We start from the raw sequence: 57,671 nt of genomic DNA, 5'->3' as shown, positions 1-57,671 counted from the left end.
TCTACTATTTGGTTGATGAGCAAACCAGCTAAAAAAGCTCCAAATATTTTTTCTATTTTCAAGTAGTGAGCTATTAATAATGCGACAAATATAGCTAGCAAAACTAACAATAATTGCTTCCCTTCATTCTCTGGCGATCGCCGCAAAAATTCTTGCCCCGCCCACTCAAATCCTAGTACAATAATGGCGGCATAAATAACAATACGTCCTAATAAAGTCAGTAAATTAGGTAAGTTAAAACCCAATGGCAAACTACTGACACAAACAGCCAATACTACAAGAGTACTGATATCAGTGAGTATATTAGCGCTGATAGTAGCACTGATAGCTTGATTATTAGTAACTCCTAAACGGCTAAGAATGGGATATGCCAAAAGAGTATAGGAAGAAAATAAACATCCCATCAATATAGATGTATTCCAGCCAAAATTAAAAATTCTGCCTAAAAAAACTGCCAGGATACATGGTATCAAAAAAGTCAGGCTCGCAAATCCTAAAGAACGCTTTTTCTGTTGATGGAATTGTTTGATATCTTGTTCTAAACCGGCTATGAACATTAAATAAACTAAACCAATTTCAGATAGCAGGTGAATTACTGGTAACTGCGTCTGAAATAAATTCCAGCCTGACGGGCCAAGCACTAACCCAGCAAATACTAAACCCACTAATCCTGGTAGTCTGAGTCGCTCAAACAGGACGGGTACAACTAAAATAACCAAGAGTAAAACTGCAAAGGGAACAACTTGCTCTTGAGCGAGAACTTGAGAGGTGAGTTCTAGACCAAGAACTTGTGATACTAGTTCCATAGATGAGGTCTTAAATAGAGCGATGATTAAATAGCGATCGCCCTTAGGGCTATCACGCTAAAAAATGTGCATAAATAAATATAAGAGCTACCCTGATAAATCAGCAAAAGCTTTGATCCTAAACTACCTAGGCAATCGTCTTCCGACGAACTACCTAAGGGTGGATTTGACTTAAAATAAAACGCAAGCGATCGTAGTCATCTTTCAAAAGTACACTCAGCATCCGTCCTGCCTGAACGAGCCATTGTCGGTCAGCTTGACGTAACTGGTAGACATCACGGATAGCAGCTGCGGTTAATGACTCAACAGGCGCACCGTTTACAGACAATAATGTACGTAAAAAATCTAATTCTTCAGTAAATTTAATGATTGCTTCTGCTTCACAACGATAAACAGCTTGATGAATTTGGGGCGGACGCGGTGGTAGATACTGGTAGATTCTAGGAGTGGCAGAAGGATGATCTAAAGGTGGCGTAAAGCCAACAATTGCCGCGCGAAACTCAGTTTTGAGCATGGCAAAAATCTGGGGTTGTTCCTCACGTAAATCTTGTAATGACAACCCCAGTGCTACAGCCCGATGTACAGAATCAATGGGCATAGTAGTAGCATAAGAAACCACAGCATATACTTGATTGCCTGACTCTTCATCCACAGCACAAACCCAACTACCAAACGGTGGCATTGCCGGAAAACTCAAGTCTTCTGGTTCTAAGCACTGTGCCAAAAATTCAGTAGTGTTAGTTTCGATCACCTCCGCAATGTGGTGAGGATGGCGATCGCTAGTTGTAAACTGTGGTAAAGGAAGGCGCATACAATCAAGTTAAAAGGCAAATGCAAAAGGTGGAAGATGAAAGGCAAAAGATATTAATTATTTTTTCTTTTACCTTTTTACTTTTTACTTTCTACTTTTTACGTCCTGCTGTTGTCTCTACAAGTTCCAGTTCAGAAAGGCGAAAGGTAATTAACTTATCCCAGTTGCCACCTTCAAACAATACAGCTACCTTACCATCGCTTACCCGTTGTACGAGTCCTTCATAGCGATAGTACGTATCTGCGGGATTTTTAACACGAACAGTTGCTCCAGGAAGAATCATAATTTTTACCCTTGCTGATCTATATACTTGTCAATGGTTAATACTCCAGAGTCCAAAGTCAATAGTCTAGAGTTAATCGCCCATAGTTTTTATCCTAATAGACCATTGACGATTGACTATTGAATTTTTGCCTGATCAATAATACTTTTGGCGTTGTCGGAAATTTGCTACCGATTCTACTATTCCTAAGGCGATAAAATTAGTCAGCATTGCAGAACGTCCATAACTCATCCAAGGTAGGGGAATGCCTGCTACTGGTGCTAAACCAACTGTCATACCAACGTTCACAATTAACTGAAACACAATCATCGACAACACACCAACTGCTAATAACGAACCAAAGTTGTCCTTGGCTGTTTGAGCTATGTGCAGTAGACGCAAGCAAATTAGGCAAAAAACCAACAAAACTACTAAACAACCAATAAAACCAAATTCTTCCCCTACAGCTGAGAAAATAAAATCTGTATGCTGTTCAGGGACAAAATTTAGTTGGGTCATTGGCCCTTTAAACAAACCCCAACCCCAAACTTCCCCTGCACCTATAGCAATTCGAGATTGAATTAGGTGATAGCCTGCACCAAGGGGATCGTGATCTGGATCAATAAACACGGTGAGACGGTCTTTTTGATACTCTTTTAAAATATGATTCCAGGCAAAAACACCTATTTCACCACCCAGGATATTCAAAATCCAAGCCCCAATTGCACTCAGACCAAACCTTCGCCAAGGTAGTGTTTGCCAGCCGACAATTGCCATTGCAAATGACCAGATTATACCTAACGGCCCTAAAGCTAATTCTTTAAATAAGATGATTGGTTCCTGTAAAGGCCAAGAAATACTAAACAGAATGGCAGAAATTACTGGAGAAATTAGTAAGATTAGCCAACCAGGGTTAGCATTAGCCCAGTACAACATCCCTAAAACAATTGCTCCAAATACCAAGGATGTTGCTAAATCTGGTTGTAAAAATACTAATGCCCAAGGAACAGCAGTAATTAAAAGGGCGCGAAAGACATTATCTAAGGAAGCAGCAGTGCGCTTGTGCAGTAAAGCCGCTAGGGTGATGATGATGCCTATTTTGGCAAATTCTGATGGTTGGACGTTAAAACCAGCCACGCTAATCCAACGCTGTGCGCCTTTAGCACTAGTACCAGCCAACATCACGGCAATCAAGCTCATGTTTGTCAAAGCATATGTCACCCAATGCCACTGAAGCAAATGTTCATAGCGGATACGCGCTAAAAACAAGGCAATGAAAGTGCCAATACCAGCTACTAACCAGTGCCACCACCAATCAGTAACTGGTTGTTTGAGTTCTGTACTTAAAATCATGAGTCCGCCAAAAATACTCACAGCCACAGGCAAACAAAACAATAACCAATCTACTTGCTGCCAAGGCTTAACCCAAGATTTCCAGCGAACTTTGGGAAATGAACGTTTTAATAGCATTGTGCAATTTTAGGCTTAATTATGAGATTTAGAATTTACGACTTAACAAAGAATTCCGAATATAGCAATCTTAATTTAATTTATAAACTACTCATGAAGATAGGAAATGATTTTAGACAATTAGAGAGGGAATTTTACTACTAATTTAGAAATGCTAATTGAGTCAGAGTTGGGTATAAAATTTTTGAGATGGAATCAATAATTATGCTGATTAGCTTTTATTTATTCCTGCTTATTTGTCCCATTACCCGTTTCCTAGTTCTACAAGTGATTTAGACATCAAATTAAAATCGCTATCAAGTCTGCTAGATTGATTCGGCAAATTTTAACTTCTAGCTTTTCAATGCTCCTTAAGATCCATAATCTGTAATTCCTAGGCAACAGCCCAGGAATCAGACAAAAATTCAAATTTTATGCTGTCAATGCCATAACTGATACTTTACCAGCAATAGCCAGGGCGATCGCTTTTAATGCTTGGCCACAAGGCGAATTAGGTTCAGAAACCACAATCGGCACACCACTATCACCACCAACCCTAGTAGAAATCTCTAAAGGTACGCAGCCTAATAACGGCACTCCCAACTCTGTGGCAGTTTTAGAACCGCCACCAGAACCAAAAATATCGTACTGTTTATCTGGCATATCGGGGGGAATAAAGTAGCTCATGTTTTCTACTATTCCCAAAACCGGGACGTTCATTTGCTGAAACATCCGTAATCCTTTGCGCGCATCTAATAAAGCTACCGTTTGTGGTGTGGTGACAATCACGGCTCCAGCCATTGGTACGGCTTGGGTTAAAGTTAACTGGGCATCACCAGTTCCTGGCGGCATATCGACAATTAAATAATCTAGTTCGCCCCATTCCACTTGATAGAGAAATTGACGAATTATGCCGTTTAACATTGGGCCTCGCCAAATTACAGGCTGGTCTCTATCAATCAAAAAGCCCATTGAAACTAATTTGACCCCATGATTAAAGGCTGGTTCTAACACCTCACCTTTTTCTGTAGAACGAACGTTAATTTGAGCATCACCCAAACCTAACATCGTGGGATCGTTGGGGCCGTAAATGTCAGCATCCAACAAGCCAACTTTCGCGCCTGTTTGCGCCAGAGCCACTGCTACGTTAACCGCAACCGTACTTTTACCAACACCGCCTTTGCCACTGGAAATCGCCAAAATATTTTTGACACCAGGAACACCATTGCGTTCACGCAGCGTGCCGGAGGCATCGGGTAAATTTTTTTGCTGAGGCGTTTCTGCCGTAACTTCTACCTTGACTTCTGTCACACCTGGTAGTTTTTTAACAGCTTTTTCACAATCTTCGACAATAAATTCACGTAAGGGACAGGCGGGTGTGGTCAAAACTAAAGTAAAGCTCACCTTGCCACCGTCAATATTAACGTTGCGGATCATATTTAGTTCTACCAGACTCTTGCGGAGTTCTGGGTCTTGTACAGGCCGCAATACTTCTAAGACAGAACGGGAATCAAGGACATTGTACATAGTGTTTTCAGCATTACCGCCGTAAAAAATTTAAGAAATTATTATTCTTACCTAATAGAATCTTAACTTTGTTGGGGAATGGGGAATAGAGGCAAGGGAGTAGGGAGTGGGGAATAGTGAGTGGGGCAGAGGAGAAAATCTCTTGCCCTTGTCTTCCCTGTGTCTTTTTACCCTATTCCCTATTCCCCACACCCCAATATCTAAAAATCAAAACAACTGTTGTCAATAGATTTTTTCTTACCAGCTACAGCCTGTACTGCGGCATTCTCTACAGCTTCTACTAAAGAACGTGCCACCCGATCCGCATAAGGGCGAGATATTGACCAAATTAAAGGCGATAACCAGCCGCGCAGGGTGACAGAATAAGACAAGCAAGTACCACAAACTGTCGATTCAACTTGATAAGTAACTCTTTCTTCTACACCAGGGATTGCTAGAACTCTGACGCTCAAAAGCTCTCTGGGATTGACTCGCTCTACAAAGATGCGGATCGGAAATGGTGAAAAGCGTGTGACAGCTTGATAAATTAATCCTGGTTTGGGTACTAATCCATAGGGGACGTTGGTACTTTTGAGAAGAGGATGCCAAGAAACATCTGTTAAGTCAACCACTTTCTGCCACAGTTCATCTACTGATGCATCACTAATCTCTCGATATGTCCGTACCAGTGAAGCGCAAAACCGACGACGTTTGCGGTGGATGAATTGAGATAACCAACCTCGCATTTGCCTAATCCTCCTCGCTACAGACTTGCTGGGAACTCTGGTATGGTGAGCAATTTGTTATGACCTGTAACATTTCTCAATATTACTGGCGGCAGAGCCAGCACCGATTTGGCATAGATGATAGCAAGATTGCTAAGGCTGGAAACCGAGGCTTGCAAGGCATCACCATGATCGGTAAGGCAGATATTACTGTGCCAAAAGCTGGTTCAACACCAGAATGTTTCCATCAAGAAGTACAAAAAAAACTGAGTCAATATACAAGCCTATACGCATTTGAGGGAAAATATCTCTAGTCATACACAATCTATTGTGTAAAAGCTTGACAATTAAAACAAAAGTAGTTTGGGCAAGTCGAGCCTAATTGCTGGTTCGGACTGCCCACAAATTTTAGCTAAAAAATCTGTAGCTTTTTGGCAATTGTAATTTTAGGTTTGGGAATCTCTATGTTGACTAATTCGCACACCCCAACAGTAAAAGCAGTTTCATCCAAGTTCTTACCGCCAGAAGACGCTAAGGCTAGGGTGAGTCAGTTTATGAAGCAGCTGCAAGACGACATTACCCAAGCTTTGTCCGAGTTAGATGGAGTGGGTAAGTTTCATGAAGATGCTTGGGAACGTCCAGAGGGTGGTGGTGGGCGATCGCGTGTGCTACGTGAGGGTAAAATTTTTGAACAAGCAGGTGTAAATTTTTCTGAAGTTTGGGGTTCTCACCTGCCGCCCTCGATTTTAGCCCAACGTCCAGAAGCTGAAGGACATAAATTTTATGCCACAGGTACATCCTTGGTATTACATCCCCGCAATCCTTATGTCCCGACTGTTCACTTAAACTACCGTTATTTTGAAGCAGGCCCAGTTTGGTGGTTTGGAGGTGGTGCTGACTTGACACCTTACTATCCCTTTGCGGAAGATGCAGCCCATTTCCATAAAACCCTGAAGCATGGTTGTGACCAACACCACGCCGAATATTACCCCGTATTCAAGCTGTGGTGCGATGAATATTTTTACCTCAAACATCGCAATGAAACGCGCGGCGTAGGCGGCTTGTTTTTTGATTATCAAGATGGTCAAGGTACTTTATATCGCGGACCTAACCCTAAAGGCCCTGCCGCTAATTACAGCGACCAAGTAGGAGTATTACCACAACGGACTTGGGAAGATTTGTTTGCTTTTATCCAAAGTGGTGGTAAAGCTTTTCTACCAGCTTACGTGCCAATTGTCCAACGACGACATGAAACAGAATACGGCGAGCGCGAACGGAATTTCCAACTCTATCGTCGTGGTCGGTATGTAGAATTTAACTTGGTTTACGACCGTGGCACTATTTTTGGACTCCAAACCAATGGCCGCACAGAATCTATTCTCATGTCTTTACCACCTTTAGTCCGTTGGGAATATGGTTATCAGCCTGAACCTAATTCCCCAGAAGCTCAGTTGTATGAAACTTTCCTCAAACCCCAAGATTGGATAAATTGGACACCAAATTCATAAACTACACTGCATGACCATACCCTACAGGTAGGTCACATCTATCTGCTAGTCAGCAACAAAAAAGTTATGTGTTGAGTAGATCACCACTGGATACATAATTTTTTATATTCGTTGCTTGGCACTCAGCGTCTTCAACTCAGCATTTTCATTGCTACTCAGCACTTTTTTGGTGAGTTACACTACTAAAGGTAAGCACCTAGTAAACAGGTGACTATTTTAGCTGTAACTTGTTTACCTCAAGTGTCAGCACTGGATCGTCCTTTAAAGTGGTGAGTCAATTAATTTACCGTCTTTCTGAGGCACTTCAAGTGCCAGAAAGTAGAAATTACCAAACAAGTAAGTTTTTTGACTCACCAATCTCAGACCCAATCCAGCAGTAGCCAATTTGAAAACGAGTGCCACGGGGATTTTGAGTGATACAAATAGAACAAACAACCTATACAACCCAAGACGGTAATACCGTTATAGTTTTAACGCCAGCAGGTCGCCTAGACATCACCACAGCTTGGCAATTTCGTCTGAAATTGCAGGAATGCATTTCCAAACTTAGCCGTCATGTGGTGGTGAATCTTGGTCAAGTAAATTTTATTGATAGTTCTGGTTTAACTTCTTTGGTTGCTGGAATGCGTGATGCGGATAAAGTCAAAGGCAGCTTCCGCATTTGTAACGTCCATCCAGAAGCCAAACTCGTGTTTGAAGTCACAATGATGGATACAGTGTTTGAAATCTTTGAAACAGAGGAGGAAGCTTTAGAAGGTGTTCCTCGGAGTATAGCCAGTTAAACATGATTAGAAAAACAAGGCTAAAACATCAAGTTATGAAATGAACGAATCAGTATAGTCAGCTTGAGAGCGATTTTGATTGGTACTTTATTCATTGTATTTTGATTAAACAATCAGCACTCAGGAATTTCAACTGAGTACTGTTCTCGTTTAGTGTAACGGTAAGGGCCTAAAATCGCTCCCCAAGTTGCTTTTCCAGTTTCTGAGTCTATACCTTTGTCGTAGCTGTAAAACTCTGTGGCTGTGGCTGCAAACCCCAAGGAAACTTGGATGTTATTGCCAGCATAGTTAAAACAGCAACGAGTTTCGCTTGGTTGGTTAGCCGTAAATTTAAAATTTTCAGGAGCTAATTCCTGTTGGGTAACTCTAAGTATGCAGCCTGGTAATAAATCTAATTGTTCAACTGTAAGTGTTTTGAGTAAATCAGGATTACTACCTGCACCAATCAAGGCACTGGGATTTTTCAGCATATAGTACTGAATTTTTAATGGTGCATCAGCAGAATTTTCTCCTGCCGTTAAGCGCATAATTCGCTGTCGATAAGGGCGGTCTAAATTCACGATATTAGCTTGTTCAGCAAACAGTGTAATGCTGTCTTCGGAAAATAAGTCAACAGGTCTTTGCCACAAGCGCAGATGAACGTACCAAGCTGGTTCAGCTAGGGCTTGCTCTCGATTGTCAAATTCACCAGCTACATATTTACCTAAGGTGATTAAAAGCGGTGATAAGCTCATAAATTGTGTTGCAAATATTTTGTAGCTGGTTATTCAGGAAACAGCATTAATAAACCTCATTTTACCAAATTAAGTAATTACTCTGATAGTAATTATATGTAACTGCTGAAATTCCCCGACTTATTTGCTGAAAGTGTTCCCGCAGGGTAGCGACTGCCGCGTTAAGGCGCAAACAGAAGCTTGATATAGCAAAGTACTGATTGCTGCGTAGGAACTTAATATTTTCAATAATTTCAGCCACAAACATAGTCCTAAACTATGCTTCGACTGCTATATATAAGATTTCCTGCCTTTTTTCGGTTAATTAGCAATTGCTTGCAAAATATAGCTAGCTAATTCACAAAATCCTTCTGCTTCTGCCTGACTAGTGACGTAAGCGGGTTGATGTTGTAATTGATGGATATATTTGAGGACGTTGGCCACACCTACGGAAACAGGAAAATAACTTTGATCGAATAAACTCTCATCATTAGGGCTATCACCTACGGTGACAACTTGTTCTGAGGAGTACTCAGGTAAATATTCTCGTAATACTTTTAATAAGCCAACCGCTTTATCTTGAGATTGGGGTTTGATATGACACTGCACTGTGCTGTAAGTAAATCCCCAACCCATCTGTTGACACAGATGCGCTAATGTTTGTAGTTCATCTAAATTTAAATCCGCTACATCAAACGTCCAGTCGGTGAGGCGAAAAAGATTATCTGCGGATTCTTGAATTTGGGGAAATTGAAGTTTTAATTGGGCAAAAGCTAGGGCTAGTTGCTGGCGATGTAATTTGAAGTCAGGAATGGCGGTGAGAGCGATTGGTTGTTCACTTTCTGAAGGATAAAATAAGCCGCCATTTTCGGCGATCGCACCGACAACAGGCATTAAACTACTAATACCACTTACCCAACCCGCAGAACGTCCCGTAACAATCAATACATTTATACCTGATTTGGTTAAATCTTCTAAGGCTTGCAACAAAGAACTAGAAAACTTACCAGCCTTTGTCAATGTGCCATCCATATCAGTAGCCACAAGAGAAATGTTACTCCAAGTAGTAGGTGCTGCTTGAGAGAGTTGCTTAACTGAGACATTTGGTTTTCGGTACATATACGGTATATAAAAAGCTTTTAAAAATACTAATAGTACAGCAAAATGACATCCATGATTTGGGCATTCTAAACAATAAGAAGTCAAATTCCTATTTTTCGTTTGCCAACCATGTTAAATAATATGCTTCTTGCCCAATCTACATCGAAGACGAAGAAGACAACTCAAACTCAGAAAGCCGCAACCCACGAAACTCAGCAAGCCCCCCCTTTTTTGCTGATTACATCGGGAGGACTTGCTGTGGCTGTAATTGCTTTGATTGTGTTCTCTAAAATCCAGATGGACAAATTAGAGAAAAAAATCAAGTTTGAAAAATTCCGCGCCAAAGAATTGGAGAAAAAATTCAAACTCGCGCTGGAAACGATTCGGAAAATGGAAACTAATCCGGATTTGGTGAACTCCCGGGACTTTAACCTAGATTATCTGCGGATGCGGATGTCGGAAGAGGTGTTTCATTTTGCGATTCTCAATCAAGTGAAAATCCGGGTTAAAGATAAGATTTCGCAAGCGTTGCGCCCCAATCAAGCCCAACAAGGAACAGTCGGAATTGCCAACAGCACTGGACGACAGGTGGATGAAATTTTTGATGTTGAGTATGAAAGTGGTACACCACCAAATATTGCTAAAAGGGTGTTGTTCCGCATTCAAGTTAAGTTGATGAAGTTACCCACACAAGCGACTTCTGCCACTATTAGCCAAATTATTGATTGTATTGAAACTTATCTTAGCCCGATGGAAGATGAGGATACTTGGCAACCAACAATTCAAGGAAGAATTGCTAGTATGCACTGGGATCAAAAAGCCAAACCGACACCCTTACTTGTATTAGAGCAATCAAATGATGGGGTGAATGTGACTTTCCGCACCAGTCGTCAAGCAAATATATCTAACCCAAAAGGTTAAGTAGGACAGAAAAGCCCAAATTAATCACAACGATTGACCAAAGTTAAGATTTTTCGCTCCAGGCTCCTGAATCGTAGCTGATGACTGCGCTTTGAGAGTCACGGGCTAAAAGACCATCTTCCATTTCGACGATGCGGTCAGCTATGTCTAAAATCCGGTTGTCGTGTGTCACGAGCAAGATGGAGGTTCCTTGTTCTTTGGCAAGACGCTGCATGATTTCTACGACATCGCGTCCTGATTGTTTGTCTAAGGCTGCTGTTGGTTCGTCGGCTAATACTAATGGCGGATTATTGACGAGGGCGCGAGCGATCGCTATTCTTTGTTTTTGTCCACCAGAAAGATTATCTGGATAGTAATTAATTCGGTTTTTTAAGCCTACAGCAGTCAGCATAGTTTCCGCTTGGGCGATCGCTACACTTTGAGGAGTGCTATCGTTTAATTCCACTGCCATCTGCACATTTTGTCTGGCAGTTAAAAATCCTAATAAGTTATGAGCTTGAAATATATAACCAATGTTGCGTCTAATTTGTACCAATTGACTCTGACTAGAACCAAATAGTTCCACACCCAAAAATTTTAAACTACCTTCTTGAACGGATCTTAAACCACCTATCAAGCTCAGTAATGTGGTTTTACCTGAGCCAGAAGGGCCTGTCATAATTACAATTTCTCCAGGATTAATCTCCAGATTAATGTCAAATAAAATCTGTCTTTTGAGTGAGCCTTTGCCATAGTAATGATTGAGATTTTTTATGGCGATTACAGGTTCTTGCTTCATGATAATTTTGGTGTTGATAATTGATTAGTTCTATAAAGGAACTAGAGAGCCTGCAAGTTATAATTTTGAGTTATTTATTAGCATAGTTTATTTATGTTATACAAATTGATTAATTAAGACTATATTTAGAGTTTATTTTGTATTGTATAGACTAATTAAAAGATATCGGCAGGGTCAGCAGAACGTAATTTACGCACTGCGATCGCTCCAGAAATAAAACACATAATAATCGTTAAAATTAATACAGTAATTGCCCTGTCAAAACTCATAAAAATGGGTAAAAGTGTAGCTTCTTTAGCTTTTTGGTACATGAGCATAGTAAAAAACCAACCAGGAAGATAACCCAAACAAGCTAACAATAAAGCTTCTTGTAAAATCACCATTAATAAATAGTTTTGGGTATAGCCAATGGCTTTTAAAGTGGCATATTCTGATAAATGGTCGGAAACTTCTGTATACAGAATTTGATAAACAATCACAGTTCCGACAATAAAACCCATGATTGTCCCCAAGCTAAAAATAAAGCCAATAGCTGTGCTACTTGCCCAATAATGTCGTTCAAAATCAATAAATTCTTGTTTAGTTAAAACGTTAACATCTTGAGGTAAATAATTTCTTAAATCTTGAGCAACAGCGTTAACATTTGCGCCTGGTTTTAATTGAATCACCCCAATATCAACTAATCCGCGCTGACGGTTATTAAATATCCGCAAAAAGTTAACATCGCTAGTAATTAAGTTACCATCTGCGCCAAAAGATGTTCCTAAAGTAAACAATCCTACAACCTTGATTTTTCTTCTTCTGACTTCGGTTGTAACATTTTGTCCTTTATCAAAGTTAGTAGCAATTTGCCCATATTCTTGACGAGAAGAACGGTCAAATAAAACTGTGTCAGGCAGTTTTAATTTGTCTAAATTTTCTTGAACTCCAGGTAAGTTAAACAGATTAACTTCTGGATTAATCCCATAGATCAGAATAGTCCGAGTTCGTCCAGTTTGAGGATTTTTCCAAATTGTGTAATCTAAATATATAGGATGTACTGATTGTACTGCTGGTAAATCTAAAGCTTTATACAACCGCCGTTGCGAAAAGCTTTTCATCGATAAAATTGCATTAGATTGGCGGTTAATTAAAACGATGTCACCCTTTAAACTACTATGTAATTGGACGTTACTGTAATACAACGCATCTCGAAAGCCGAGTTGGGTAAACATGAGAATATCGGCAAAGCCAATTCCAGCTAAAGCTACGGCTAAACGCGTTTTATCTCGCGTCATTTGTAACCAAGCCAGAGGTATTTTTTGATTCATTTTTGCTGACGAATGAAGGGTAATATTGCTGCTTAATTAGAATTGGATTGGTTGTTAATATCGACAAGTACCTTGGCGTAGGTTAAGCCAGAAACTTTGTTACTATCTTCGGGTGAAAGAGCAATTTTAACTTCCACAACTCTGGCATCAACATCAGCCGCCGGATCTGTATTGAGGACATCTTTTTTGCCGATTTTTCTACCAATTTCTGCAACAGTTCCCTTTAATTCGCCTTCAAAAGCCCCATTATCGCTGCTGACAGTCACGCTTTGTCCAATTCGCACTTTACTAATACTGTCTTCAGGAACTTCAGCAATTACCATCATTTGATCGGTTTGCCCAATTTCAGCAATACCATCAGCACTGATAGCTTCTCCTGATTTGGTATGAACTTTTAAAATTTCACCAGATGTTGGTGCTTGGACGTAGCTTAATTTGAGTTCTGCATCGGCTTTTTTCACATTAGCAATAGCATTACTCACTTGTGCTTGCGCCACCTGCACGTCAGTAGGACTCACTTCTAACAAGCGTTTGAGTCTGGCGCGTTCTTCGTCGAGTTGCCTTTGCAAGGTGGCGATAGTTTTATCGCGTGTGACTTTGGCTTCAATGAGTTGCTGTTGTAAGGTTGTCAAAGTCTTGACTTGATTAGCTCTGGCTTCTGCGACTTGCTGGCGCAAAGTGGCAATGGCTTGTCTGAGAGTAGCTTGGCTTTCGACTACTTGCTGGTTGGCGGTAATGGCACTCAGCCTGCGTCTATCCCGTTCTTGTTGAGAGATTGCACCTTGGCGGTACAAGTAATCGTAACGTCCTGCATCAACTTGAGCATTGCGCTGTTCGGCTTGAATGCGCGTTAAAGTCGCTCTTAAAGTATCGCTTTGTCCGCGCAGTTCAGCTTCTAAACGCTCGACTGTCGCTTGTTGCGCGAGTTTTTCGGCACTTAGCTGTGACGCAATTCTCGTCACTGTGGCCTGTTGTGCTTCACTTTCGCCACGTAACTGTGCTTCTAGCCGAGCAATTACCGCTTGTTGGGCTTGAATGTCTCTGGGTGAACCAACTCTGACTTGTGCCAAGTTAGCACGAGCTTCTTGGAGTTTAGCTTTTGCTTCTTCTACAGATGCAAGTTGAGTTTCGTTGTTATCTAAAATGGCAATCACTTGCCCTTTTCTGACTTGTTCACCTTCTTTGACAAACAGCTGTTTGACTCGTGAGGCAGATTGTAATCCCGCAGCTGGCGCAGAAAGTTTAATGACTTCGCCTCGTGGTTCTAAACGCCCAACAGCACTAACGCTGTTACCCACTGGTTTAACAGGTATAGATGAGTTTAACTTTCTCAACTGTTCGACTTTAGCTGTAGTTAATAACCCAGCAGCTATGACTATTGGTAAGGCTACAGCAATGCCCCACCAAATCTTAGGTTGTTCCGGATCAAGTATTTGTGGTCTTGATCGTGGCTTTTCAGTCACCCTTGACATGGTTGTTGACCGTTTATCTAAAATTTGCTGATGGTATAGAAGAAAGCCGAAATCAGCAGGCAAGAGATAAAAGTGTGATTATTTGGAGCATTCACGCTTTTAATATTTCTTCACCTATCTGACTACAGCAATAAAAAAGAAATTGTCTTCAGTACAAAGGCGATCGCTTGTATTGACTGAATCGTTTGTAAAATTTACTGACCAATGAATATTTAGCACCAAAGTTTGATGAGTATGGCACTAATGGTAGTGATTTAATTATTAATTCGTAATTAAATACAGCTTAGAAGCTCTAGTTTGAAAAAATGTAATTACGAATTTTAATTTGATTTCCCTGATATTATTTTTGATGACAACCTGATATAAATTTAGCAAGTTCAATTTTGCTCACATAAACTAGAAAGCCAAAGCTTGCCAGACTTGCAACAATTTAATTTCATAGTGATTGGAGAAAGGAATGCCACCGATGAATTTAGTTAAAATCAGCAATTCACCATCCAAAATCCAAAATGGTATTAGTTGTCATTTAGAGAATACTTCACTAAACAATTTTGTCCAATAGAGCATTCCTAACATCACTGTTTCCTTAAATGTATACTCTAATGATGATTAGGTTTGTTTTTTAACTCCTAATTTATGGAAATATTTTCTCCAGAGACGCGACTACTATGATCTAACTCCATAAAACTCTCGTTAACTGAATTCTACATTTCTCAGTCACGGGAAAACGTAACAGAACCTACAGATGGAGGCGGGGGTGCAGGGGTACAGAGGAAATAGGAAGACTTAGTTTGGCAAGTCAAATAAGACTGTTGTCATATAATTGTCTGCCCATTCTTGACCAAAGGCTTTTTCCAGGACACGGCGGGTTTTGTCGTTTTGCTGCTGTTTGGTGCAGTAGTTGTGTTGTCCAGCGAGAATTTCTTGACTGAGTTCACTTGAAACAGGGCTAGAGGCGATCGCTTGGGTACAATGCACTTCTAAAAAGTCTTGTACGCGCGAAAGAAACAGAGTTTCTTCTTCTGGGGAACTGGGACGCACAAAAACGCAAAATTTTGAGAATATATGCCCCCATTCTGGTAGTTCTCGCGGTTGACTAAACTCAAGGGTTTTGAGGGCTGAAAGTTGATTTGTATAACCTGTTGGTAAGGTTTTGTCTAAGTGAACCGGAGATAAATCAGCAATAGCCGCACTAATTTGTCCTCTACCACCAACTAAATCACAGCCAAACATCGGTAAGTCATATTCTGGACGCGGAAACATCACGCAGTGCAGAATATCCAGCATATTTCCTACCCTTGCCAGTTCCAAGTGCATTTTGCGAAACTGGGGTGTTTGATAGCAGCGATTTTCAATGATCAATTTCTCGCCCTCTAGTCTACCTTCTACATAACCCAACTCCGCAGGTAAATGATAAGGCGAAAGTTCTAGATGTTTGTGCCAAACTGCCTCAATACAATCGGCTAGCTGGCGAATGAGAGGATGTTGTTGTTCGCGTAGTGAGGGAGTAGAAGTTGATGTCATATTCTCGTTGCTAATCCTATCTAATGGCCAGTCTACCGCTTGCTATGTCACTTCTGATTAACCACGCAACATTAAGCAAACTGTTACCAAGACCTGTTGGGGCCTACGGTGTACACACAAGTCGAAAATAGGCAGTATGAAACGCATCCCGCCTAGAACTGAAGTTCCAGGCTCATAGCCAAAGTCCACGCTTTGTGGACTGAAATACATTTTTAGTTGAGTCATCTTCAGATGACTTGCGCTATGAGACTCGGAATTGATTCCGAGGCGGGACAGATGCACTACACGAATATTTGTGTGTAAACCGTAGCTGTTAGGGTGGGGTGTAGGCATTCGTCAAGGTATAAATCCTTATACAAAAATAGACTGTTCCTTATTACCCGTTCTCTGTTCCCTTTTAAGTAAAGTTATAAGACATTGACTTTTCAAAGTAATTCTAATTTTTGTAGTCTTAGTTACAGAATTAATTTTGCTTTCACCCATAAGAGGCTTTAGCTATGAAAGTCAATACTCAAAGACCAGATTGTGCTGTACCAGCAGTCAGGCAAAATCTAGATTGGTTAAGCAAAGCCTATAGTAATTGCGTGCAGCAGTGCCAACCATCTATATGGGTGCGTCTTTTAGAACTGCCTAATCCCTACAGCAGTGATGAAGCACTGCTACTGTGCCAAGTTTCTGTGGATGAGTGGTTAGCTTGGGTTCCAGATCATGGGGAAGTGAAATTACGTGTTGATGAACAGGGTGTAGGGTGTAGGGTGTAGGGGAAAGTTATGGTAGTGGTGGGATTGATGAGGATAGTGCCTATAACCATGAATCTTTTGCCAGTTCCCTACTAGGAATTTGATCGCCAATAATCGGTAACTTCGTAGCCTAGTTCTGCCAACATCTGCCTCAGCAGGGGTAAGCTCAGACCGATGACGTTGCTGTGACAGCCTTCAATTTTCTCCACAAATAAACTACCAAAACCTTCTAAAGCAAAAGCTCCAGCACATTTTAGCGGTTCGCCTGTAGCTACATAAGCTTGAATAGCGCGATCGCTCATTTTGGCAAAGTAGACTTTTGTTACCTGACATTTGACTAGGGTCTGGTTTTGTGTATTGTCAATTAATACATGACCAGTGTACAAGTCGCCAATATTACCTTGCATTAATCGCCAACGTGCGATCGCTTCTACTGCATCTGCTGGTTTACCATAAATCTCACCGTCAATAGCCAAAACTGAATCACACCCCATAATTAAGGCTGATTCAAACTGCGGGGCGATGGTTTCCGCTTTGCGTTGAGCTAGAACTTGTACTAATTCGCCAGGCTCATTGATTTGGATTTGCGACTCATCAAAATCACTCGGTCTAACTATCGGTTCAATACCAACAGTTTGTAGCAAGCGACGACGCGCAGGAGAAGCAGAAGCTAGGACAAATTGCGGAATACTCATAATATTTTACTGATTATAGCTGTGCATAAAATATCCGGCTATCAAAGAAATTTTTACTTTAACAGCCGGATATTCATTGAGTAAATTATTTACTAGACTAGACGACTACCTTCTCTAAAATCAACTTAGAACGCTTCACTTGTTCAGGAATAGCGACTGGGTAATCTCCTGTAAAGCAAGCAGAACAAAAACTATTGGTGTCTTCGCCTGTGGCTTTGAGCATTCCTTCCCAACTGAGGTAGGCGAGGGACTCTACTTCCAATTGTTGGGCAATTTCCTCAACAGATTTGGTAGCCGCAATTAATTGATCTTGGGTATCGGTATCAATCCCATAAAAGCAAGGATGAGTCACAGGCGGTGAAGAAATTCGCATATGAACTTCAGCCGCACCCGCATCACGCAAGGCTTTGACTAATTTGCGGCTGGTTGTACCCCGCACAATTGAATCATCCACAATCACAACTCTTTTACCCGCCAAGACATCTTTGAGCGGGTTGAGTTTCATCCGAATACCAGACTCGCGCATAGTTTGAGTTGGTTGAATAAAGGTGCGCCCAACATAACGATTTTTAATCAAGCCTTCGCCATAACTAACCCCAGAAGCTTGGGAAAATCCAATCGCTGCGGGGATACCAGAATCAGGTACGCCAAACACAATATCAGCTTCGACATTCGATTCAGCCGCGAGTTGTCTGCCTAAGCGCATCCGATAGCTGTATAAACTTTCGTTGTGCATCAGGCTATCAGGACGGGCAAAGTAAATCATTTCAAAGATGCACAATTTCCGTTGCGGCTTTTGACTCCAATGGAAGGAAGCTAGTCCTTCTTCGGTTATCCAAACTAATTCGCCCGGTTCCACATCGCGCAGGTAGTCAGCCCCAATAATGTCTAAACCGCAAGTTTCGGAAGACAAGACATAACGAACGGGATTTGTCCCCACAGTGCCAATTACCAAAGGACGAATACCGTTAGGATCACGGGTTCCCATTACCCCAACTGGTGTACCAATAACTAAACTAAAGGCTCCTTGGCAACGGTGAAAGGCTTGAATTGACCCGTCTAACCAATCTGCACCACCGTTGACTGCTTCAGCGATCGCAAAGGCAATCATTTCTGAGTCAGTTGTCGTGACTAAGTTAAAATTACTCTTAACCAATTCATCACGCAATTGTGTTGTATTGACAAGATTACCGTTATGTGCTAGAGCTATATTGCCTAAGCGAGTCTCAACCACAGCCGGCTGGGCATTCACTTTGCGGCTAGAACCAGTGGTGGAATAGCGGGTGTGACCAACAGCCAGATTTCCCGGTAATTCTTCTAAAATAGATTCGTTGAATACTTGAGACACCAAGCCCATATCTTTGTGCAGATGGACTTTTGTCCCCTCAAAGGTGGCAATGCCAGCAGATTCTTGACCCCTGTGCTGGAGGGCATACAATCCAAAGTAAGTTAATTTGGCAACGTCTTCTCCTGGTGCGTAAATTCCAAAGACACCGCAAGCTTCTTCGGGCTTGTCAGGACGGTCATTATTTGAGTTGAAATGAGGTTCGGGGTATTCATCCGAAGTCACAGAATCAATGGGAATCATGCTGGCTTTGCTCCTGGTTGGGGTGTCAAGTCACTGGGGTGATGGCTTGAGGTGGCTGTACCATTTGGGATTTTGGATTGTCAAACGGTGAATTCATCACCATTTGAGCAATCTATCTCCCCAATCACTTTTAAAAGTGTTATGGTCTATTCTTAACAAATCTTTAACCACTTATTAAAACAGTACCCTAAGAAGTCTGAAGTATGAAGTCTGAAGTGTGAAATTTTTGACTTCAGACGAGATACTTTTTTAGGACTGAGTGTGTGCAGCTAGACGTTTAGCGATCGCATGATTGTAACGATCCTTCATATCTTCCATACTAACTGCGATTAAGGTCTGGTTATCGGTAGTTAAAACCGTCAAACCAGTGCCATAATTTCCTACCATGCCTAATTTTTGCCATTCTTGAGAGAGATGTTCTTGTAAGTATGATTCCCAGATTTCTTGGTGTTCTGATCCCACCGAAACAATAATTCTTGCGCCAGTTTCGCCAAACAGCACTTCATCCAAACGCTGTAACTGATTTGGCGAAATGTCTAATTTTACTTCTGCGCCCAAATTGCCAGCAATGGAAGATTCTGCCAAAGCCACAACTAATCCACCCTCAGCGCAATCATGGGCTGAACGCACCCAACCAGAACGAATCCCATCACGGCAAACCTGCTGCACACGGCGTTCCAAGTCAAAATTTACCCTTGGTGGTCTGCCAGCTACAGTATTGTGAATGGTAGCCAGATATTCTGATGCGCCTAATTCCACTTTGGACTGTACAGTTAACCCTAGTAAATAAATCGCATCACCGCTTGCTTGCCAAGCTTGACCGCAAATTTTCGTGAAATCAGGAATTAAACCCACCATACCCACCACAGGAGTTGGATAAATTGGTTGGGGGTTGCCTTGAGAATCGACAGTTTCATTGTAAAGAGAGACATTCCCCCCTGTGACTGGTGTGGCTAGTTCTCGACAACCTTCGGCTAAACCGCGACAAGCTTCGGCTAATTGCCAATAACCAATGGGTTTTTCGGGACTGCCAAAATTCAGGTTATCGGTAACAGCTAATGGTTCTGCACCCACACAACTGAGGTTGCGGGCGGCTTCGGCAACTACCGCCTTAGCACCTTCGTAGGGATCAAGGTAAACATAGCGGGGATTACAATCTACCGTAGCGGCAACGGCAGATTTCAGATTTGGCGATGTGAGATTGGGGATGGCTTCTAATGGACGTAAGCGCACCACAGCCGCATCTGCACCGCCGGGAAGGACGACAGTATTGTTTTGTACTTGATGATCGTACTGACGGTATACCCAATTTTTCGAGGCGATCGTGGGTGTATTGAGTAAAGTTAATAAGATATCATTCCAACTGTGGCTACCGATCCCCGCAGTTGTGCAAGCAGGTAAACTATCGGCTGTCCATGCCCAAGCTTGGCGGGCGTATTCTGGTGGTTCCGCTAACAACTCACGTTCGTAAAGTGGCGTATTTTCTGCCAAAGCATCAGCCGGAATTTCCGCCGCAATTTTCCCCCGGAATAAAATCCTGACGATGGGTTCTGCAATTACTGTGCCAGCGACAACCGCATGAAGTCCCCACCGATGGAAAATATCAATTAACTCCTGTTCCCGTCCTTTATGGGCAACAAACAACATTCGTTCTTGCGATTCCGACAGTAAATATTCATAGGGAACCATCTCAGTTTCCCGCACCGGAATCTTATTTAAATCTAATTCAATGCCGACACCACCTTTGGCTGCCATTTCTGAAGTAGAACAGGTGATCCCGGCTGCACCCATATCCTGGGCGGCGACTACTGCGCCAGTTTTAAACGCTTCTAGACAAGCTTCAATTAATGACTTTTCTAAAAATGGGTCGCCGACTTGCACCGCCGGACGGTCATCCATCGACGCATCAGTTAATTCGGCACTGGCGAAACTTGCACCACCCATCCCATCGCGTCCGGTGGTAGAACCCACATACAATACCGGATTACCAATGCCCGATGCCCCAGATTTGACAATTTCAGGCGTTTCCATCAATCCCAAAGCCATGACGTTAACTAAGGGATTTCCGGCATAGGCAGGGTCAAAGTAGACTTCGCCACCAACAGTAGGAACTCCGACACAGTTGTGTGTCACGATCCCCGATGAAGTTACAAAAAGATGTGTATTATCTACTTCCACATCATAGACATCACATTCGGCCACGGTTTGATGTGCAATACTCTGAATCTTGACAGTAGCTACATCTGCTACCGACTGGGTAAACCGGGGAAATGAATGTTTTGTACCACTGGAACGATTTAAAGCAACGGCTAATTCCTGATTTCGCTCTTGGCTAAAAACTGTAGCTAAGGCTTTTAATGCCGCAAAATTACTGACTTCCAATTGCCATAAGGGTTTACGGATGTGCTTGCGTCCCTCAATTTCTGCTTCGCCTACTGGTTGGCAATAAATATATGGGATGATTCCTTGAGTTTGCAGTAATAGGACTGTTTGCTCAAATAACTTGCGGCTAGTGGTAGCAAAACTAATTTTGGCGTGATTACCGTGAGTTTTGGTCGTCATTGAACCATCGCCCCGGAATAAGCCTTTGAGGACTTCATACTGCAATTCTTGTGACCACTGGAAGACAAAGTTAGGGAATGCTTTGTTGCTGGCTTCTGTGCCGCATTGCCAAACATTCTTCAAGAAATGCCCAAATAGCCAGGAAGTCGCGGAAACAGCAATGGTAGAAGCACGTTTTTCTACACAAGGACGTAACCCCAAATATTTTAGACCAGCGATCGCATCATCAACATACTCTGTTTCATGATGGGCAAAGGTGAAAACAATTTTGTAGGTATTGCTGTTTTTGACAGCACAGCCTTCTGAGAGAAAATAGCCAATTAACCGAGCAAACAATTTATTTGGCTGAATGACTGCATTCATATAATTGGCTTTACCGCGCCGCAATAAGCGGATATCGCTACGAGGTACATTCAGCAGCAGTTCTAAAGCCAAAAAGTAAGCTAGAGGAAATCTACCTGTAGATAAGTATTGATGGCGTTTGTAAACAGCAGGTTCAAGTAATCTCAGCGCAGTCCGCACCGACTCTGTGACTTGCCAGTTTTCGGGTAACTGCACGTATACATCTTTCCCAATGGCAGTTTCTGGATTTAAACCAGTCAGCAAATCTAAGGCGGTGTCTTTTTCTGCTGTTAATTGTGGCCATGCAGTGATTAACGGGATTTCATCACCGACTTTTAAAGACTGCGCCACTGCAATATCCCATTCACCATTGGCGCGAATTAACATCGGATGGTCTGGCGTAACCACCAAAGTACGTCCCAAGGCTGTACGGATGGTGATCAAATGTTGGCTACGTCGTTTAAATATTCGCCGTACAGGTTGCCAACAAACAGTTTGGCTGTCGGGATCTAAAGATAAAGTTTGAACCGCATCACTATCATTGAGTTCTAAAGTCGTGACGTTGGTTGTGAGGCGAGATTCCACAAAGTTGCCAATAGTATCAAAATGTATCCCGTCTTGATTTTGCCAAATAAAAGTTTCATCACTGACGAGACAGTTACCATAATGGCTGATTCCTGATACTACCCCAGTAAATAGCCTTTGGGTTTTCGGGTCATCTAGAGAACCAAAGCGCAATGAATTTAACAAAGCAATGGGACGCGCACCCATTGTAAAAATATCTCTGAGGATACCACCTACACCCGTGGCGGCTCCTTGAAAGGGTTCAACGGCGGAAGGGTGGTTATGAGATTCAATTTTAAAAGCGAGGCGTAGTCCTTCACCCAGGTCAACCACACCGGCATTTTCACCAGGGCCAACAAGAATGCGGGGGCCTGTAGTGGGAAACTGTTTGAGTAATGGTCGGGAATTTTTGTAGCAGCAATGTTCTGACCACATCACCCCAAACATTCCCAGTTCTGCTTTGTTAGGATGGCGGCCTAAACGTCGCACAATTTCTGCATATTCTTCGGGCTTAATACCTTCGGCGGCAATTTCTTTGGGAGAAAACGGATCTTTGGGGGTGGTGGTCATGAGAATAATGCACCAATGGGACAGAAAACTATTTTATAGTTAATGGTCAATTATCATTGGTCATTTGTGGTCGGACTTACGCTCAAGCGTACGTGCAAAGACTGGGCGCAGTTGAACACTTAGACTTTTATATCTCTGACACAAACCCTAGATTATTCGGATGACTGTTTCATTTCTATCCGTTATTACTTACTTAAGTAGATTCCGTTGGATATTAACACTCAAGTGACGACAATCACATAGATTTATGACCGAGATCGTTCCTTCTCATTTGCCAAGTTGGCATAATTACAGACAACTGAACTCTAGCCGAGTCATTAATAGGGAACACACTAATCGCCGACAGCTTGAATGAAAGACTGTCGGCTTTTTGTATTTGGGAATTGAGGAGTGGGGCGTTAGGGGAAGAATAAATAATGACCATTGACTAAATAAAATTTCCCCACAGTTGGTTGATAGCTTGACACAGAGACGGCCAAAGCCACTACCAAATGTGGGGAGAGTATGATCAAATTAGAGTTGTTATGTTTGAGTGCTAACACTCAGCACTCACTTTAAGAGACAGTCCTGATGAAACTGATGTCAAAAGCCAAGTATGAAAGGGCAACTAGTAGGTTTACTCAGCACTTTCAACTCAGCACTCAGCAACGCCACTGAGGGAGTCGGCAGAGCCGCCCAACGCAGTGGCTCCTCAGCACTCAGCACTTTCACCTCAGAAAGACACATCTAAAGAAACAACACAAACTTTGGCTTATGACATCGCTTGAATGATGTAATCAAAGTATGGTGCTGCTGCTGCTGCGTCGTCTGCACTGAGTAAGTCAAGGGAGGCTTTTTTCAGACAACTGATGGCTTCTACCATTCCAGGAACGGGAACACCAAGGGAGTTGTACATTTCCCGCACACCAATTAAACCGATTTTTTCAATTGGCTCTTTGTCACCAGCAAGTACGCCATAGGTAATCAGGCGTAAATACCAGCCAAAGTCACGGATACACAATGCACGTTGGCGTTCACCATAGGCATTGCCACCGGGTGCGATAAAATCAGGACGCTTCTGCCAAAGTTGCTTGGTGGCTTCCTGAACTATCTTTTTTTCATTTTCAGCTAAGGTCGCGGCAATGCGCGTCCGTTGCTCGCCAGTTTGCAAAAATTCTTTGATACTTTTGAGTTCGCCACTGCTGGGATAACGCAGTTCGTCGTCGGCTTTGAGAATAACTTGGCTAATTACAGTCATGATTATTGTAATCACGAGAAATATTATTTGCTAGTTTAACGAGTTGGAGGTACAGAGGGGAAGGGAAATAAAAGTATGAAGTATGAAGTGTGAAGTATGAAAATAAACTTCAATCTCTTGACAAATGACAAATGACTATTGACTAATGACAAATAATATTTGGAAACAAGGTGAATTAATTGAAGTTGCGATCGCTGATCTCAGTGACACTGGTGATGGAGTGGGGCGCTATGAGGAGCGGGTGGTATTTGTGCCTGATACTGTCCCAGGCGATCGCGTCATGGTACGTTTATTACACGTCAAGCCAAAATATGCTCACGGCAAACTTATCGAGCTATTGCAGCCATCACCGCACCGCATCCGCCCAAGCTGTATTGTGGCTGATAAGTGTGGTGGTTGTCAGTGGCAGCATATTGATTATGAATATCAGCTAGCAGCTAAACGCAATCAAGTTATCCAAGCTTTGCAGCGCATCGGTGGTTTTACTGCACCATTAGTAGAGCCTGTATTAACATCTGCTTCACCTTTGGCATACCGCAATAAATCTACTTATCCTTTTAGTATTTCTGCGACAGGACAAGTGCAGGCAGGATACTATCAAAAAGGTAGTCACCATTTAGTGAATTTAAATCAGTGTCCTGTGCAGGATTCTCGCTTAAATCCTCTGCTTGCGGAAGTCAAGCAAGACATTCAAAAGCGTGGCTGGAAAATTTACAACGAACAACAGCACAAAGGGCAAATTCGCCATTTAGGTTTACGTATTGGCCGCCGGACTGGAGAGATGCTGTTAACTTTGGTGGTTACTGAGTGGAATTTACCGGGAATTACCCAACAAGCCGAGGAATGGTTGCAGCGATATCCGCAATTGGTGGGAGTTTCTTTAAATCGCAACCCAGAACGCACTAATGCCATTTTTGGTAGGGAAACTCGCACTATTGCTGGAGTTCCTTATCTGAGAGAAGAGTTTGCCAGTTTAGAATTTCAAGTCCGCCCCGATACATTTTTCCAAGTTTCCACGGAAACAGCCGAAGCACTGTTAGAGGTAATTCAGTCAGAATTACAGCTACAAGGTAACGAGGTGCTTGTTGATGCTTATTGTGGTATTGGAACTTTAACTCTGCCTTTAGCAAAACAAGTCCGCCAAGCTGTGGGACTGGAGTTACAAGCCGAAGCCGTTGAGCAAGCTATTTTCAACGCTAATCGCAATAGTATACATAACGTTACATTTCAAGTTGGTGCAGTAGAGAATTTACTGCCGCAAATGGGAATAATACCTAATGTGGTCATACTTGATCCACCACGTAAGGGATGCGATCGCACTGTCATCGATTCATTACTGCGATCGAAACCTGCCCGCATCGTTTACGTCAGCTGTAAAGTAGCCACTCTTGCCCGCGATTTGAAATTATTATGTGAAGGAGGAATCTACGCACTTTCACGTATACAACCGGCTGATTTTTTCCCGCAAACATCTCATATAGAAGTTGCTGCCTTTCTTGCGCTATCAGATTTTAAATAGAGTTACTGAGTCTTCATCAAAAACTCAAATTTGAAATTTGTAGTCTAGTGGATAGTAAAAATGCTAAAATCTAATTAGTCTAAAAATAGAATGATTTTGTTAAAACTACTAAAGTTGCATAGACTCTCAAAAACTTATGAATAAGATTGTTTGAAGTCAAAATCGGCAATACAATACTTGTCCTCATATTTCTCAAAAATCTTCAGCATCTTTTAAGTTGCTGACTGCAATCGCAGAAATTTAACCGCCGTTTTATGTACCAACAATTGAATTTCATAAATAGAGTCAATGCTCCCTAGCATTTTCAAAACTTAGTATAAAAGACGCAAGTTTGAAGGCAGCATGACTACCTCCAATTCTGTCAGGGTGCGCTTACAAGCAAACTGATGTCTGGCTAACTGAAAGCTATGGGGTTTCTCTTGTGATTAGTATTTCGCTTCGTCCTGTAGGACGTTACTGGGGTACACTTAGTTTTGCCTCAACACTCTATCTTTGTCCCATATTAGATTTACTGTTGGCAGAGATTCCAGCAAAATTACAAGCAGAACTGCGGTTAGGACTTCAAGAAGCCTTAGTCAATGCCGCAAAACATGGTAATAATCTTGATCCTAGTAAAAGAGTTGTCGTCCGTTTTTCGTTGATAGATAATCAATATTGGTGGGTAATTTCAGACCAAGGTCAAGGCTTTACACCAGAACCAAATTCTGATATAGAGTCGGGAGACTATTTACCACCAGATGAATCAGAAAGTGGTCGCGGTTTGTGTTTGCTCCATCAAATTTTTGATCAGGTAGAATGGAGCCGCAAAGGTACAGAATTACGATTGTGTAAACAAATGGAAAATCGCCCCCGCTTGTCTTTGAGGCGATGAGAAAAAGTGTGAAGTGTGCAACATAACATACTTCACACATTGTATGTGTAAATACTGGAAAAAAGTAGTGGCGCATCCTCCCTGCACCGAATAGGCTAGAAGTCCATCCCACAAGAGAATTTTCCTGCAACATTTTCAGCTTGCCACGCCAGTAGGTTGAGTGCAGGCGCACAAGAGATATTGAAAAGGCTAATTCACATCTTGCACATAGCCCCGATGAATTCCATTCATCGGGGCTATGTGCAGCTAGGATAAACTGATAACATAACAATGAGATAGTTGTAGTCATATCTGTTGCCCAAGATTTCAAAGGGCGACAATTGCCTCTAAAGCCGGACAGATAAAGGTTGAAGACTAGAGGCTAGAGATTAGAGGCTAAGGATAATTATTGATTATGATATCTGCTGACAAAACTGCTGAATTATTGACAACTCCACCTTTAGAAAATGGCGACAGACTCACCCGTGCTGAATTTGAGCGTCGCTACCACGCTATGTCGCATCTCAAAAAAGCAGAATTAATTGAAGGAGTTGTTTACGTGGCTTCCCCTGTACGCGCAAAAACACATGGTAAACCCCATAGCCGTATTATGGGCTGGTTAGTCGCTTATGAAGCTGCTACCCCAGGAGTGGAAACGCTGGATAACACAACTGTTTTATTAGATGCCGATAACGAACCACAACCAGATGCACTGCTGAGAATCGAACAAGGGGGACAGTCACGCATTACCGAAGATGATTATGTCGAAGGTGCGCCAGAATTAATTGTGGAGATTGCTGCTTCTAGTGCTTCTTATGATTTGCATGAAAAACTGAAAGTCTATCGCCGCAATCAAGTACAAGAATATTTAGTTTGGCGAGTTTACGATCGCCAATTTGATTGGTTTAGATTAAATGAAGGTGAGTATATTCAACTTACACCAAATTCAGATGATATAATTTGCTCTCTAGTCTTTCCGGGTTTATGGTTAGCAAAGTCAGCATTATTATCAGGAGACTTAGCTCAAGTCTTAGCCACTTTAGAGCAAGGTTTATCGACTCCTGAACATCAGAGTTTTGTAGACTCATATCTTGCACGCCTGCGACTGAAGTCGCGGCTACACAGACAAAACCCGCCTGCGCGGGTTCCAAACCCTTGATTTCTCGTCAGTCCGCGTAGGCGGACTTCGTTTGTATAGCCGCGAATTCCATTCGCTGGGGCTAGGTGCAAGATGTGAGTAGAGAAATTATCGAGTGAGCATCCAAACTAAAATTCCGAGTATTACATCCACTGGTGGTAAGGGATAATCAGTTAAATCAATAGTCACATTCTGCCCTGTTAATTGCAGAAACCGCCAAGCAGTACCATTAGTCACACAGCCATAAATTGTAGAAATAGCTTGATTATTAATTTCATTGAATTTTTGAGCCGCAATCATTTCCGCAATGCACTGACCAATACCTGGATTCAAATCTGCTTTTTTCGCTTCAATAATAATAACGGCTGGTGCTTCAATTTCTAACTGTTCTGGGGAACGACTCAGAAGAAAATCACAAACTCCAGTCAATCCTAAAGCGGGATCTACAGTAAAGTCAGCACCAGAAAATAAACTAATTTTTCTTTGTAAAATCTTGCGTACTTCTAATAAAACTGGACTGATTATTAATTCAGAACGGGCTTTTTCACTGCCTGTTGCTATAGCTAATGGCAAGCTTTCTGCTAAAAAATCTGTCAGCGTATCACTAGCAGCAATTGGTTTGATTTCTGGCAAAAATTTTTCACCTTCAATGGTGTTTATGCCAAAGGTTTGTTTGACTTTTCTGATAGTAAAGTCACTGTAGGGCATAGGTTCTTTTTTCCCTGGATGAGGTAAACTTAAGGCTCAATTTAACCAACGCCAAAACCTGTATATTGCCTCACCAATGGTTCATGAAATGCTAGTACAATATCTTCTTTCGGCACTCCTAATCTAACTAATTCATTAGCCATACCAATCTCAGTACCATCATACTGTATCCAAATTTTGTCATTCTTGATATCTAGATGTAACACACAACCGTACATTGGGCGGCGATTTTTCCAACCTGTATAAACAACCTGATAATGATCCCTTTGTGTATCAAAAATTAGTTCTGTGTCTACTTCATCATCAGAAGGGCTTCCTTTAGCATATTCAGTTAATAATTGTTGGATGTATATACGATATTGTTCTATTTTTTCCATTCTAAAATTGCCTCCTTGTTTGGATCGTAGACTAACAGACTAAGTTGAAACCGTGCAATGATAGTCTCTAAAAATGGTAAGTTAAAAAAAGTTTTATAAGTACCTTGTGGAACTGCTAAATATAAAAAACGGTCAGGTTGCTGTTCTTCTAAAGCAACACGGTAGTTAAGAAATTGTCCCAACGCAGTATGAAATTCAGAAATATTAGATGGACTAGTAAAGCTTTTAATTTCAACAGCTATCTTTTCTTCTCCTCTCTCAGCAGCAATTAGTTTTTCTGCTCCCAGATCGATTTGCATATCAACCCTACCTGCTCTAATTCTGAGAGGATCATCTGTAATTATCCATCCTTCTTTTTCTAACCCTTTCTTAACCGCGTTATGAAAAATATCTTTAGCAGCCATTACTTTAAAATATAGTGATTTTACCCAAAATAATAATACAAAGATTACGGGCGATCGCACCTTATTTTGACATAAAAAATCGCCCCCTGAATTCAGGAGGCGCATCACCGTTATTTAATTATTAACTAGCAACGTATTCTTTGACGTTGGCGCGACGGCGGCGCAGATGAGCTAAGGCTTGGTGTTCGAGTTGACGAACACGTTCGCGGCTGAGATTTAATCTTTCGCCAACTTTCGCCAAAGACAATTCATTACCATCTTCTAAGCCAAAGCGCAGAGCCAACACTTCGCGCTGTTGGGGTGTGAGTTCAGCGAGCAAGGTGTTCAGGTCTTGGCGCAAGAACTCTTGGGTGGTGTAATACTCTGGTGATGGGCCTTCGTCTTCCAACATTTCTTGCAGTTCGGTGTCTTGGTTATCACCAACACGCACATCTAAAGAAACTGGTTGACGTGCCATATTCAGATATTCCCGAATTTGCGCTGGTTCTAGTTCCAGTTCTTTGGCAATTTCCGCAGGTGTGGGAGAACGGCCTAGAGTTTGGGCTAGTTCACGCTGTACTTTTTTGATTTTGTTCAGTTTTTCGGTAATGTGAATCGGTAAGCGAATAGTACGGCCTTGTTGAGCGATCGCACGGGTAATTGCTTGACGAATCCACCAGTAAGCGTAGGTTGAGAATTTATAACCGCGTGTGGGGTCAAATTTCTCTACTCCTCTTTCTAATCCCAGTGTTCCTTCTTGGATTAAATCGAGAAATTCCATGTTACGCTTTTGGTATTTCTTGGCGATCGCCACTACTAAGCGCAAATTCGCTTCAATCATTTTTTGCTTGGCGCGTTTACCTTGAGCTACCGTTTGCTTCACATCGGTTTCTGATTGTTTAACATGGCTTGCCCACTCTGGTAAACTTGGTTCGCGGTGCAACTTTTTCGCTAAAGCTTCTTTGGCTTCCACAAGCTTCATCATTTGTTGCACCTGCTTCCCAAAGACAATTTCTTGCTCACGGGTTAGCAGTGGTACACGACCAATTTCTCGCAGATAGGTTCGCACCATATCAGCCGTGAATTTGGTGTTCAGGTTTTCAGTTTGGGTGTTAACAGTAGGCATTGGTGCGTTGTCCTCTACTCCGTAAACACAGTAAATCTTGAATAACTAATAAAGAATTAACAAAGGCTACCTATAAAACCCCAAATTTCAGGTGTTACTAGGAATGGGGATACAGTTTTACATAGGGTGACAATTAAAAATCCACAATCTAAAATCTCAACTGCGTAGTCCCTAGCCGCTTGTGTACTTGCTTCTGCTCTAAATAGTTCATGACAGTTATGGTTATTAAGAATAATCAATTCATATACTTCAGTTTCCAGAAGATGCCTTCCTGAGATAGGTTCCCTACCTCCCTAAATTTTTATTTCTTTTTTAGAAGCACGCTGGGTTATTTTTCAGAATTCTTTCTTATATTCAGTCGCGCACGGCAACTGGCAAATCCGAAGTCGGTATGAGTTTTACTTTCTTTTATCTTAGAACAAATCAGATGGATAGTAAAGTAGCCTTGAGAGGGATAAAATTATAATCCAAAAGTGTGTACTTAACTAAAAATGCACTTTCCTTAGAGTGCTTACTATATCTATAGTGACGGTAAAATCCCCGATTCTGTTGCCTATCAGTAGGGAGAAAACCGAACTCTTTGGGCATAATTTTGGTGGGATGTTACGAATGGAAATATGAAGTATGAAGTATGAAGTGTGAAGTGTGAAGTATGAAATTTGACAATTGATTACTACTAGGCAAAACTAAAATCTTTAATATGGCTGGATTAGAGGGTATAAGAAAATAACAACGACGTAATAATACTGAAAAATCAAAGCATTGTTTTTTACATCAAATACTGCTGTCTCCTCAGACATAGACTTAGTAAGTGTTTCCACTTTTTCCCTAATTTTCATTTCTGACTAGCCTGTGGCCAGCCGATGTGCGTCTACATACTTCATACTTCAGATTTTTTAAAACCCCAAGTCGGCTTTAGCTAGTTCCGCTGCGGCGAATACTTCTTCGTCTGGCTTTTCTTCCCAAGCTGGATCGCCAATTTCTGCATAGAAGGTTGCATCATAAGGACGAGTACGTACAACTACTGGCATAGGAACGGCATGACCCAAAATCAAGGCTTGTTGTTTGGAATCTAACTTAGCTAACACCGATCGCAATCCGCCTGCACCAGATACACCCGTAAAAATTGCATCAATATCTTTTTCGTCGTTGAGTAAAGCTGTGATCCGAGTACCAATCTGGGACATAACTTCATTATCTATCCCCGAGGGTCGTTGATCAACCACTAACAACGTTACGAAATATTTCCTAAGTTCGCGGGCGATTGTCCCAAATATCGTGCTTTGAACTATTGCCGGGTCAAGAAAACGATGCGCCTCTTCAATTGTGATCATCAAAGGTGTCGGGCGATCGTTAGGGTTTTTGCTTTGCAAGAACTTATCAGCTTTTTTGACATAATGCTCGTGGATACGTCTGGTGATCATGTTTGTCACCAACATATAAGAGAGCATATTTGACTGGGAACCAAATTCTACCACTACATTCTTGCCGGCTTCCAGAGATTGTAAGATTTTATTAATATAGTTCTGGGGACACACCGCCCGCATATACTTTAATCCGTCTAAGCGTAATAATTTACGCTGCAATGCCATAATCGAGCCTTTGTGTCCTCGCTTCTCCTCACAAAACATCTCGATTTCTTCATTTGTCATGTTCAGCAATTGCACAATCCAAGATTTGTTAAATTCGCTGTAAAGAATATTGGCATTGTCTAATGCTGCTTCTGACAGTCCCAAATCACGGCTACATAATTTAATATCTTCAACTTCGATTTGTTCGTAACTTAGATATAGTTCTTGTGAATCACGCACACCCCGCCGTTTAGTAGATTCAGGATCAAGGGTGTAAACTTCTACTTTACCGGGAAATAATTGCTTTAAACCTTTAACTGTGTTTACATTTTTGCCTTCAGCTACGGCTTCCCAACCGTATTCTGAGTGCATATCAAAAATTAAGTTTACTGCTGCATTTTTACGGATGACACCAGCTAATACCAAGCGGGTGAGAAAGGATTTACCTGTACCAGATTTACCAAAAACGCCATTGCTACGCTCGACAAAGCGATTTAAATCGATGCACACAGGTACATCCATATCTAATGGTTTCCCAATGGCAAAATTCTTGCGGTGGATGTCATCTTCCCAACCAAAGACGCGGCGAAAGTCTTCTTCACTCGCATCAAAAACTTGACTAAAGTGACTGGGAATAGTTTTGACTGGTAGCAATTCCATCGTCGTACTAGTTTGGGGTTGAAATGAAGCCAAACCCGTAGTTGATGGGACAAAAGGATTTACAGATTTGCCGTTAGCCGAAGAAAAAGACTCATTAGATTCGGGGGTAAACATCAACATCGGCGCTAAGGCGATGGTTCCATAAGTACCGCTTCCGGCTAAGACATCTCGTAAAAAAGTGTCTTCCCAACTTGGCGGATTAGCAATAATCCGGGCGTTAGCTGTTCCTAGGGATACATCTGTCAGCATACAGAAAAACCGCGATCGCATCCCTTGGACAACTAAAAATTTCCCCACCCGCATATCTTCCACAGAAACATCTGGGTGTAGCCTTACTTCTAATCCGCCAGTTAGTGAGCCTTGGATTACCGAACCTAATGGTTTTACCAATTTGTCATTTGTCATTGGTTAATGGTCAATGGTCAAGAGTCAAAAGTCAATGGTCATTTGTCATTTATTCTTCTCCTCGCCACCACATCCTCTATTTCTTTTACTCAGCACTTAGCACTTAGAATTAATCAATCTGAATCGAAGTTGGGGCTGTACTAGATGGAGATGTACTAATTAGAGGTTTACGAAATTGAGTATAGAGGCGATCGCGCCACTCAAAGAATAATTGATAATCGGGATTTTCTGCTAGGGCGGGTACACCTTTACCTCTGAGATTGATAGGTAAATCTAGATAAGGGCCATCAGGGAATTTCAATAATATAGATAACCCAGCCACGGCTAAATCTGCTAATGTGGGTTCATCACCCGTCAGATAAGGACTATCTGCCAATAATAAAGTTAATGCTTCTAGGTCTTGTTTTAAATCAGTTATTGCGGCTCTAATTACATCAGGGCTATATCCTACACCCAAACCCAACACTGTTAAAATATCGCTGGGGACTCCTTCGACTAAATTTCTAAATATGTCTGGTGTAGATGTTGGTAACAGAGATTTGCGAAAATCTTGACTTTGGCTAATAGCTGAAAAAAGTGCTTTTCTGCCTTTAATCCCAATTGATTCATCTGCCCATTCTTCAATTAATAAGGTTAAAGCTTTTTGCTTTGGATCTTGCGGTATCAGGGGGCGATCGGGATATTTAGAGTCTAAATACTTAGCTATTTCTGTAGAATCAGCAATATATTTATTACCATCCTTTAAAACTGGCACTTGTCTTTGACCTGTGAGCCGAAATAATTCTATCTGTCCGATACCGGGTGTGACTTCTATTTTGCGGTAATCTAGACCTTTATAGTCTAGAATCAGCCGGACTTTCTCGGAGTATTGCGACAGTTCCCATTGATATAATTCTAACATCTTCTCTACCTGAACCACTAGGTAACAAACTCTCTTATTGTATACGTACTTAAATAATTTTTGCCAAAATAAAAATGGTTTTTTCAGGAAAAATTCTCTATTAATCAAACTAATTTATCTGCTGAATGTTTGATTAAAGTGCTGACTACTGATGAGCAAATAATTTGGGCAATTCTGCTAACTGACTCATTGGCCTATGCTTTGGTGAGTAAGTTGATAAATAAAATAAAACTACTATATAAAAACAGCTAGATAAATCAACTCAAAATTTTTCGACAAAGTTTTGCTCCTCAATCAAGCAGGATAAAATTTACCTAACAGCAAGCCCTAACTAAACCTCAAAATCAACTTTAGCCAATTCAAAATAGATTTGTATGAAAAATGCTGAGTAATTTAAAGTTACCTATACCTGGGATTTTAGCTAAAAAATATTACTTCTTTGGTGAGATTTTGTGTGTTGCGAAATGTTATAAGTCTTTATGTAAACTGTGTCAAATCACAACAAAAAATTTATGAAGGGGAATTATAGCAAATTATTGTCTAGTTGTGCGGGAATAGCTGGACTAGCCGGGATAAGTTTGTTGGCGACTTTACCATCCCAAGCCAAAGAAGTACTAAATCCGAACCCAAGTATTTTTCAAGAAGCTCCATATAACCGGAGTCAACGCATTCAGTCCAATACTAGCTATACACCAGTTGCAGACGCGATCGCTACAGAAAAAGATAACACCGCTAACAGAAATTTAGTAGCTCAAAAACCTGCAAACCGAAGCCTCAATCCTCGCCCAAGTATTTTTAACGAAGCTCCTTACAGACGCGGTAGTCAAACGACACCCAGCGAAACTGTACCTTCTGTTCCTACCCCACCACCCTTACCATCAACTCCTCCCAGTATCGAAACACCTGCAAAACCACCAACTAGTGGCACAAGCAGCAATAGCAACAAGACTGTTATTGCCTTGGCAGAATCTAATAGTTCTTTTACAATACTGACTCAGGCCTTAAAAGCTGCGGGATTAACAGAAACCTTACAAGGTGCAGGGCCTTTTACAATTTTTGCTCCTACTGATGCCGCCTTTGAAAAATTGCCCAAAGAGGCTTTACGAGATTTATTAAAGCCCGAAAATAAAGAAGTTTTGATCAAGATATTAACTTACCATGTTGTGCCTGGAAAAGTATTATCCAGCGATTTAAAATCTGGTGAAGTTAAAAGCTTGCAAGGTGATCCCATCTCAGTAAAAATTGATGCCAATGGTGTAGCAGTTAACGATGGCAAAGTCACTCAAGCAGACATTCAAGGCAGTAATGGTGTGATCCATGCGATCGATAACGTGATTTTACCGCCTAGCCTGTAGTTATCAGTTGACAGTTGACAGTTAACAGTTACCTCTCTCTAGAAGTGAGAAGATGAGAAACTAATGAACAGTTGAGAGTTGATAATTGACAACTGTCCACTGTTCATTGTTAATTGTCCACTGATCACTGACTATCAGGTTGATTTTGCGCGATCGCATTTAAGTTAGCCAAAGATTTTGCCACTTTTGCGGCTTGTTCATTTGTCTGGTGAGAGTTAGTGGCAATTTCTAAAATAAATCGGCTAACCGTGCTAGAAATTTCTGCTTGGTTGGTAGCTACTTGGGTTAATTCCCCGATTAATTCATGTACTTGATGACTAACGGCTGTGATTTGTCCGAGTTTTTGTTGAGTTTGTTTCACTTCAAGCATTGCAGCGATCGCTTGTTTTTGTCCAATTTCCATCAACGCCGTCACTTCATGATTTGCAATCTGCGTTTGGGTAATTACAGATTTAATCCCCGCCACATCAGCATCTAATTGCTGTGCTAAAGAAAGAATATTCTCCACAGTAGTACTTAATTCTGGCCCTGCTTCATTTCGCACTGATTCAAACACAACCTTCATCGCATGGCGTTTTATTTGTGTGGCCATTTCAGCAATCTGATTCATCTTATCTAAGAGTGTCTGAGATGGCTGCTCAACATGTTGTAACCTGCTGGTAGCTTCCACAACTGTCGAACGAATCGTCGAAATATTCTCTACAACGTGATTGACTTCCTGCTGGCCAGTTTCTACTTTTTGGTAAATCTGCTGTTCTTGGCTTTCTAGTTCTTGAATGCAAGCAAGTAGTTCCTGCGCTAAATTAACTAATGATTGAATTTGCTCATAAGTATCTGTAACCGCATTAATTTGGCTCAGTGCGTGATGCGAAAGTGTTTCGACCACAACTTCGCTATCTTTGAGTAATTCTGCAGCTTGGGATTGCAAGGCTGTTTTTCGTTGATACTGCTTTTGAAAAGCAGATTCTACCGCTTCATAAGCTTGTTCTACTTGGTCTAACAGCCGTGCATGGTCAAGGGCAAATCCCACCTGCATAGCTAATTGAGTCACCAAATCAATTTCTGTCTTTTGCCACTCTCGCGGTGCAGCACATTGATGGACAATCAATAAACCAAACAATTGCTCATCTTTAAGAATGGGTGCAACTAAATTGGCTTTCACCGCAAACGGTTCGAGTTGGCTAAGGTGACAAGCACTCAAACCTGCATGATAAATGTCATTGGTTGCCTGCACCCGACCTGCTCGGTATTGTTCTACATAACCTTCCACAAAGCACGGGTCTTTAATTTTGGCGCGCAAAGCTTTGGGGAAACCAGGAACCACTGCTTCGGCTATGACTGTACCATACCAGTCAGCATCAAAACCATAAACCATTACCCGGTCAGCACTCAGGGCTTTACGAATTTCATCGACGGTATTTTTCAATACATCTGCTTCATTTAAAGATTCGCGGATTCTTCTTGTGATATCTACCAGTAATTGAGTGCGTATCCCTTCAGCGTCAATGCGTTGCAAGAGTCTGGCATGGTCGAGAGCAAATCCTACTTGCATAGCTAACTGAGCGACTAAATCAATTTCTGTCTTTTGCCAATCTCGCGGTGCAGCACATTGATGCACAATTAATAAGCCAAACAATTGCTCATCTTTGAGAATGGGTGCTACTAAATTGGCTTTGACGGCAAATGGTTCGAGTTGGCTAATATGACAAGCACTCAAACCTGCATTGTAAATGTCATTGATGGCTTGCACTCGCCCTGCTCGGTATTGCTCAACATAGCCTTCGACAAAACACGGGTCTTTGATGTTGGCACGCAAAGCCTTAGGAAAACCCGGAACTACTGCTTCGGCTATCACTGTGCCGTACCAGTCAGCATCAAAACCATAAACCATTACCCGGTCGGCACTCAAGGCTTTACGAATTTCATCGACGGTATTTTTTAAGACATCTTCTTCGTTCAAAGATTGCCGAATTCGTCTGGTAATATTGATGACTACATGAGCTTGGTCGGCTTTGATGTCTATTTGTTCTACAAGTCTGGCATGATCGAGGGCAAAGCCTAGTTGAATGCCAATTTGAGCAAATAAATCAATTTCATACTGTTGCCACTCTCGAGGGGCTGAACATTGATGTCCAATGAGTAAACCGAACAGTTGATTTTCTTTGAGTATAGGCGCAATTAAATTAGCTTTAACGGCAAATCGTTCTAATAAGCCGATATGACAATCGGTCAGGTTAGCTTGATAAATGTTACTAATTGCACGAACGCGCCCTTGGCGATACTGTTCAATATATTTTTCTTGAAAGCAGGGATCGGAGACGGTAGCCCAAAGTATTTTAGGCAAACCTGGGGCGGCGGCTTCTTCAATAAATGTACCACCCCAAGCAGAGTCAAAGCGAAAGACGACAATTCGGTCTATCCTCAAAGCTTGGCGAACTTCTTCAACGGTGGTTCTCAGGACATCTTCTTCTGAGAATGCTTCCCACATCCGGCGAGTGATGTTAACTAAAATATGAGAGCGTTCGGCTTCTGTTTCTTGTTTTGAGAGTAAGGCGGGTAAATGATTGTGTAACAAATTGATGTTTGCTTTTAAAGCGACTAATTCATCTTTGGCGGCAATATTAACTTGAGTTTCGATTTCTTCACGCCGACATAGCCGATTGACTAAAACTGTAGAGGTTTCAGCCGCAGACAGTACTGGACGTGTGGCGCGATTAGAAATAAAAGTGGCGATCGCACCTGCAACTACAGCTATAATTCCTGTACCGAACAGCAGCGATGAGCGATAGTTATGCAGTGTTTGTTCTGTATATGAAGATTCGGGTTTGTTGGCTGGATTTGTGGGCGGAGTGAGCAAGTAACTGCCCAGATAGCTGGCTATTCCCACACTAATCACTGGTAATATTGTCAGCGCGATCGCCCAACCTATGACCTTCGATTTCAAACTCGATTGTGTCTGTCTTGGTTCTGGGTTTCGAGAATAAACTTTGCCGCTTGATTCGGGCATCTCCGCATTACTAGCGAAATTAATTACTGGTTGTGGGCGTGTTTTCGTTTCAGTAGTGGAGCTAGTTCTACTGAGCTTGTCGGTAGAAGGCTGAGTCATTGAGCAAATCTCTCCTAAGAAGCTTGGCGGCGACGTGGCGAATGTCTGTAGGTCAAAGCCTATCGGTAAATATGCAAAAAATATTTAATTTGTCAATTAAGATATATTAAAAATATTAAATATTTGATAAAATGTTCTATATCATCAAGCAACTTGACTGTTTAATGATACATTACAATTTCTCTATGAGAATTGTACTTTTTTTATCAATGATTGATTGATATTTTTCGTGACATTACGTGTCATTACTGATGAATTAAAGCTTGAATTTTTGTAAACGCTTTAAAAGCGAGAAAAAGATAGGGCTACACGAAAACCTAAAAGATTTCCCCGACCATCTTGAGGATTCCAACTCCGATAAGCACAACGACATAGCCGAGACGAATTTTTCCAAGAACCGCCGCGAATTACCCGAGATTTCACATCATCATCAGATAACCACACACGACCATCGCTTGGTGCGCCTTGATAATTTTCATGCCAGCGATCGCCGCACCATTCCCAAACATTGCCATGCATGTCATATAATCCAAAGGCATTAGCCGGGAAACTACCTACTTGACTGGTTTGCCAATGATTACCTTGTTCTGTGCTGTAGAGAGAATTATTGTAGTTAGCCAAATTTGATGTCAGCATTTCACCAAAGTAAAAAGGGCCAGTAGTTCTGGCACGACAAGCATATTCCCACTCAGCTTCACTGGGTAGCCGATAATTTCGCCCGGTTTTTTGAGCTAACCGCGCACAAAATTCCACCGCATCCTCCCAGGAAATCTGCTCAACGGGGCGATTTTTGCCTTTGACACTAGCTGGTGTAGGATCAAGTTCCCGGTTAATAGGTGCAAGTGTAGCAACGGCTTGCCATTGTGCTTGAGTAACTAAAAACTTACCCAGAAAAAATGGTTTAATTGTGACAAGATGCTGTGGACTCTCGCAATCAAATCGTTCTGATTCATCTTCTGGAGAACCCATGAGAAATTGTCCACCAGGCAGAGATACCATCACTAAAGTCATGTCATTACCCAAATCTTCCGTAAAGCCTTGAGTAGAACCAGGAATACGGTTGATGTCATAGTTATGTGTCACACCAAAGGATTTTTTGGCAGAAATAGTAGCGGTTTCAAACTGCAATTTTTCCAAAGGTAAGAATACTGTATCCATCTGCAAAGACTCAAACTCTGGTAGCGAAGATGGAACAGAAGAGACTAAAACAGACGATGAAAGCACCGCTAGATGATTAGTAAGTGCTTGTAGGGCTTCAGTTGCGGAAGGGTAGCGCGCAGTGTGGCGATCGCATATCATTTTGTTTAAGACATCAGCCAACTCATCACTCACCTGCACCCTATCTCGCCAAAGCACCTCTCCCGACTGGGGATCTTCTGGTAAAAGATGGGGGGGAATTCCTGTCAAAGCTTCAATAGCCATCATTCCCAAAGCATAAATATCACTGGACAGGCGAGGCTTACCTTTAGCTTGTTCCGTGGGGATGTAACCAGGAGTGCCAACCACAACACTGGTACGAATCATCTTATAAATATCAATTGAAAGAATGCCAATTTCTTTCACCGAGCCAAAATCAATCAAGACGAGCTTATCATCTTGTTTACGCCGCATCACATTTTCTGGCTTGATATCACGGTGAATCACATTATTTTCATGGACAAAAACTAACACCTCTAAAATGTCTTGTAATAAATGCCTCACATCTGCTGCTGCCATTTGTTTTTTTGGCACAATTTCTTTTCTGAGGTTGTGTCCTTCTACATAATCTTGAATAATATAAAACTCGTTATCAATAGCCAGGTGTGCCAATAGCCGAGGAATTTGCGGATGTTCGCCTAATTTCTCTAAAATTACTGCTTCCTGCTCAAATAATTCCAGGACGCGGGGATGGGTATGCTTTGGCTTTAGCCGCTTGACTACACATAGAGGCTGACTAGGACGTTTGTTATCTCTGGCGAGATAGGTTTCACCAAAGTTACCTTCACCTAGTAGTTTAAGAATTTTGTAGCGTTTATCTAGTTGTGCGCCGATGAAGCCCATACTCATTGCTAAACCAGATGGTAGTGCCTGGTGATAGTGTGGGTTAACTAAATTTAAAATAAGGCTGATTTATGTCACGCATCTATCTTGTGAAATAAATTTGCATTAAGTTTAAATGTGATTCAATTAACGTTAATTTATTTAAATATTAATAGACTTTTTACGCCCTAATATTAACATCATCAAGGCTAGCTAAAACATACTTATTTATTTGAATGTTGAGAATATTAAATCATATTTTTACGAGTTAATAATTTTCTCTCTGTTGCTACTTGATTGATCTATATAGAGAGGTAGTAACCATTTCTTACCCTGTGCGATAGTCAGCAAATATCTGCTGCTGGTTGCGTACATTTATATCTATCATGCTACGGCAAAACCTGTATGCTGCCGAATCTTTGGATGGCGAAAACCCAGCACTATATCTTCTTTAGATATACCTTCTGCCATTAAATCAGTTGCTACACCTTCTTCTGTGTCATCATATTGAATCCAGACTTTATTACCAATCAAACTAATATGAATGGGAGTTGTATGGAGATATTTATCACCATTCCAGCCCATGTCTAGAACTAAATACTGCCCTCGTTCATCATCAAACACAACTTGACAAGTGTAACCATCAGGTATAGTAGCGCGATAGTCTGCATGGTTTTGGAGGACAGACTTAATAATGCTTTGGTATTTTATTCGGGTATCCATTGCAAAATTACCTCGCTTTCATTATCAAAGACAATTAACTTGAGAATCTGATTTTTTAGTAATACTTGTCCTAATTCTATAGTGAATACGCTGTTAAAGGTTGGTCGAGATATGGCTAGATAAAGGTTTCTCTCAATTCCCATTTCGTTAAGAATTTGCTGATACAAAACATATTGCCCTAATGCTTGTTCTAAATCTTTTACATCAGACTGTCCGACAAAACTTTTCACTTCAACAACAATTCTTTGAAGTCCCTTCTCTGCACTGATAAGGCGTTCTGCACCCAAGTCAACCGACAAACGCTTTTTACCAATTTGCAATGGAAATGGATCATGAGTAATTGTCCATCCATCCTTTTGCAAGGCTCGTTTTACAGTGTCATGATAAATGTCTTTTGCTGGCACAAATATTCCATACTTTTGCTCTATATACCTTTTTCCCATCAAGCCAAATGTTTTTCTTTTTCATACCGTTTAGCTTTACGATAATCCTTATCTCCTGTTGGGAAAACTTCTGCATCACTATTGATAGTATTGTACTTCTTATTGATGACTTCAACTTCCTTAACTACTTGCTCTAGATTAATTAACTGATCAGAAAATGCTGCTAAAAGTTGTTCACATTCACGCTGAAGCTCAAGATAGTTATTAGCAATTCTTCGATGTCCTTCAAAAAGCTTTTGAAAGTTAAAAAAGGTTTGTATACCGCCACAGACAGCAGCAATCATAGCCATAAATCCACTCGCCCACTTTGCAAACTCTGGGAGATTGCTGGAAACAGTTACAAATAACACAGAACCTAAAATTACATTAATAACTATTGCCGCCGAACCAAAAATATTATTATAAAAAAGATTTCTCTCAGCAGCATTAAAGTGTTGGTGTTTATTAAGACGGCTATTCTTAGCTACTTGCTCTAAGAAAATGACTGTTTGAGGTATACCATTCAAATTTGTACTCATCGTCAAGCTACTTCACGCTAAAAAAAGGGAGGAAAAGCTATCCAACTACCTAATTATACGTAAATTTTCTGTATAACTACCGAATTCAAAGTAAAATCCAGAATTATTCTGAATATCACTCTTGAAAAATTGGCCTTATCCTCACAGATTTTTAGGTCAAATTCAAAGCTTTCCGCATCCCCAGAGTAAAGACGTTGGTTTTAAGGATTCCGTTCTGCCAGATATTGATACATTTGCCAACGCGCATCAACTTCGGCTTGTGCTTGTTCTAACAACTGCTTGGCAATTTCTGGTTTTCTCTTGGCGAGCATTTTGAAGCGATTTTCTTGATACATGGATAATTCTACAGATTGTGTAGCTGATGTCTGACTATCTCATACTTCTACTCTACATATTTTAAAATTGTAGAGTAAATAACTCCAAGCACATTTCCTATGAGCGTTGTAATCCCTGACGATATTCTCCGCGCCGCAAGAATGACGGAGGATGAATTAAAGTTAGAAATCGCTATTATGCTTTACAAGCAAGAAAAAATTAGTAGCGGTAAAGCTCGTGCTTGGACGGGATTGACAGTAATTGAATTCCAACATGAACTTGCCAAGCGTGGACTTTGTATTAATTATGATGTAAAAGATTTTGCAGCAGATATACAAACTTTGCAGTCGATGAAGTTATTGTGATTATTGTTAGTGATACATCACCTATTACGAATTTGGCAGCGATCGCGCAGTTAGATTTGCTGCAAAAACTTTACAATCAAATTATTATTCCAGCAGCAGTTTACAACGAAATGGTATCTGTTGATAAACTTGTTCCTGGTGCTATGGAAGTGCAAACCTTTGCCTGGATTCAAACTCAGACAGTTAAAGATTTACAACAAGTAATTATAATTCAGGAAAGTCAAGAAAATATTGACTTGGGTGAAGCTGAAGCGATCGTCTTAGCATTAGAACTTAAAGCTGATTTACTGTTGATGGATGAACGTCGAGGGCGTATAGTAGCAAAAAGTTATGGTTTGCAAATGACTGGATTATTGGGAGTGCTTGTACAAGCTAAACGGAATAATTTAATTCCAATTGTTAAACCGCTTATTGACCAATTAATGGAACAAGCGGATTTTCGTGTCAGCGAACAGTTGTATACAACTATTCTGCAAATTGCAGGTGAGTAATTTATGTCAAATAAACAGGTTTTTATGGTCTAGATATTACGTTGGGCTAAATACTGATACATTTGCCAACGTGCATCGACTTCGGCTTGTGCTTGTTGTAACAATTGCTTGGCAATTTCTGGTTTACTCTTGGTGAGCATTTTGAAGCGATTTTCTTGATACATTGATGCTTCTACAGATTGTGTAGGAGCGCGCATATCCAATTGCAAGGGGTTCTTACCTTGTTCTCTTAATAGCGGATTGTGGCGATACAACAACCAACGTCCTGATTCTATTAAGGCTTTTTGGTGATTCATTCCGGTGGTCATGTTGATGCCGTGGGCGATGCAATGACTGTAGGCAATAATTAGTGAAGGGCCTTCGTAAGCTTCGGCTTCTAAAAATGCTTTGAGGGTATGGTCATCTTTTGCGCCTAAAGCTACACTGGCTACGTAGACATTACCGTAGTTCATCGCCATTAAGCCTAAGTCTTTTTTCGGTGCAGGCTTACCACTGGCGGCAAATTTCGCTACGGCTGCTTTGGGGGTGGCTTTGGAAGATTGACCGCCAGTATTAGAATATACTTCTGTATCCATCACCAAAATATTGACGTTGCGACCACTGGCTAATACATGGTCAATACCGCCAAAGTCAATATCATAGGCCCAACCATCACCGCCGATAATCCAGACGCTTTTCTTAACTAAGTAATCTGCAATAGATTTTAAATTGCAAGTTTTGGATTTTAAATTAGCATCAATTTCTGAAGTTAAAATGTGTTCTAATTTGTCTTTTAATAAAGCAACTCTTTCTCGTTGTTCCCAAATATCGGCTTCGTTTTTTTGTTCGGCACTGAGTATGGAATTAACGAGATTATCGCCTACTTCACTGCTGATTTGTTGTAATAATTCGGCTGCAAATTCGGCTTGTTTATCTATTGATAAGCGATAACCAAAACCAAATTCGGCGTTATCTTCAAATAAGCTATTCGACCAAGCCGGGCCGCGGCCGTCGGCGTTGGTTGTCCAAGGGGTGGTGGGCAAGTTGCCGCCGTAGATGGAGGAACAGCCGGTAGCGTTGGCAATCACTGAGCGATCGCCAAACAATTGTGTTAATAATTTTAAATAAGGTGTCTCACCACAACCAGCGCAAGCACCAGAAAATTCAAATAAGGGTTCTTGTAATTGTTGTTGACGAATTTGGTTTAATTTTAAATTTCTCCGGTCGGGATTGGGTAAGTTTAAAAAGAAATCCCAGTTTTGCTTTTCTTGTTCTCTTAAAGGTAGTTGCTGCGCCATATTAATGGCTTTTTTCGTCGGTTCAGTTTTACTTTTAGCAGGACAAATATTGACACAAATAGCGCAACCTGTACAATCTTCGGGAGCAACTTGAATAGTAAATTTTTGATGATTAAAATCTTTATCTTTGGCATTCACCGACTTAAAGGCGGATGGTGCATTAGCTAATTCACTTTCTTGATAAACTTTGCCACGGATGGCGCTGTGCGGACAAACCATCACACATTTACTGCATTGTACGCAGACATCCGGTTCCCAAACGGGGATTTCTTGGGCGACGTTGCGTTTTTCCCATTTGGCTGTACCTGTGGGGAAGGTTCCGTCTGCTGGTAAGGCGCTGACAGGTAAATCATCACCTTGCCAGATCATGATTTTACCGAGGACTTCTTGGATAAATTCGGGCGCACTCACAGGTAAGGAATTGGTCGAGAATAATTCCTCATCTAGCCATTTACCTTGTTCGGCGGTGGGGATATTGACTTGATGCAGATTATCTAAGGTCATATCGACTGCTTGCAAGTTCATACGGACGATATCTGCACCTTTTTTACCATAAGTCTTTTCGATCGCCTTTTTAATTTTGGCGATCGCATCCGCTTGTGGCAATACCCCCGCTAAGGCAAAAAAGCACACCTGCATAATTGTATTGATGCGTCCTCCCATGCCACTTTCACGGGCGACTTGGTTGGCATTGATGACATACAATTTCAGCTGTTTATCTAAAATTTGCTGTCGGACTTTCACGGGGAGATTTTGCCAAACTGTCTCTTTATCAAAGGGACTGTTTAACAAAATTGTCGCCCCAGTTGCCGCCCCTTGCAGCACATCGACCTTTTCTAGAAATACCCAGTGGTGACAGCCAATAAAGTTGGCTTTGTCTATCAGGTAGGTAGACCGTATCGGTTGCGGCCCGAACCGCAGGTGAGATACGGTCATGGAACCGGATTTTTTCGAGTCGTAGACAAAGTAACCTTGGGCGTAGTTATCAGTTCCCTCACCGATAATTTTGATGGAGTTTTTATTCGCCCCCACCGTCCCATCGGAACCCAAGCCGTAGAACATTGCCCGGACGACGCTATCGGGTTCGATGGAAAAGTTGGGGTCAAAGGAAAGGGAAGTGTGGGTCACATCATCGTGTATACCCACAGTGAAATGATTTTTTGGTCTTGGTTGAGATAAGTTGTCGAAAACGGCCTTCACCATTGCGGGAGTAAATTCCTTGGAGGAAAGGCCGTAACGCCCACAGATAATCATCGGTGGGACTTGATCTCGTCCACTACCACGGGCAGCGACAATTTCCGAGGGAACCTTGTCTCTGCCACTACCACGGGCAGCGACAATTTCCGAGGGAACCTTGTCTCTACCACTACCGCGTTCAGCATAGATTTCGTGGATAGCTGCAACCACATCGAGATATAGTGGTTCGCCGGTGCTACCTGCTTCTTTTGTGCGGTCTAAAACCGCGATCGCTTGTACAGTTTCTGGTAACATTTGCACAAACCTTTGGATATCAAAGGGACGGTAGAGGCGCACTTTCACCACGCCGACTTTTTCCCCACGGGCGTTGAGATAATCAACTGTTTCATGGACGGTTTCACAACCAGAACCCATGATGACAATTACCCGTTCCGCATCCTCAGCACCGTGATATTCAAAAATGCGGTAATATCTACCTGTGCGATCGCCAAATTGATCCATGATATCTTGGACAATTTCTGGACAGGCGTTGTAGTAAGGGTTTGCGCCTTCCCGCGATTGGAAGTAAACATCAGGGTTTTGGGCAGTACCCCGCAACACAGGGCGGTCTGGGGTCAAAGCACGGGCGCGGTGTTCTAAGATTAATTCGTCAGGAATGAGCGATTTAATATCGTCATCCGCCAATAATTTCACCTTCTGCACTTCATGAGAGGTGCGGAACCCGTCAAAAAAGTGCATAAACGAAACTCTTGATTTGAGAGTCGCTGCATGGGCGATGAGGGCTAAGTCGTGACTTTCTTGCACTGAAGCGGAACACAACAAGGCAAAGCCAGTCGCCCGCGCCGCCATCACATCACTATGATCGCCGAAAATGGATAAAGCATGAGTAGCCAATGAGCGTGCAGCCACATGAACAACTGTGCTAGTGAGTTCCCCCGCAATTTTGTAGAGGTTAGGAATCATTAACAATAGCCCCTGAGAAGCCGTAAATGTGGTACTCAGAGAACCTGTTTGTAATGCCCCATGTACTGCACCAGCCGCACCGCCTTCACTTTGCATTTGCACCACGCTGGGAACCGTACCCCAAAGATTGGGACGACCTTCTGCTGACCAAGCATCCGCCCATTCACCCATTGCTGAAGAGGGGGTGATAGGGTAGATAGCAATTACTTCATTTAATTTATAAGCAACACGGGCAACAGCTTCATTCCCGTCGATGGTTGCAAAGTTTTGGCTCATAATTGTAGTCCTGCCTTTACACGGCACTATCAGACAGTGTTACGAGACTAATTAGAAATAGCCAGAGCCAGAAAGTCGCTACATCAGAACTTGACGTGCGATCGGTTTTTTTGAGGCTGGGTATGGAGTGTAAGATGTGGAAATAACTACACCTCTGCACCTTTATACCCGCTAACATCATTGCTGTTGCACTGCGTTAGCCCTGCGCATTGTGCTAGCTGCATCAAAATTGAAAATAAATAATAGCAGGTAGAATTTAACCCTGGTGAAAATGATATTTGATTGATGGCTTGCGGCTCTTAAGTTGACTCTAAATAGTTACTGTATGACTTAGTATTGCATCTGCAATATCTTATTTATTAATATCTATTAGGAATGTACTCACTAATATAAATAATCTATAGACAAGGGTTTTATCTTGCTATTCTTGTTTTGTCGGGGTACAGGTTCGGGATTTTTATTACGCCTAATTATAAATTATTTTTGAGTATTTAATATATTCTAAAATTTTAAAATATCTAGTATATTTAAAAGGAAAATTTTTTCTGTTTATATAATTACTAATTAGCTGTTACTTGGGAACATATAGCACTCATATTTAATGTTTGAAATATACATAATATGTGTTATAGCGTTTCCTAGTCTGCTGAAGTACAAATTTCTGCGTACCTCTGCGCTTAACTCTGCGACCCTCTGCGTTTCAAAATATTACCTGTACCTCACTTAACTGGGAATCGCTATAGCACGATTCGTAACACATCTAAAGCACCCTACATGTAATGATTTTATACTTGAATGAATTATAGAATCAGGAAATAGAGAAGAGATTTTTTTACAACTAAAAGATTTGATTTTAGCGGAGAGAAATAAATTTATCATTGTTTTTTGGTTATTACTTATTCCTTATCCCTTCGTATATTACTTATGTTTATTTTGTGATTGTGGTGATATAGAAGCTGGCCGCTGAGTGGTAGTTTCTCGTAATAATAATAAAGGAATACTGAGCAAACCTAAAACCATCACGACTACGGTAATAACCCAAACAGATAAACGATTAGGTTGATAATCACCCCGTTCTATCTGCCAAAATACTTGATTATATCGCCATGCCGCAAGGGCGATCGCAACTATACCCACAATCACCAACGCAACGCCCAAGTTTTCCGAATTTAACCAAGTGTCTACAATCGGTTCTCGTTGGGTGAGGGTAGTATTCAACTGACGTAAGAATAAACCAAATCTGGCGATCGCAAAACCAAAGCCAATTAAAGCAATAGAAGTCCGTAACCAAGCTAAAAAAGTCCGTTCATTTGCTTGATGTTCCCGTTGACGGTCAATTTTATTCATGAGTAGTTCCTCTCCCCTACTCACAATAGAACAGTACAACAGTACGGAAAAGACAATAAGAAATCTTTATTTTCCCCTCCTACCTCCTGCCCCTTGCCTTTCTTTGTAAGCTAAAATTCAAGCAGTTCAAGCATTTCTCACACCAAAACAACTCATGTTGGAGATTCTGCAAACTCGAATTTACGAACTCGAACAATTTGCCAACGCCCTTGTGACAAACCAACTTACACACCTCAGTTTGTTAAGTGTTGGCATAATTTTTGCGGCTGGTTTACTGACCAGCCTTACGCCTTGTATGCTGTCGATGCTGCCAATTACTATTGGTTACATTGGCGGTTACGAAACGAAAAGCCGTCTGCAAGCCGCCGTCCAGTCAACATGGTTTGCTTTAGGATTAGCCACAACCTTGGCCGGAATGGGTGTCATCGCTGCTTTAGTGGGCAAAGTCTACGGTCAAATTGGTGTAGGCTTGCCGATAATCGTCAGTATCGTTGCTATTTTGATGGGGCTGAATTTATTAGAAGCTTTACCACTACAATTTCCATCTTTAGGCGAAACCAACTGGATTTCTTCAGATTTACCGCCAGGAGTTCGTTCCTATTCCATTGGTTTAACCTTTGGTTTAGTTGCATCACCTTGTAGCACCCCTGTTTTAGCTAGTTTGCTGGGATGGGTCGCTAATACACAAGACTTAATCTTAGGTGCTGTGTTGCTACTTTCATATACAGCCGGTTATGTAGCACCATTAATTTTGGCAGGTACTTTTACCGCGGCAATCAAAAAACTGCTGGAGTTGCGTCGCTGGTCTGGTTGGATTAACCCAGTCAGTGGTGCGCTATTGGTAGGATTTGGTGTATTTTCTTTAATTTCTCGCATTCCCTTTGGCAGTTTTTAACCGATGACTTTAGATAACTCAACGTCTACACAATCAAACTGGTTGTTAGCACCTTGGCGAATCCTCAGACGGGAAATTTTACCTGTACTGACAGATTTGCGACTGGCGATCGCTTTACTATTAATCATTGCCTTATTCAGTGTCAGTGGTACTGTCATTGAACAAGGTCAATCACCTGCATTTTATCAAGCTAACTACCCAGAACACCCAGCTTTATTTGGCTTTCTCTCGTGGAAGGTAATTCAAGTAGTTGGTTTAGACCATGTATACCGGACTTGGTGGTTTTTATCGTTGCTAATCTTATTTGGTACTAGCTTGACAGCTTGTACTTTTACCCGTCAGTTACCAGCTTTAAAAGCTGCCCAACGTTGGAAATATTACGAAGAACCTCGACAATTTCAAAAATTAGCTTTAAGTGCAGAATTAGATACAGCTGCTTTAAATTCTCTAACTGAAATATTAAAAACTCGTCGTTATAAAATATTTCAAGAACAAGATAAAGATAATATACTTTACGCCCGTAAGGGAATAGTTGGACGCATCGGCCCCATTATTGTTCATATTGGGATTGTCACGATTCTTTTGGGCGGAATTTGGGGAGCAATGACAGGATTTGTCGCCCAAGAAATGATAGCTAGTGGTAATACATTTCAAGTCCAAAACATTATTGATGCAGGCCCTTGGGCAGATGGCAAAGATTTAAAAAATTGGGCAGTAAAAGTCAATAGATTTTGGATTGACTATACACCTTCTGGTGGTATTGACCAATTTTATTCAGATTTATCTGTTTTGGATGATGAAGGCAAAGAAGTTGACCACAAAAAGATTTTTGTGAACCAACCTCTGCGTTATCATGGCGTAACTTTTTATCAAACTGATTGGGGAGTAGCAGCTGTTAAATTCCAATTTAACAACAGTCCTGTTTTCCAGATACCAATGGCGCAATTGGACACCCAAAATAAAGGGCGAATTTGGGGTACTTGGATTCCCACTAAACCCGATTTAAGCGAGGGTGTATCTTTAATTGCTAAAGACTTGCAAGGCATGGTATTAATTTATGATGCCAAAGGTCAGCTAATAGATACTGTGCGGTCTGGAATGTCTACTAAAATCAACAATACAAACTTAAAAATTGTTGAAGTAATTGGTAGTACAGGCTTACAAATTAAGTCAGACCCAGGAATACCATTAGTGTATGCAGGGTTCGCTATTTTGATGGCTGGTGTAGTCATGAGTTACTTTTCTCATTCACAAATTTGGGCATTACAAAAAGGCGAGCGCTTGTATGTTGGCGGTAAAACCAATCGCGCCCAAGTTGCTTTTGAAAAAGAAGTATTAGAAATTTTGGAAGGGTTAAGTAAGAAATCAACCGCACTAGTTTAAATTTGCACTGATACATTGTTTAAATCCCTAACTGATAAAAAAGTTGGGGATTTAACTTTTTTATCTGCGACTGACATATATAACCCCATCACCTATCGCCTGTTAATTGGCAACCGCTATAATTCTGGTGAGGATATGGGCGTGAATAGAGTCATAAACTAAAGCCTAGTGTCCGTAAGTTTTGGGGAAACCAGCCATGTTAGAGTACAACTTACCGAGATACTTGCCCTCTGGTGAGGAACTACCAGACTCTGATGATACACCTGTGGATAATGAACTGCAAGAATTAATACCAGGGTTGCTGAAGGCAATTCTGTTAATACTTTGGTCAGAACGTATGGATTGGTTCTTTGGGGTAGACATGGGTATTTATTATCACCCTGATGAACCGCCCATTGTCCCAGATGGGTTTTTGAGTTTGGGTGTAGAAAGGTTTTATGATGAAGAACTGCGTCCTAGCTATGTGCTGTGGGATGAAAATGTGATCCCAACTTTGGTGTTAGAAGTAGTTTCGCAAAACTATCGCAAAGAATACAGCCAGAAGTTAAACGAATACGAGGCATTGGGCATACTTTATTATGTAATTTACTCTTCTCGCCGTCGTCGCAAACCTCGCTTAGAAGTATATAAGTTAGTGAATGGTAAATATCAACTACAATCAGGTAATCCTGTTTGGTTAAGCGAAATTGGTTTAGGAATTGGTTGCGAACGGGGAAATTACTGCGGTGTAACCAGAGAATGGCTTTATTGGTATGACGAAGAAGGAAAAAGATATCCCACACCTGAAGAACAAATTAAGCAAGCACAACAACTTGCTGAGTTAGCACAACAACAAGCGCAACAAGCCGTAAGGCTGGCCCAACAAGAAGCAAAACGCGCTCAACAACTAGCAGAACAGTTAAGAGCCTTGGGAATAGATCCAGATACTTTAGATTAAGAGTTGAGTTGGAGCAGAATTAATTCACATTCATGATACTTATATGGTTCAAGTCGTTCAAGCTCAAAATATTGGAATTGCCTATTTAGAGGAAAGATTTAGTCTAAAAATCTCAGAAAATGAAAGATTTTTCCACGAATGGCTGGAGGATTTACCGGAAGTTACAACTTTACAAAAACAAGATTTGGATAGAGTAAAATCTAATTTTTTAAGTTTAGTTAAACGTCCACCAATTTTAGAAAATGCTGTCAAAATGGTGATACTGTCACCTCTATTAGACTTAGCAGGATTTTATCGTGAGCCATTTGCGATCGCCACTGAAGAGTCTGTAGAAATTGCAGTTGAAAATGCAGAAGAAATTGTCAGAGGCAGAATTGATGTCTTGGTAATTCAAGAACAATTCTGGCTGTTGGTAATAGAATCTAAAAGAGCAAGTTTATCTCTTCTAGAAGCAATTCCCCAGGCTTTAGTGTATATGTTGGGTAGTCCCAATACAGAGAAGCCTTTGTTTGGACTTGTAAGCAATGGTGAAGATTTTCAATTTATCAAGCTAATAAAACAAGATCAACCTCAATATGCTTTGTCTGATAAATTTACTTTATCTAGGCGAGAAAATGAGTTATATATAGTTCTGCAAATATTAAAAAAAATCAGTCAAGTTTTAACTTAATGTATGTCTAATCGTCCTATCTATCTTGATTGCCATGCTACTACACCTCTAGACGAAAGAGTATTAGCAGCAATGTTGCCCTATTTCACCGAAAAGTTTGGCAATCCTGCTAGTATTAGTCATGTTTATGGTTGGGAAGCAGAAGCGGCTGTCAAACAAACACGAGAAATATTAGCAGCAGCCATTAACGCCACACCCGAAGAAATTGTTTTTACAAGTGGTGCAACAGAATCAAATAATTTAGCAATTAAAGGTATAGCTGAAGCTTATTTTCAAAAAGGTCAGCATATTATTACTGTAGCGACCGAACATAAAGCAGTTTTAGACCCTTGCGAGTATTTGAAAACGCTGGGTTTTGAAATTACCATCTTACCAGTAAAACAAGACGGAATAATTAATTTAACCCAATTAGAAACAGCCTGTCGTCCAGATACGATTTTAGTATCCGTGATGGCGGCGAATAACGAAATCGGCGTTTTACAACCGATAGCAGAAATTGGGAAAATTTGCCGCGATCGCAATATAATTTTCCATACAGATGCCGCCCAAGCTATCGGTAAAATACCCTTAGATGTGCAGACAATGAACATTGATTTAATGTCGCTGACTGCCCATAAAGTCTACGGGCCAAAAGGTATCGGTGCATTGTATGTCCGTAGGCGCAACCCCAGAGTTCAACTTGCACCGCAGCAACATGGCGGCGGACACGAGAGGGGAATGCGTTCGGGAACTTTGTACGCGCCGCAAATTGTTGGTTTTGGTAAAGCTGTAGAAATTGCTTTAGCAGAACAAGCAACCGAAACCCCACGCCTTAACCAACTCAGACAAAATTTGTGGACACAATTATCACAGTTAGAAGGAATTCACCTCAACGGACACCCAACGCAACGACTCCCAGGAAATTTGAATATTAGCGTTGAAGGAGTTGATGGTGCAGCACTAACTCTCGGACTGCAACCAGTAATGGCAGTATCATCTGGTTCTGCTTGTTCCTCAGCAGTTACCGCACCTTCCTATGTTCTCACCGCCTTGGGACATCCTGAGCAGTTAGCTTACGCTTCCGTGCGCTTTGGCATAGGGCGGTTTAACACTAGCCAAGAAATTGATATAGTAGCAAAATCGGCGATCGCTACCATTCAAAGTTTACGCAAGCAAAAAATTCTAGTTGAAAAATAGCTTTTGACTTAAGCCTTTTTAGGAATATCTGCTGCCAATAAGTCATCAACAATACTTAGTCTCTTACCTGTTACCTTTAGAAGGCTACAACTTATTGCTTAAATAATAAATTTCTATCTATGGATAGATGCTAAAATAATCTGCTGATAAAAATATAGCTATATATTGATAAATTTTTATATCTTTTGATATATCAACCATTAGCAAAAATAATTTTAAGATAAACTATCGGCAAAATCCTACTTAAATTAGTTAATGAGCGCGGATAAACACTAGATGTTATATCAGTGTTTATCTGTCTTTACTGATATGTTTTTTTATTCAAAACAAGCTATTTTGATTGATAAATAAATTAATTTTTGTCTGAGATAGTAAGATTTTTGATAGAGAAAGATTAAGAATGCTATCGTAAAAGCAAAATCACTTGCTCAAGATTGAGGCAAATATTATGGCTACTACATTAGTAGAGGCTAATTCTATCGAATCATGGTTGGGTAAAGAAGCGGAAGATTTGCTAACTTACAAAGCCAAGGTTTCTCAAAATTTATTGCATTTACCAGGGCCAGACTTTATTGATAGAGTCTGGCTTAATAGCGATCGTAATCCGCAAGTATTACGAAACCTACAACAAATTTATTCTACAGGTCGCCTAGCAAACACTGGCTATCTCTCAATTTTGCCAGTTGATCAAGGCATTGAACACTCAGCTGGGGCTTCTTTTGCACCCAATCCGATTTACTTTGATCCTGAAAATATTATTAAATTAGCAATAGCTGGTGAGTGTAATGCTGTTGCTACAACTTTAGGAGTATTAGGCAGTGTTTCACGTAAATATGCTCACAAAATTCCCTTCATTGCCAAAATCAATCACAACGAACTATTAACTTTTCCCAATCAATTTGATCAAGTATTGTTTGCAAGTGTCGAACAAGCTTGGAATTTAGGTGCGGTTGCAGTAGGCGCAACAATTTATTTTGGTTCTGAACAATCGACCAGACAAATTCAAGAAATCAGTCATGCTTTTAAACGCGCCCATGAATTAGGAATGGCGACAATTCTTTGGTGCTATTTGCGTAATAATGCTTTCAAACAAGACAAAGATTATCACCTGGCTGCTGATTTAACTGGCCAAGCCAATCATTTAGGCGTGACAATAGAAGCCGATATTATTAAACAAAAACTGCCCGAATGTAACAATGGTTATGGCGCAGTTGTCAAAGCTACAGGCAAAAGTTACGGCAAAACTCATGAGCAAGTTTATACAGATTTAACAACCGATCATCCCATCGATTTAACTCGTTATCAAGTGCTAAATTGCTACTGTGGACGCGCTGGACTAATCAATTCTGGTGGTGCATCCGGTAAAAGTGATTTTGCTGAAGCAGTTCGCACCGCCGTAATTAATAAACGCGCTGGTGGTACAGGTTTAATTTCTGGACGAAAAGCTTTTCAACGTCCCTTTGAAGAAGGAGTGAAACTATTTCACGCCATTCAAGATGTTTACTTATCGCCAGATGTAACCATAGCTTAGAAAACTGTAGAGATTAGAGGCTAGAGATTAGTATTTTACTCAGCACTTTCAAGAACGAGAAAATCTCTAGTCTTTATTTTGAGGATTAGTGTGTTTATGGCATCCTAAAAGCACTAATTTACAATTAGAGGTAAGATATGTGGTGTATTTTTTATAATATTGAAACTAAGCTTAAGTCTCAAAACTAATACACAAAACTGTACTACTTTTGCGTAGCGAAGTCGTGAGTAGTCAGTATGAAAATTGTTCAAGAAGTTTCTTTGATTAGTGTTGGAAGTTTTGAAGAATCAAATGATTGGTTTATGATTCGGGCTGAAATTAGAGAGGCTATTTCTCTCATCGTTCATCCTCCTGATACATCGAGCTTTACAATCAATCCAGCAAAACACGGTAATGGTGTCAAGCCTATTAAAGAAGCTTGTATGATTGCGTTGAGGGATAGATTTGGATGGAGTTTGGAAACTTCCATTAATTATGCAACTAAATCACCTGGAAAGGTGGATGCAACGAAAGTTATTGATAACTATCTTTTTACTCTTGAGTGGGAAACAGGCAATATTTCCTCAAGCCATCGAGCCGTTAATAAAATGATTCTTGGGTTGCTACGTGGTGTTTTTCTAGGTGCTGCCTTGGTAATTCCAAGTAGAAAACTTTACCCTTATTTAACTGATCGCATTGGCAATTATGAAGAGCTAGAACCTTATTTTGATGTTTGGCGAGCAGTTAGAATTGAAGAGGGTTTTTTAGCAATTTTTGTAATTGAACACGACCAAGTAGATAGCAGTGTACCAAAGATTACTAAAGGAACAGATGGTCGTGCATTAATCTAAAAGCTATGTAGAAAATGGAATTGGCAGTTGTGACGCAGTGTTTTTTTGCTTCTGTTTTTTGCTTCCCCTTGCCGATTCCCACTGCTCTACAATCCCATTAGCTAGATTGGTTAGTCGTTCTACAGCTGGTTCTGTGTCCCCAATTTCTGAACCAATCCAGTAACGGTGTAGTTTTTCTGCTGCATAGAATGTAGTTCCAGAACCCCCAAATGGATCGACCACAATTTGACCTGGATTCGATGCCATTGCAATAATCCGTTCTAACATGATGGGAGCCAGTTCATTTGGCACGCGTTTTTTGTGCCGACGATGCCGAACTGGTGGGATATCTGTCCACATTTCTTCTGCTAATGTCCATAAAACTTCAGTAGAATCAGCTTCTTTTGTATCTTTCCAAACATCTTCTGGTGCGTCCCAAACATCCATTAAATTAATACCTTTTTCATTCAGCTTCTTTCGATGTCCGCCATAGTCACGAATTTCTCCGCCACAGTGCCGACAAACTTGAATAGGTGTATAAACTTTGTTAAAAACTGCTGGCTCTCCTTTTGTGTGATAAATTAGACCATAGTGAGCAGGAGACATCCTTTTACCTCTAGGAAAAGCCTTCGGCATTCTACAAGCAATCCAATGGCGAAACCACATCCCCCGACGATTGAGGTAAGCACCATACTCTATGCACCATCTAGGCAAGTTGAAGACAAACAGACTTCCACCAGGTTTCAGCACTCGAACACACTCACTTAACCATTGTTGCGACCAGTCTAAATACTTATCTACATCCATGCGATCACTAACACCTTCACCGTATTCTTTGCCAAGATTAAAGGGTGGATCGGCAAATACAAGCTCTACGGACTCATCAGGCAAAGCTGACAGCAGTTTCAGACAGTCTCCTTGATAGAGTATGCCGTGTTTACTCATGTAAACCTGTTGCAGTCCTTGTTGAGTTGCAATATCAGGTGTAATTACTTGAAACGGAAGCATTCATTTTGCCTTAAGTACATAGGTTTCCACATTGCACCCTTAAAGGTAACTCAAATTCTGTAGAGAGGTAAACTGCGATTTCTAACGACCAGATGCTCCTCGTCTACACGTAACGCCACTACTAGTCCATCCTGGCCACGAAATATTACTACTTACTGTCCTAACAGCGATCATGCTAGTACAATGTTAGTCCGTAATTGCTAGCTTAGTGCGAAAGTCTACTAGAAATCTTAAAATTACATAGTGAATAAGGGAATTATCTATGGCTGATACTTATTACTTTATTAAAGACTTGATTAATGATTTGGAAAGAGGAAGAATCAGAATTCCATCTTTTCAAAGAGGTTTTGTTTGGGAACCCAATCGAGTTGCCTACTTCATAGATAGTATTTACAAAGGTTTTCCTTTTGGATCTGTATTACTTTGGAGAACTAAAAATCCTCTACGAACTGAAAGAAATCTTGGCCCTTATAGACTTCCTGAAAATGATCCAGAATATCCTATAGATTATGCTCTTGATGGGCAGCAAAGAATAACTTCTATTTTTGGTATATTTCAAACTTCTCTTACTGCTGAAGAAGGTGAAAGCACTGATTGGACACATTTGTTCTTTGAACTTAATAGTGAAGCATCAGTTCGGTTTCAATATTTAGAAGATTTTACTAATTATGACACTGATAAGTTTTTCCCATTAAAATATGTATTTGATTCTCCTAAATATAGACAGATTACTAGAAATTTAGATGAAAGTTTAGCACAACAAATAGATGATTTAGTTGAAAGATTTACAAAAGATCGAATTCCTGTGGAAAGGTTTGAAAGCGAAGAACGTAAGTATGTGGCAACAGTTTTTGAGAGAATCAATCGACAAGGCGTTGAATTAGATACTTTCCAGCTTTTATCTGTATGGAATTGGAGTGAAGATTTTGACTTGCAAGAAAAGTTTAAGGAACTAGGCGAAGAATTAGAACCATTTGGCTTCAAAGAAGTTGGTTCAGATTTACTGCTCAAATGTTGTTCTGCTGTAGTAATGAATAGTGCTGATCCAGAGGCTTTTATGAATCTTCCTGGTAGTACAGTAAGAGAAAAGTTTGATGAAATTCGGATAGGCATATTTAGAGCTATAGATTTTTTAAAAACTGAGTTCAATGTTTTCTGGTTCTTCGGTTAATTTTATGGAGAGTTAATAGTAAAGTGCCAGTTTAATAAACTGCGTAATCTGAAATTACTAAAGTTACGAAAGCCATATCCAAGCCTTTTAAT

The 57,671-nt window shown here is 41.0% G+C and carries 51 protein-coding genes (1 of these 51 running past the window's edge); 20 read left to right on the top strand and 31 right to left on the bottom strand.

What is annotated here, in order from left to right; genetic code table 11:
• The 6 genes from H6G69_RS12165 to H6G69_RS12140 form a co-directional block, all read right to left on the bottom strand.
• Nucleotides 1-806, bottom strand: partial view of a cation:proton antiporter gene (locus tag H6G69_RS12165; RefSeq protein WP_190686589.1) — the beginning only. The gene continues 1,327 nt to the left of window position 1, outside the view; the window shows 806 of its 2,133 coding nt (coding positions 1-806); the start codon lies at nt 804-806; its stop codon lies off the left edge, out of view.
• A gap of 154 nt (nt 807-960) precedes the next feature.
• Nucleotides 961-1,617 (bottom strand): HAS-barrel domain-containing protein, encoded by a 657-nt coding sequence (locus H6G69_RS12160; RefSeq protein ID WP_190686586.1) that lies wholly within the window; start codon nt 1,615-1,617, stop codon nt 961-963.
• 91 nt (nt 1,618-1,708) lie between these two features.
• Nucleotides 1,709-1,900 carry an NAD(P)H dehydrogenase subunit NdhS gene (locus H6G69_RS12155; protein WP_190686583.1) on the bottom strand — a complete coding sequence of 64 codons (192 nt, stop codon included), beginning with the start codon at nt 1,898-1,900 and terminating at the stop codon, nt 1,709-1,711.
• Nucleotides 1,901-2,035: 135 nt separating this feature from the next.
• A complete protein-coding gene (gene rodA / locus H6G69_RS12150; protein WP_190686569.1) occupies nt 2,036-3,349 on the bottom strand; it encodes a rod shape-determining protein RodA in 1,314 nt (437 codons plus the stop codon).
• A 411-nt stretch (nt 3,350-3,760) separates the two neighbouring features.
• Complete coding sequence (locus H6G69_RS12145) at nt 3,761-4,855, bottom strand: Mrp/NBP35 family ATP-binding protein (RefSeq protein WP_190686565.1); 1,095 nt, start codon at nt 4,853-4,855, stop codon at nt 3,761-3,763.
• Nucleotides 4,856-5,055: 200 nt separating this feature from the next.
• Nucleotides 5,056-5,580 carry an SRPBCC family protein gene (locus tag H6G69_RS12140; protein ID WP_190686561.1) on the bottom strand — a complete coding sequence of 175 codons (525 nt, stop codon included), beginning with the start codon at nt 5,578-5,580 and terminating at the stop codon, nt 5,056-5,058.
• A gap of 59 nt (nt 5,581-5,639) precedes the next feature.
• Between H6G69_RS12140 and H6G69_RS12135 the strand changes: the two genes are divergently transcribed.
• From H6G69_RS12135 to H6G69_RS12125, 3 genes are all read left to right on the top strand, one after another.
• On the top strand, nt 5,640-5,873 hold the full coding sequence (locus H6G69_RS12135) for a hypothetical protein (RefSeq protein WP_190686558.1): 234 nt from the start codon (nt 5,640-5,642) through the stop codon (nt 5,871-5,873).
• Between the two features lie 150 nt (nt 5,874-6,023).
• Nucleotides 6,024-7,067: an oxygen-dependent coproporphyrinogen oxidase gene (gene hemF, locus H6G69_RS12130; protein WP_190686556.1), complete on the top strand. Its 1,044-nt coding sequence runs from the start codon at nt 6,024-6,026 to the stop codon at nt 7,065-7,067.
• Nucleotides 7,068-7,480: 413 nt separating this feature from the next.
• On the top strand, nt 7,481-7,849 hold the full coding sequence (locus H6G69_RS12125) for an STAS domain-containing protein (protein WP_015136575.1): 369 nt from the start codon (nt 7,481-7,483) through the stop codon (nt 7,847-7,849).
• Between the two features lie 113 nt (nt 7,850-7,962).
• Here the strand turns inward: H6G69_RS12125 and H6G69_RS12120 are convergent, their stop codons facing one another.
• Nucleotides 7,963-8,583 carry a chromophore lyase CpcT/CpeT gene (locus tag H6G69_RS12120; protein ID WP_190686553.1) on the bottom strand — a complete coding sequence of 207 codons (621 nt, stop codon included), beginning with the start codon at nt 8,581-8,583 and terminating at the stop codon, nt 7,963-7,965.
• A 300-nt stretch (nt 8,584-8,883) separates the two neighbouring features.
• Nucleotides 8,884-9,681, bottom strand: coding sequence for an HAD family hydrolase (locus H6G69_RS12115; protein ID WP_190686550.1), 798 nt, complete (start codon nt 9,679-9,681; stop codon nt 8,884-8,886).
• Between the two features lie 123 nt (nt 9,682-9,804).
• Between H6G69_RS12115 and H6G69_RS12110 the strand changes: the two genes are divergently transcribed.
• Nucleotides 9,805-10,584, top strand: coding sequence for a hypothetical protein (locus H6G69_RS12110; protein WP_397326918.1), 780 nt, complete (start codon nt 9,805-9,807; stop codon nt 10,582-10,584).
• 43 nt (nt 10,585-10,627) lie between these two features.
• On the opposite strand, the gene H6G69_RS12105 is transcribed toward H6G69_RS12110, so the two are convergent.
• From H6G69_RS12105 to H6G69_RS12090, 4 genes are all read right to left on the bottom strand, one after another.
• Nucleotides 10,628-11,362, bottom strand: coding sequence for a DevA family ABC transporter ATP-binding protein (locus tag H6G69_RS12105; protein ID WP_190686544.1), 735 nt, complete (start codon nt 11,360-11,362; stop codon nt 10,628-10,630).
• Between the two features lie 155 nt (nt 11,363-11,517).
• Nucleotides 11,518-12,672, bottom strand: a complete 1,155-nt coding sequence (devC, locus tag H6G69_RS12100) for an ABC transporter permease DevC (protein WP_190686542.1) — start codon at nt 12,670-12,672, stop codon at nt 11,518-11,520.
• 32 nt (nt 12,673-12,704) lie between these two features.
• Nucleotides 12,705-14,144, bottom strand: coding sequence for an HlyD family efflux transporter periplasmic adaptor subunit (locus H6G69_RS12095; RefSeq protein ID WP_190686540.1), 1,440 nt, complete (start codon nt 14,142-14,144; stop codon nt 12,705-12,707).
• A gap of 786 nt (nt 14,145-14,930) precedes the next feature.
• Nucleotides 14,931-15,668: a phycocyanobilin:ferredoxin oxidoreductase gene (locus H6G69_RS12090; RefSeq protein WP_190686537.1), complete on the bottom strand. Its 738-nt coding sequence runs from the start codon at nt 15,666-15,668 to the stop codon at nt 14,931-14,933.
• 497 nt (nt 15,669-16,165) lie between these two features.
• On the opposite strand from H6G69_RS12090, the gene H6G69_RS12085 reads away from it, so the two are divergent.
• Nucleotides 16,166-16,429 (top strand): hypothetical protein, encoded by a 264-nt coding sequence (locus tag H6G69_RS12085; protein WP_190686535.1) that lies wholly within the window; start codon nt 16,166-16,168, stop codon nt 16,427-16,429.
• A gap of 71 nt (nt 16,430-16,500) precedes the next feature.
• On the opposite strand, the gene H6G69_RS12080 is transcribed toward H6G69_RS12085, so the two are convergent.
• The 3 genes from H6G69_RS12080 to purL all read right to left on the bottom strand — a co-directional run bounded on the left by H6G69_RS12080 (nt 16,501) and on the right by purL (nt 22,729).
• Nucleotides 16,501-17,103: a nucleoside triphosphate pyrophosphatase gene (locus tag H6G69_RS12080; protein WP_190686532.1), complete on the bottom strand. Its 603-nt coding sequence runs from the start codon at nt 17,101-17,103 to the stop codon at nt 16,501-16,503.
• A 97-nt stretch (nt 17,104-17,200) separates the two neighbouring features.
• Nucleotides 17,201-18,691 (bottom strand): amidophosphoribosyltransferase, encoded by a 1,491-nt coding sequence (gene purF / locus H6G69_RS12075; protein WP_190686529.1) that lies wholly within the window; start codon nt 18,689-18,691, stop codon nt 17,201-17,203.
• Between the two features lie 249 nt (nt 18,692-18,940).
• A complete protein-coding gene (gene purL / locus H6G69_RS12070) occupies nt 18,941-22,729 on the bottom strand; it encodes a phosphoribosylformylglycinamidine synthase subunit PurL (protein WP_190686525.1) in 3,789 nt (1,262 codons plus the stop codon).
• 595 nt (nt 22,730-23,324) lie between these two features.
• Between purL and H6G69_RS34375 the strand changes: the two genes are divergently transcribed.
• Entirely contained in the window at nt 23,325-23,459 is a 135-nt protein-coding gene (locus H6G69_RS34375; protein WP_277883380.1) for a hypothetical protein, read from the top strand.
• A 21-nt stretch (nt 23,460-23,480) separates the two neighbouring features.
• On the opposite strand, the gene H6G69_RS12065 is transcribed toward H6G69_RS34375, so the two are convergent.
• Nucleotides 23,481-23,966 carry an allophycocyanin subunit alpha-B gene (locus tag H6G69_RS12065; protein WP_190686522.1) on the bottom strand — a complete coding sequence of 162 codons (486 nt, stop codon included), beginning with the start codon at nt 23,964-23,966 and terminating at the stop codon, nt 23,481-23,483.
• Between the two features lie 145 nt (nt 23,967-24,111).
• Between H6G69_RS12065 and rlmD the strand changes: the two genes are divergently transcribed.
• The 3 genes from rlmD to H6G69_RS12050 all read left to right on the top strand — a co-directional run bounded on the left by rlmD (nt 24,112) and on the right by H6G69_RS12050 (nt 27,494).
• The gene (gene rlmD, locus H6G69_RS12060) at nt 24,112-25,485 is read left to right on the top strand and encodes a 23S rRNA (uracil(1939)-C(5))-methyltransferase RlmD (RefSeq protein ID WP_190686520.1); all 1,374 of its coding nucleotides are present in this window, start codon (nt 24,112-24,114) and stop codon (nt 25,483-25,485) included.
• A gap of 421 nt (nt 25,486-25,906) precedes the next feature.
• A complete protein-coding gene (locus H6G69_RS12055) occupies nt 25,907-26,356 on the top strand; it encodes an ATP-binding protein (protein ID WP_190686517.1) in 450 nt (149 codons plus the stop codon).
• A 394-nt stretch (nt 26,357-26,750) separates the two neighbouring features.
• Nucleotides 26,751-27,494, top strand: a complete 744-nt coding sequence (locus H6G69_RS12050; protein ID WP_190686513.1) for a Uma2 family endonuclease — start codon at nt 26,751-26,753, stop codon at nt 27,492-27,494.
• 87 nt (nt 27,495-27,581) lie between these two features.
• Here the strand turns inward: H6G69_RS12050 and H6G69_RS12045 are convergent, their stop codons facing one another.
• The 6 genes from H6G69_RS12045 to H6G69_RS12020 form a co-directional block, all read right to left on the bottom strand.
• On the bottom strand, nt 27,582-28,181 hold the full coding sequence (locus H6G69_RS12045; protein ID WP_190686510.1) for a hypothetical protein: 600 nt from the start codon (nt 28,179-28,181) through the stop codon (nt 27,582-27,584).
• A 41-nt stretch (nt 28,182-28,222) separates the two neighbouring features.
• Complete coding sequence (locus tag H6G69_RS12040) at nt 28,223-28,558, bottom strand: XisI protein (protein WP_190686508.1); 336 nt, start codon at nt 28,556-28,558, stop codon at nt 28,223-28,225.
• Nucleotides 28,546-28,962 carry a XisH family protein gene (locus H6G69_RS12035; RefSeq protein ID WP_190686505.1) on the bottom strand — a complete coding sequence of 139 codons (417 nt, stop codon included), beginning with the start codon at nt 28,960-28,962 and terminating at the stop codon, nt 28,546-28,548. Before H6G69_RS12035 ends, H6G69_RS12040 begins: the two co-directional genes overlap by 13 nt.
• 121 nt (nt 28,963-29,083) lie before the next feature.
• Nucleotides 29,084-30,067 carry an RNA polymerase sigma factor, RpoD/SigA family gene (locus H6G69_RS12030; protein WP_190686502.1) on the bottom strand — a complete coding sequence of 328 codons (984 nt, stop codon included), beginning with the start codon at nt 30,065-30,067 and terminating at the stop codon, nt 29,084-29,086.
• Between the two features lie 896 nt (nt 30,068-30,963).
• Nucleotides 30,964-32,703, bottom strand: a complete 1,740-nt coding sequence (locus H6G69_RS12025; RefSeq protein WP_190686499.1) for an ATP-binding protein — start codon at nt 32,701-32,703, stop codon at nt 30,964-30,966.
• A gap of 109 nt (nt 32,704-32,812) precedes the next feature.
• Nucleotides 32,813-33,604, bottom strand: a complete 792-nt coding sequence (locus H6G69_RS12020) for a glutathione S-transferase family protein (RefSeq protein WP_190686496.1) — start codon at nt 33,602-33,604, stop codon at nt 32,813-32,815.
• Between the two features lie 512 nt (nt 33,605-34,116).
• Here H6G69_RS12020 and H6G69_RS12015 point away from each other — a divergent pair.
• Complete coding sequence (locus H6G69_RS12015; protein WP_190686493.1) at nt 34,117-34,959, top strand: fasciclin domain-containing protein; 843 nt, start codon at nt 34,117-34,119, stop codon at nt 34,957-34,959.
• Between the two features lie 124 nt (nt 34,960-35,083).
• Here the strand turns inward: H6G69_RS12015 and H6G69_RS12010 are convergent, their stop codons facing one another.
• The 6 genes from H6G69_RS12010 to H6G69_RS34370 form a co-directional block, all read right to left on the bottom strand.
• The gene (locus H6G69_RS12010) at nt 35,084-38,065 is read right to left on the bottom strand and encodes a GAF domain-containing protein (RefSeq protein WP_199335935.1); all 2,982 of its coding nucleotides are present in this window, start codon (nt 38,063-38,065) and stop codon (nt 35,084-35,086) included.
• Between the two features lie 282 nt (nt 38,066-38,347).
• On the bottom strand, nt 38,348-40,111 hold the full coding sequence (locus H6G69_RS12005; protein WP_242072046.1) for a bifunctional serine/threonine-protein kinase/formylglycine-generating enzyme family protein: 1,764 nt from the start codon (nt 40,109-40,111) through the stop codon (nt 38,348-38,350).
• A gap of 357 nt (nt 40,112-40,468) precedes the next feature.
• Entirely contained in the window at nt 40,469-40,807 is a 339-nt protein-coding gene (locus H6G69_RS12000; RefSeq protein ID WP_190686490.1) for a XisI protein, read from the bottom strand.
• Complete coding sequence (locus tag H6G69_RS11995) at nt 40,792-41,211, bottom strand: XisH family protein (RefSeq protein WP_190686487.1); 420 nt, start codon at nt 41,209-41,211, stop codon at nt 40,792-40,794. Before H6G69_RS11995 ends, H6G69_RS12000 begins: the two co-directional genes overlap by 16 nt.
• A gap of 38 nt (nt 41,212-41,249) precedes the next feature.
• Nucleotides 41,250-41,768: a DUF4231 domain-containing protein gene (locus H6G69_RS11990; protein ID WP_190589959.1), complete on the bottom strand. Its 519-nt coding sequence runs from the start codon at nt 41,766-41,768 to the stop codon at nt 41,250-41,252.
• 200 nt (nt 41,769-41,968) lie between these two features.
• A complete protein-coding gene (locus H6G69_RS34370) occupies nt 41,969-42,103 on the bottom strand; it encodes a hypothetical protein (RefSeq protein WP_277877211.1) in 135 nt (44 codons plus the stop codon).
• Nucleotides 42,104-42,202: 99 nt separating this feature from the next.
• Between H6G69_RS34370 and H6G69_RS11985 the strand changes: the two genes are divergently transcribed.
• Nucleotides 42,203-42,448, top strand: coding sequence for a UPF0175 family protein (locus tag H6G69_RS11985; RefSeq protein ID WP_190686484.1), 246 nt, complete (start codon nt 42,203-42,205; stop codon nt 42,446-42,448).
• Complete coding sequence (locus H6G69_RS11980; RefSeq protein WP_190686481.1) at nt 42,445-42,939, top strand: DUF3368 domain-containing protein; 495 nt, start codon at nt 42,445-42,447, stop codon at nt 42,937-42,939. Before H6G69_RS11985 ends, H6G69_RS11980 begins: the two co-directional genes overlap by 4 nt.
• Before the next feature lie 29 nt (nt 42,940-42,968).
• Here H6G69_RS11980 and nifJ read toward each other — a convergent pair whose 3' ends face one another.
• Together nifJ and H6G69_RS11970 are read right to left on the bottom strand one after the other, a co-directional pair.
• Nucleotides 42,969-46,652, bottom strand: a complete 3,684-nt coding sequence (gene nifJ, locus H6G69_RS11975; RefSeq protein WP_190686478.1) for a pyruvate:ferredoxin (flavodoxin) oxidoreductase — start codon at nt 46,650-46,652, stop codon at nt 42,969-42,971.
• 918 nt (nt 46,653-47,570) lie between these two features.
• Nucleotides 47,571-47,999 carry a YidH family protein gene (locus H6G69_RS11970; protein WP_190686475.1) on the bottom strand — a complete coding sequence of 143 codons (429 nt, stop codon included), beginning with the start codon at nt 47,997-47,999 and terminating at the stop codon, nt 47,571-47,573.
• 154 nt (nt 48,000-48,153) lie between these two features.
• Between H6G69_RS11970 and H6G69_RS11965 the strand changes: the two genes are divergently transcribed.
• The 7 genes from H6G69_RS11965 (at nt 48,154) to H6G69_RS11935 (ending at nt 55,421) form a co-directional block, all read left to right on the top strand.
• A complete protein-coding gene (locus H6G69_RS11965) occupies nt 48,154-48,894 on the top strand; it encodes a cytochrome c biogenesis protein CcdA (RefSeq protein ID WP_190686473.1) in 741 nt (246 codons plus the stop codon).
• A gap of 3 nt (nt 48,895-48,897) precedes the next feature.
• Nucleotides 48,898-50,277, top strand: a complete 1,380-nt coding sequence (locus H6G69_RS11960; RefSeq protein WP_190686470.1) for a cytochrome c biogenesis protein — start codon at nt 48,898-48,900, stop codon at nt 50,275-50,277.
• A gap of 196 nt (nt 50,278-50,473) precedes the next feature.
• The gene (locus H6G69_RS11955) at nt 50,474-51,214 is read left to right on the top strand and encodes a Uma2 family endonuclease (protein ID WP_190686467.1); all 741 of its coding nucleotides are present in this window, start codon (nt 50,474-50,476) and stop codon (nt 51,212-51,214) included.
• Between the two features lie 43 nt (nt 51,215-51,257).
• Complete coding sequence (locus tag H6G69_RS11950; RefSeq protein ID WP_190686465.1) at nt 51,258-51,884, top strand: type I restriction endonuclease; 627 nt, start codon at nt 51,258-51,260, stop codon at nt 51,882-51,884.
• A 3-nt stretch (nt 51,885-51,887) separates the two neighbouring features.
• Complete coding sequence (locus tag H6G69_RS11945) at nt 51,888-53,060, top strand: IscS subfamily cysteine desulfurase (protein ID WP_190686463.1); 1,173 nt, start codon at nt 51,888-51,890, stop codon at nt 53,058-53,060.
• Nucleotides 53,061-53,508: 448 nt separating this feature from the next.
• A complete protein-coding gene (locus tag H6G69_RS11940) occupies nt 53,509-54,591 on the top strand; it encodes a class I fructose-bisphosphate aldolase (RefSeq protein ID WP_190686459.1) in 1,083 nt (360 codons plus the stop codon).
• A 236-nt stretch (nt 54,592-54,827) separates the two neighbouring features.
• Nucleotides 54,828-55,421 (top strand): restriction endonuclease, encoded by a 594-nt coding sequence (locus tag H6G69_RS11935; protein WP_190686458.1) that lies wholly within the window; start codon nt 54,828-54,830, stop codon nt 55,419-55,421.
• 3 nt (nt 55,422-55,424) lie between these two features.
• Here the strand turns inward: H6G69_RS11935 and H6G69_RS11930 are convergent, their stop codons facing one another.
• Nucleotides 55,425-56,408, bottom strand: coding sequence for a site-specific DNA-methyltransferase (locus tag H6G69_RS11930; RefSeq protein ID WP_190686455.1), 984 nt, complete (start codon nt 56,406-56,408; stop codon nt 55,425-55,427).
• Nucleotides 56,409-56,670: 262 nt separating this feature from the next.
• On the opposite strand from H6G69_RS11930, the gene H6G69_RS11925 reads away from it, so the two are divergent.
• Nucleotides 56,671-57,579: a DUF262 domain-containing protein gene (locus H6G69_RS11925; RefSeq protein ID WP_190686452.1), complete on the top strand. Its 909-nt coding sequence runs from the start codon at nt 56,671-56,673 to the stop codon at nt 57,577-57,579.
• Nucleotides 57,580-57,671: the final 92 nt, after the last annotated feature.

Origin of the sequence: Nostoc sp. FACHB-110 (assembly GCF_014697425.1) — a bacterium.
In the GTDB taxonomy this organism is placed as follows: domain Bacteria; phylum Cyanobacteriota; class Cyanobacteriia; order Cyanobacteriales; family Nostocaceae; genus Nostoc_B.
Note: the sequence above shows the minus strand (reverse complement) of the source record. Positions and strands in the feature narration are given on the sequence as shown.

Bases quoted from the DNA above. Each gene is read 5' to 3' on its own strand.
- nifJ (WP_190686478.1), bottom strand. From the start codon at position 46,652: ATGAGCCAAAACTTTGCAACCATCGACGGGAATGAAGCTGTTGCCCGT.
- H6G69_RS12040 (WP_190686508.1), bottom strand. From the start codon at position 28,558: ATGGAAAAAATAGAACAATATCGTATATACATCCAACAATTATTAACT.
- H6G69_RS11970 (WP_190686475.1), bottom strand. From the start codon at position 47,999: ATGAATAAAATTGACCGTCAACGGGAACATCAAGCAAATGAACGGACT.
- H6G69_RS11945 (WP_190686463.1), top strand. From the start codon at position 51,888: ATGTCTAATCGTCCTATCTATCTTGATTGCCATGCTACTACACCTCTA.
- H6G69_RS11950 (WP_190686465.1), top strand. From the start codon at position 51,258: ATGGTTCAAGTCGTTCAAGCTCAAAATATTGGAATTGCCTATTTAGAG.
- H6G69_RS12110 (WP_397326918.1), top strand. From the start codon at position 9,805: ATGCTTCTTGCCCAATCTACATCGAAGACGAAGAAGACAACTCAAACT.
- H6G69_RS34370 (WP_277877211.1), bottom strand. From the start codon at position 42,103: ATGTATCAAGAAAATCGCTTCAAAATGCTCGCCAAGAGAAAACCAGAA.
- H6G69_RS12085 (WP_190686535.1), top strand. From the start codon at position 16,166: ATGAAAGTCAATACTCAAAGACCAGATTGTGCTGTACCAGCAGTCAGG.
- H6G69_RS12000 (WP_190686490.1), bottom strand. From the start codon at position 40,807: ATGGATACCCGAATAAAATACCAAAGCATTATTAAGTCTGTCCTCCAA.
- H6G69_RS11965 (WP_190686473.1), top strand. From the start codon at position 48,154: ATGTTGGAGATTCTGCAAACTCGAATTTACGAACTCGAACAATTTGCC.
- H6G69_RS12025 (WP_190686499.1), bottom strand. From the start codon at position 32,703: ATGACAAATGACAAATTGGTAAAACCATTAGGTTCGGTAATCCAAGGC.
- rlmD (WP_190686520.1), top strand. From the start codon at position 24,112: ATGACAAATAATATTTGGAAACAAGGTGAATTAATTGAAGTTGCGATC.
- H6G69_RS12080 (WP_190686532.1), bottom strand. From the start codon at position 17,103: ATGAGTATTCCGCAATTTGTCCTAGCTTCTGCTTCTCCTGCGCGTCGT.
- H6G69_RS11960 (WP_190686470.1), top strand. From the start codon at position 48,898: ATGACTTTAGATAACTCAACGTCTACACAATCAAACTGGTTGTTAGCA.
- H6G69_RS12030 (WP_190686502.1), bottom strand. From the start codon at position 30,067: ATGCCTACTGTTAACACCCAAACTGAAAACCTGAACACCAAATTCACG.
- hemF (WP_190686556.1), top strand. From the start codon at position 6,024: ATGTTGACTAATTCGCACACCCCAACAGTAAAAGCAGTTTCATCCAAG.
- H6G69_RS12095 (WP_190686540.1), bottom strand. From the start codon at position 14,144: ATGTCAAGGGTGACTGAAAAGCCACGATCAAGACCACAAATACTTGAT.
- H6G69_RS12045 (WP_190686510.1), bottom strand. From the start codon at position 28,181: ATGCCCTACAGTGACTTTACTATCAGAAAAGTCAAACAAACCTTTGGC.
- H6G69_RS12140 (WP_190686561.1), bottom strand. From the start codon at position 5,580: ATGCGAGGTTGGTTATCTCAATTCATCCACCGCAAACGTCGTCGGTTT.
- H6G69_RS12050 (WP_190686513.1), top strand. From the start codon at position 26,751: ATGATATCTGCTGACAAAACTGCTGAATTATTGACAACTCCACCTTTA.
- devC (WP_190686542.1), bottom strand. From the start codon at position 12,672: ATGAATCAAAAAATACCTCTGGCTTGGTTACAAATGACGCGAGATAAA.
- H6G69_RS12020 (WP_190686496.1), bottom strand. From the start codon at position 33,604: ATGTTAGAATTATATCAATGGGAACTGTCGCAATACTCCGAGAAAGTC.
- H6G69_RS12135 (WP_190686558.1), top strand. From the start codon at position 5,640: ATGACCTGTAACATTTCTCAATATTACTGGCGGCAGAGCCAGCACCGA.
- H6G69_RS12005 (WP_242072046.1), bottom strand. From the start codon at position 40,111: ATGAGTATGGGCTTCATCGGCGCACAACTAGATAAACGCTACAAAATT.
- H6G69_RS12120 (WP_190686553.1), bottom strand. From the start codon at position 8,583: ATGAGCTTATCACCGCTTTTAATCACCTTAGGTAAATATGTAGCTGGT.
- H6G69_RS12145 (WP_190686565.1), bottom strand. From the start codon at position 4,855: ATGTACAATGTCCTTGATTCCCGTTCTGTCTTAGAAGTATTGCGGCCT.
- H6G69_RS12115 (WP_190686550.1), bottom strand. From the start codon at position 9,681: ATGTACCGAAAACCAAATGTCTCAGTTAAGCAACTCTCTCAAGCAGCA.
- purF (WP_190686529.1), bottom strand. From the start codon at position 18,691: ATGATTCCCATTGATTCTGTGACTTCGGATGAATACCCCGAACCTCAT.
- H6G69_RS11925 (WP_190686452.1), top strand. From the start codon at position 56,671: ATGGCTGATACTTATTACTTTATTAAAGACTTGATTAATGATTTGGAA.
- H6G69_RS12160 (WP_190686586.1), bottom strand. From the start codon at position 1,617: ATGCGCCTTCCTTTACCACAGTTTACAACTAGCGATCGCCATCCTCAC.
- H6G69_RS12105 (WP_190686544.1), bottom strand. From the start codon at position 11,362: ATGAAGCAAGAACCTGTAATCGCCATAAAAAATCTCAATCATTACTAT.
- H6G69_RS11990 (WP_190589959.1), bottom strand. From the start codon at position 41,768: ATGAGTACAAATTTGAATGGTATACCTCAAACAGTCATTTTCTTAGAG.
- H6G69_RS11935 (WP_190686458.1), top strand. From the start codon at position 54,828: ATGAAAATTGTTCAAGAAGTTTCTTTGATTAGTGTTGGAAGTTTTGAA.
- H6G69_RS34375 (WP_277883380.1), top strand. From the start codon at position 23,325: ATGAAAGGGCAACTAGTAGGTTTACTCAGCACTTTCAACTCAGCACTC.
- H6G69_RS12090 (WP_190686537.1), bottom strand. From the start codon at position 15,668: ATGACATCAACTTCTACTCCCTCACTACGCGAACAACAACATCCTCTC.
- H6G69_RS12035 (WP_190686505.1), bottom strand. From the start codon at position 28,962: ATGGCTGCTAAAGATATTTTTCATAACGCGGTTAAGAAAGGGTTAGAA.
- H6G69_RS12155 (WP_190686583.1), bottom strand. From the start codon at position 1,900: ATGATTCTTCCTGGAGCAACTGTTCGTGTTAAAAATCCCGCAGATACG.
- rodA (WP_190686569.1), bottom strand. From the start codon at position 3,349: ATGCTATTAAAACGTTCATTTCCCAAAGTTCGCTGGAAATCTTGGGTT.
- purL (WP_190686525.1), bottom strand. From the start codon at position 22,729: ATGACCACCACCCCCAAAGATCCGTTTTCTCCCAAAGAAATTGCCGCC.
- H6G69_RS11930 (WP_190686455.1), bottom strand. From the start codon at position 56,408: ATGCTTCCGTTTCAAGTAATTACACCTGATATTGCAACTCAACAAGGA.
- H6G69_RS12010 (WP_199335935.1), bottom strand. From the start codon at position 38,065: ATGACTCAGCCTTCTACCGACAAGCTCAGTAGAACTAGCTCCACTACT.
- H6G69_RS12015 (WP_190686493.1), top strand. From the start codon at position 34,117: ATGAAGGGGAATTATAGCAAATTATTGTCTAGTTGTGCGGGAATAGCT.
- H6G69_RS11985 (WP_190686484.1), top strand. From the start codon at position 42,203: ATGAGCGTTGTAATCCCTGACGATATTCTCCGCGCCGCAAGAATGACG.
- H6G69_RS12065 (WP_190686522.1), bottom strand. From the start codon at position 23,966: ATGACTGTAATTAGCCAAGTTATTCTCAAAGCCGACGACGAACTGCGT.
- H6G69_RS11955 (WP_190686467.1), top strand. From the start codon at position 50,474: ATGTTAGAGTACAACTTACCGAGATACTTGCCCTCTGGTGAGGAACTA.
- H6G69_RS11940 (WP_190686459.1), top strand. From the start codon at position 53,509: ATGGCTACTACATTAGTAGAGGCTAATTCTATCGAATCATGGTTGGGT.